General features: G+C 49.9%; 52 protein-coding genes, 3 tRNA genes and 1 pseudogene (2 of these 56 cut by a window edge). 19 read left to right on the top strand and 37 right to left on the bottom strand.

The features are described from left to right. The 7 genes from QWY30_RS08140 to rnr all read right to left on the bottom strand — a co-directional run. Positions 1 to 535 carry the 5' end (the start) of a sensor histidine kinase gene (locus tag QWY30_RS08140; RefSeq protein WP_290239968.1) on the bottom strand. It extends 554 nt beyond the left edge of the window, so only the first 535 of its 1,089 coding nucleotides appear in the window; the start codon lies at positions 533 to 535; the stop codon falls past the left edge of the window. A gap of 46 nt (positions 536 to 581) precedes the next feature. Further along, positions 582 to 1,256 carry a response regulator transcription factor gene (locus tag QWY30_RS08145; RefSeq protein WP_290239970.1) on the bottom strand — a complete coding sequence of 225 codons (675 nt, stop codon included), beginning with the start codon at positions 1,254 to 1,256 and terminating at the stop codon, positions 582 to 584. Positions 1,257 to 1,416: 160 nt separating this feature from the next. After that, positions 1,417 to 1,492 (bottom strand) — tRNA-Val (locus QWY30_RS08150). A 113-nt stretch (positions 1,493 to 1,605) separates the two neighbouring features. Beyond that, the gene (locus QWY30_RS08155; RefSeq protein WP_028816768.1) at positions 1,606 to 1,878 is read right to left on the bottom strand and encodes an HU family DNA-binding protein; all 273 of its coding nucleotides are present in this window, start codon (positions 1,876 to 1,878) and stop codon (positions 1,606 to 1,608) included. Between the two features lie 276 nt (positions 1,879 to 2,154). Next, positions 2,155 to 3,396 carry a cystathionine gamma-synthase family protein gene (locus tag QWY30_RS08160; protein ID WP_290239972.1) on the bottom strand — a complete coding sequence of 414 codons (1,242 nt, stop codon included), beginning with the start codon at positions 3,394 to 3,396 and terminating at the stop codon, positions 2,155 to 2,157. Positions 3,397 to 3,456: 60 nt separating this feature from the next. Beyond that, positions 3,457 to 4,197 (bottom strand): 23S rRNA (guanosine(2251)-2'-O)-methyltransferase RlmB, encoded by a 741-nt coding sequence (gene rlmB, locus QWY30_RS08165; RefSeq protein WP_290239974.1) that lies wholly within the window; start codon positions 4,195 to 4,197, stop codon positions 3,457 to 3,459. A 10-nt stretch (positions 4,198 to 4,207) separates the two neighbouring features. Further along, a complete protein-coding gene (gene rnr / locus QWY30_RS08170) occupies positions 4,208 to 6,700 on the bottom strand; it encodes a ribonuclease R (protein ID WP_435433376.1) in 2,493 nt (830 codons plus the stop codon). A gap of 45 nt (positions 6,701 to 6,745) precedes the next feature. On the opposite strand from rnr, the gene QWY30_RS08175 reads away from it, so the two are divergent. Further along, positions 6,746 to 6,830, top strand: a tRNA-Leu gene (locus QWY30_RS08175). Positions 6,831 to 6,999: 169 nt separating this feature from the next. Here QWY30_RS08175 and QWY30_RS08180 read toward each other — a convergent pair. Continuing rightward, a complete protein-coding gene (locus tag QWY30_RS08180) occupies positions 7,000 to 7,434 on the bottom strand; it encodes a GNAT family N-acetyltransferase (RefSeq protein ID WP_290239977.1) in 435 nt (144 codons plus the stop codon). A 139-nt stretch (positions 7,435 to 7,573) separates the two neighbouring features. Between QWY30_RS08180 and QWY30_RS08185 the strand changes: the two genes are divergently transcribed. From QWY30_RS08185 to QWY30_RS08195, 3 genes are all read left to right on the top strand, one after another. After that, a complete protein-coding gene (locus QWY30_RS08185; protein WP_290239979.1) occupies positions 7,574 to 8,515 on the top strand; it encodes an AEC family transporter in 942 nt (313 codons plus the stop codon). 34 nt (positions 8,516 to 8,549) lie between these two features. After that, positions 8,550 to 9,332, top strand: coding sequence for an enoyl-CoA hydratase/isomerase family protein (locus QWY30_RS08190; protein ID WP_290239981.1), 783 nt, complete (start codon positions 8,550 to 8,552; stop codon positions 9,330 to 9,332). Positions 9,333 to 9,397: 65 nt separating this feature from the next. Continuing rightward, a complete protein-coding gene (locus tag QWY30_RS08195; protein WP_290239983.1) occupies positions 9,398 to 10,402 on the top strand; it encodes an asparaginase in 1,005 nt (334 codons plus the stop codon). A 46-nt stretch (positions 10,403 to 10,448) separates the two neighbouring features. Here the strand turns inward: QWY30_RS08195 and nudC are convergent, their stop codons facing one another. After that, entirely contained in the window at positions 10,449 to 11,246 is a 798-nt protein-coding gene (nudC, locus tag QWY30_RS08200; RefSeq protein ID WP_290239985.1) for an NAD(+) diphosphatase, read from the bottom strand. Between the two features lie 110 nt (positions 11,247 to 11,356). On the opposite strand from nudC, the gene QWY30_RS08205 reads away from it, so the two are divergent. Then, complete coding sequence (locus QWY30_RS08205; RefSeq protein ID WP_290239986.1) at positions 11,357 to 14,923, top strand: indolepyruvate ferredoxin oxidoreductase family protein; 3,567 nt, start codon at positions 11,357 to 11,359, stop codon at positions 14,921 to 14,923. 15 nt (positions 14,924 to 14,938) lie between these two features. Here QWY30_RS08205 and QWY30_RS08210 read toward each other — a convergent pair whose 3' ends face one another. The 3 genes from QWY30_RS08210 to QWY30_RS08220 are packed head-to-tail and all read right to left on the bottom strand — an operon-like array spanning position 14,939 to position 18,858. Beyond that, entirely contained in the window at positions 14,939 to 16,144 is a 1,206-nt protein-coding gene (locus QWY30_RS08210) for an isovaleryl-CoA dehydrogenase (RefSeq protein WP_290239988.1), read from the bottom strand. A 22-nt stretch (positions 16,145 to 16,166) separates the two neighbouring features. Continuing rightward, positions 16,167 to 16,898, bottom strand: a complete 732-nt coding sequence (locus QWY30_RS08215) for an aldolase (protein ID WP_290239990.1) — start codon at positions 16,896 to 16,898, stop codon at positions 16,167 to 16,169. 40 nt (positions 16,899 to 16,938) lie between these two features. Next, positions 16,939 to 18,858 carry a B12-binding domain-containing radical SAM protein gene (locus QWY30_RS08220; protein WP_290239992.1) on the bottom strand — a complete coding sequence of 640 codons (1,920 nt, stop codon included), beginning with the start codon at positions 18,856 to 18,858 and terminating at the stop codon, positions 16,939 to 16,941. Between the two features lie 91 nt (positions 18,859 to 18,949). On the opposite strand from QWY30_RS08220, the gene QWY30_RS08225 reads away from it, so the two are divergent. Next, on the top strand, positions 18,950 to 19,948 hold the full coding sequence (locus tag QWY30_RS08225; RefSeq protein ID WP_290239994.1) for a lysozyme inhibitor LprI family protein: 999 nt from the start codon (positions 18,950 to 18,952) through the stop codon (positions 19,946 to 19,948). 15 nt (positions 19,949 to 19,963) lie between these two features. Here QWY30_RS08225 and QWY30_RS08230 read toward each other — a convergent pair whose 3' ends face one another. After that, positions 19,964 to 21,256, bottom strand: coding sequence for an O-acetylhomoserine aminocarboxypropyltransferase/cysteine synthase family protein (locus QWY30_RS08230; protein WP_290239996.1), 1,293 nt, complete (start codon positions 21,254 to 21,256; stop codon positions 19,964 to 19,966). Between the two features lie 60 nt (positions 21,257 to 21,316). Then, positions 21,317 to 22,798, bottom strand: a complete 1,482-nt coding sequence (locus QWY30_RS08235) for an aldehyde dehydrogenase (RefSeq protein ID WP_290239998.1) — start codon at positions 22,796 to 22,798, stop codon at positions 21,317 to 21,319. A 192-nt stretch (positions 22,799 to 22,990) separates the two neighbouring features. On the opposite strand from QWY30_RS08235, the gene QWY30_RS08240 reads away from it, so the two are divergent. Both QWY30_RS08240 and QWY30_RS08245 read left to right on the top strand, forming a co-directional pair. Next, the gene (locus QWY30_RS08240) at positions 22,991 to 23,752 is read left to right on the top strand and encodes a TSUP family transporter (RefSeq protein WP_290240000.1); all 762 of its coding nucleotides are present in this window, start codon (positions 22,991 to 22,993) and stop codon (positions 23,750 to 23,752) included. Position 23,753: 1 nt separating this feature from the next. Next, a complete protein-coding gene (locus QWY30_RS08245; protein WP_290240001.1) occupies positions 23,754 to 25,241 on the top strand; it encodes a M81 family metallopeptidase in 1,488 nt (495 codons plus the stop codon). A gap of 47 nt (positions 25,242 to 25,288) precedes the next feature. On the opposite strand, the gene QWY30_RS08250 is transcribed toward QWY30_RS08245, so the two are convergent. The 3 genes from QWY30_RS08250 to QWY30_RS08260 are packed head-to-tail and all read right to left on the bottom strand — an operon-like array spanning position 25,289 to position 27,771. Further along, positions 25,289 to 25,699 (bottom strand): cupin domain-containing protein, encoded by a 411-nt coding sequence (locus tag QWY30_RS08250; protein ID WP_290240002.1) that lies wholly within the window; start codon positions 25,697 to 25,699, stop codon positions 25,289 to 25,291. A 1-nt stretch (position 25,700) separates the two neighbouring features. Next, positions 25,701 to 26,681 (bottom strand): Bug family tripartite tricarboxylate transporter substrate binding protein, encoded by a 981-nt coding sequence (locus QWY30_RS08255; RefSeq protein ID WP_290240003.1) that lies wholly within the window; start codon positions 26,679 to 26,681, stop codon positions 25,701 to 25,703. A 22-nt stretch (positions 26,682 to 26,703) separates the two neighbouring features. Further along, positions 26,704 to 27,771 (bottom strand): Ldh family oxidoreductase, encoded by a 1,068-nt coding sequence (locus QWY30_RS08260; protein WP_290240004.1) that lies wholly within the window; start codon positions 27,769 to 27,771, stop codon positions 26,704 to 26,706. 139 nt (positions 27,772 to 27,910) lie between these two features. Here QWY30_RS08260 and QWY30_RS08265 point away from each other — a divergent pair, with 139 nt between their 5' ends. The 4 genes from QWY30_RS08265 to QWY30_RS08280 all read left to right on the top strand — a co-directional run bounded on the left by QWY30_RS08265 (position 27,911) and on the right by QWY30_RS08280 (position 30,700). Continuing rightward, positions 27,911 to 28,825, top strand: coding sequence for a LysR family transcriptional regulator (locus QWY30_RS08265; protein WP_290240005.1), 915 nt, complete (start codon positions 27,911 to 27,913; stop codon positions 28,823 to 28,825). Positions 28,826 to 28,967: 142 nt separating this feature from the next. Further along, positions 28,968 to 29,537 (top strand): energy transducer TonB, encoded by a 570-nt coding sequence (locus QWY30_RS08270; RefSeq protein WP_290240006.1) that lies wholly within the window; start codon positions 28,968 to 28,970, stop codon positions 29,535 to 29,537. Between the two features lie 3 nt (positions 29,538 to 29,540). After that, positions 29,541 to 30,281: a MotA/TolQ/ExbB proton channel family protein gene (locus QWY30_RS08275; RefSeq protein ID WP_290240007.1), complete on the top strand. Its 741-nt coding sequence runs from the start codon at positions 29,541 to 29,543 to the stop codon at positions 30,279 to 30,281. A gap of 2 nt (positions 30,282 to 30,283) precedes the next feature. Next, positions 30,284 to 30,700, top strand: a complete 417-nt coding sequence (locus QWY30_RS08280; RefSeq protein ID WP_290240008.1) for an ExbD/TolR family protein — start codon at positions 30,284 to 30,286, stop codon at positions 30,698 to 30,700. Positions 30,701 to 30,783: 83 nt separating this feature from the next. Here the strand turns inward: QWY30_RS08280 and QWY30_RS08285 are convergent. Then, positions 30,784 to 30,860, bottom strand: a tRNA-Met gene (locus QWY30_RS08285). Positions 30,861 to 31,022: 162 nt separating this feature from the next. Between QWY30_RS08285 and QWY30_RS08290 the strand changes: the two genes are divergently transcribed. After that, positions 31,023 to 31,889, top strand: a complete 867-nt coding sequence (locus tag QWY30_RS08290; protein ID WP_290240011.1) for an amidohydrolase family protein — start codon at positions 31,023 to 31,025, stop codon at positions 31,887 to 31,889. On the opposite strand, the gene QWY30_RS08295 is transcribed toward QWY30_RS08290, so the two are convergent. The 11 genes and pseudogenes from QWY30_RS08295 to QWY30_RS08345 all read right to left on the bottom strand — a co-directional run bounded on the left by QWY30_RS08295 (position 31,879) and on the right by QWY30_RS08345 (position 43,281). Then, complete coding sequence (locus tag QWY30_RS08295; RefSeq protein ID WP_290240013.1) at positions 31,879 to 33,135, bottom strand: ArgE/DapE family deacylase; 1,257 nt, start codon at positions 33,133 to 33,135, stop codon at positions 31,879 to 31,881. The two genes, QWY30_RS08290 and QWY30_RS08295, sit on opposite strands and share 11 nt — an antisense overlap. Before the next feature lie 16 nt (positions 33,136 to 33,151). Continuing rightward, positions 33,152 to 34,387, bottom strand: a pseudogene (locus QWY30_RS08300) (hydantoinase/carbamoylase family amidase); the annotation flags it as partial. A gap of 101 nt (positions 34,388 to 34,488) precedes the next feature. Then, the gene (gene cynS / locus QWY30_RS08305) at positions 34,489 to 34,932 is read right to left on the bottom strand and encodes a cyanase (protein WP_290240110.1); all 444 of its coding nucleotides are present in this window, start codon (positions 34,930 to 34,932) and stop codon (positions 34,489 to 34,491) included. A 68-nt stretch (positions 34,933 to 35,000) separates the two neighbouring features. After that, a complete protein-coding gene (locus QWY30_RS08310) occupies positions 35,001 to 35,810 on the bottom strand; it encodes an ABC transporter ATP-binding protein (RefSeq protein WP_290240015.1) in 810 nt (269 codons plus the stop codon). Between the two features lie 19 nt (positions 35,811 to 35,829). Beyond that, positions 35,830 to 36,672: a nitrate ABC transporter permease gene (ntrB, locus tag QWY30_RS08315; RefSeq protein ID WP_290240016.1), complete on the bottom strand. Its 843-nt coding sequence runs from the start codon at positions 36,670 to 36,672 to the stop codon at positions 35,830 to 35,832. A gap of 2 nt (positions 36,673 to 36,674) precedes the next feature. Next, a complete protein-coding gene (locus QWY30_RS08320; protein WP_290240019.1) occupies positions 36,675 to 38,048 on the bottom strand; it encodes a CmpA/NrtA family ABC transporter substrate-binding protein in 1,374 nt (457 codons plus the stop codon). 219 nt (positions 38,049 to 38,267) lie between these two features. After that, positions 38,268 to 39,122, bottom strand: a complete 855-nt coding sequence (locus QWY30_RS08325) for an endonuclease/exonuclease/phosphatase family protein (RefSeq protein WP_290240021.1) — start codon at positions 39,120 to 39,122, stop codon at positions 38,268 to 38,270. Next, on the bottom strand, positions 39,119 to 39,967 hold the full coding sequence (locus QWY30_RS08330; protein WP_290240023.1) for a carbohydrate ABC transporter permease: 849 nt from the start codon (positions 39,965 to 39,967) through the stop codon (positions 39,119 to 39,121). The genes QWY30_RS08325 and QWY30_RS08330 overlap by 4 nt, the downstream gene beginning before the upstream one ends. Before the next feature lie 8 nt (positions 39,968 to 39,975). After that, complete coding sequence (locus tag QWY30_RS08335) at positions 39,976 to 40,851, bottom strand: carbohydrate ABC transporter permease (protein ID WP_290240025.1); 876 nt, start codon at positions 40,849 to 40,851, stop codon at positions 39,976 to 39,978. 72 nt (positions 40,852 to 40,923) lie between these two features. After that, positions 40,924 to 42,177 carry an ABC transporter substrate-binding protein gene (locus QWY30_RS08340; RefSeq protein WP_290240111.1) on the bottom strand — a complete coding sequence of 418 codons (1,254 nt, stop codon included), beginning with the start codon at positions 42,175 to 42,177 and terminating at the stop codon, positions 40,924 to 40,926. An 84-nt stretch (positions 42,178 to 42,261) separates the two neighbouring features. After that, positions 42,262 to 43,281, bottom strand: coding sequence for an ABC transporter ATP-binding protein (locus tag QWY30_RS08345; RefSeq protein ID WP_290240027.1), 1,020 nt, complete (start codon positions 43,279 to 43,281; stop codon positions 42,262 to 42,264). Positions 43,282 to 43,438: 157 nt separating this feature from the next. On the opposite strand from QWY30_RS08345, the gene QWY30_RS08350 reads away from it, so the two are divergent. Both QWY30_RS08350 and pcaD read left to right on the top strand, forming a co-directional pair. Beyond that, positions 43,439 to 44,158 (top strand): cytochrome b/b6 domain-containing protein, encoded by a 720-nt coding sequence (locus QWY30_RS08350; protein ID WP_290240029.1) that lies wholly within the window; start codon positions 43,439 to 43,441, stop codon positions 44,156 to 44,158. 77 nt (positions 44,159 to 44,235) lie between these two features. Next, a complete protein-coding gene (gene pcaD / locus QWY30_RS08355) occupies positions 44,236 to 45,009 on the top strand; it encodes a 3-oxoadipate enol-lactonase (RefSeq protein ID WP_290240031.1) in 774 nt (257 codons plus the stop codon). Here the strand turns inward: pcaD and QWY30_RS08360 are convergent. Both QWY30_RS08360 and purB read right to left on the bottom strand, forming a co-directional pair. Then, positions 44,999 to 45,457, bottom strand: coding sequence for a c-type cytochrome (locus QWY30_RS08360; protein ID WP_290240113.1), 459 nt, complete (start codon positions 45,455 to 45,457; stop codon positions 44,999 to 45,001). The genes pcaD and QWY30_RS08360 overlap by 11 nt on opposite strands. A gap of 40 nt (positions 45,458 to 45,497) precedes the next feature. Further along, positions 45,498 to 46,874, bottom strand: coding sequence for an adenylosuccinate lyase (gene purB, locus QWY30_RS08365; RefSeq protein WP_290240035.1), 1,377 nt, complete (start codon positions 46,872 to 46,874; stop codon positions 45,498 to 45,500). A gap of 207 nt (positions 46,875 to 47,081) precedes the next feature. Here purB and QWY30_RS08370 point away from each other — a divergent pair, with 207 nt between their 5' ends. Beyond that, positions 47,082 to 47,693, top strand: coding sequence for a glutathione S-transferase (locus QWY30_RS08370; protein WP_290240036.1), 612 nt, complete (start codon positions 47,082 to 47,084; stop codon positions 47,691 to 47,693). On the opposite strand, the gene mnmA is transcribed toward QWY30_RS08370, so the two are convergent. Then, positions 47,683 to 48,780 (bottom strand): tRNA 2-thiouridine(34) synthase MnmA, encoded by a 1,098-nt coding sequence (gene mnmA, locus QWY30_RS08375; RefSeq protein WP_290240038.1) that lies wholly within the window; start codon positions 48,778 to 48,780, stop codon positions 47,683 to 47,685. The two genes, QWY30_RS08370 and mnmA, sit on opposite strands and share 11 nt — an antisense overlap. A gap of 142 nt (positions 48,781 to 48,922) precedes the next feature. Here mnmA and QWY30_RS08380 point away from each other — a divergent pair, with 142 nt between their 5' ends. From QWY30_RS08380 to QWY30_RS08390, 3 genes are read left to right on the top strand one after another with little or no spacing between them, the layout of a single operon-like run. Further along, positions 48,923 to 50,041, top strand: coding sequence for a Re/Si-specific NAD(P)(+) transhydrogenase subunit alpha (locus tag QWY30_RS08380; RefSeq protein WP_290240041.1), 1,119 nt, complete (start codon positions 48,923 to 48,925; stop codon positions 50,039 to 50,041). Beyond that, entirely contained in the window at positions 50,041 to 50,382 is a 342-nt protein-coding gene (locus QWY30_RS08385) for an NAD(P) transhydrogenase subunit alpha part 2 (protein ID WP_290240043.1), read from the top strand. The genes QWY30_RS08380 and QWY30_RS08385 overlap by 1 nt, the downstream gene beginning before the upstream one ends. After that, on the top strand, positions 50,379 to 51,827 hold the full coding sequence (locus tag QWY30_RS08390) for an NAD(P)(+) transhydrogenase (Re/Si-specific) subunit beta (RefSeq protein ID WP_290240045.1): 1,449 nt from the start codon (positions 50,379 to 50,381) through the stop codon (positions 51,825 to 51,827). The genes QWY30_RS08385 and QWY30_RS08390 overlap by 4 nt, the downstream gene beginning before the upstream one ends. On the opposite strand, the gene glcF is transcribed toward QWY30_RS08390, so the two are convergent. From glcF to aroG, 5 genes are all read right to left on the bottom strand, one after another. Beyond that, positions 51,828 to 53,057, bottom strand: a complete 1,230-nt coding sequence (gene glcF / locus QWY30_RS08395; protein WP_290240047.1) for a glycolate oxidase subunit GlcF — start codon at positions 53,055 to 53,057, stop codon at positions 51,828 to 51,830. It lies immediately after the preceding gene. A 10-nt stretch (positions 53,058 to 53,067) separates the two neighbouring features. After that, positions 53,068 to 54,168 carry a glycolate oxidase subunit GlcE gene (gene glcE, locus QWY30_RS08400; RefSeq protein WP_290240049.1) on the bottom strand — a complete coding sequence of 367 codons (1,101 nt, stop codon included), beginning with the start codon at positions 54,166 to 54,168 and terminating at the stop codon, positions 53,068 to 53,070. Positions 54,169 to 54,171: 3 nt separating this feature from the next. Beyond that, the gene (locus QWY30_RS08405; protein WP_290240051.1) at positions 54,172 to 55,668 is read right to left on the bottom strand and encodes an FAD-linked oxidase C-terminal domain-containing protein; all 1,497 of its coding nucleotides are present in this window, start codon (positions 55,666 to 55,668) and stop codon (positions 54,172 to 54,174) included. Positions 55,669 to 55,729: 61 nt separating this feature from the next. Then, positions 55,730 to 57,145 (bottom strand): FAD-binding oxidoreductase, encoded by a 1,416-nt coding sequence (locus tag QWY30_RS08410; RefSeq protein WP_290240053.1) that lies wholly within the window; start codon positions 57,143 to 57,145, stop codon positions 55,730 to 55,732. A 1-nt stretch (position 57,146) separates the two neighbouring features. Further along, positions 57,147 to 57,671: the end of a 3-deoxy-7-phosphoheptulonate synthase AroG gene (gene aroG, locus QWY30_RS08415; RefSeq protein ID WP_290240055.1), read on the bottom strand. 549 nt of this gene lie beyond the right edge of the window; 525 of the gene's 1,074 nt are visible here — the last part of the coding sequence; the start codon falls outside the window, past its right edge; the stop codon is at positions 57,147 to 57,149.

The following is a 57,671-nucleotide window of genomic DNA, read 5'->3' on the forward strand; positions in this document are numbered from 1 at the left end:
CCATCCGAATCATGCGATCTGTAACGGTTTTAATTCTCTCAGCGCGCTGACGAATATCAGGAGGCAGAGGTTGAGCCAACATCAGCTCGGACTCGAGTTTTAGTCCGGCCAAAGGGGTTTTAAGTTGATGCGCGGCATGACCTACAAAACGGCGTTGAGCTTCAAAGGTGTCGTTTAGTCTTTCAAACAATGCATTGGTATGCGACAGGAGCTGATCAAACTCCGTTGGCAGTCCCTTGAGCTCCATGCGCCCGAGATCTTGCGCCGATCTCTGTGAGATTTGGTCAGACAATTTCTCGACTGACGACATACTGCGATTGACGGCATTCAGAACAACCCATATCAGCAAGATAATGAGGAATATTTCACCCACTACCATTAACCAAAAAACATCCTCCCGGTCCCAATCCGCCATTTCTAACTTATGGGAGACAATCCATGTCACGGTCTGATCCAGAAGCACCAGGGCAATGATGGGTGGCAACAACCGCATAATCAAGAGCCTGGCCATTGAGCCAGCGGGAGGAAATCTCATGGATCACACCCGAGTTGCATGATCAAGGAGATCGTACATATGCATATCAAGCGCTCTCTTCAAGCTCGAGCATGTAGCCAAAACCACGAACTGTCTTGATAGCAACGCCCCTTCCCTCGAGTCTTTTACGAAGGCGGTATACATAGACCTCCACAGCGTTTTCGCTAAAGTCAGCATCCATCGCTGAAAGTGCCTGGGTAATTTGCTGTTTAGTGACGACCTTGCTTGCACGCGATAACAGTATCTCGAGCACGGACATCTCCCGTACAGAGACTGTTAATAACTCTCCCGCCACGCGCAGCTCACGATGCACGGTATCAAAGCTGATCGACCCAAACTCAATGACCGGAATAACAGTGCCCAGATGTCTTCGCGCAAATGCGCGCACGCGAGCGGCCAACTCGTCGAGCTCAAAGGGTTTTGACAAATAGTCATCCGCACCCGCATCAAGACCGGCCACACGATCGGCCAAGGCATCACGTGCCGTCAATACGAGAACGGGAATCTGGCTACCTTGCTGCCGAAAGGTTCTGAGCACCTCCAAACCATCCATATCGGGAAGATTCAGATCTAGGACAACTAAGTCGTAGGTGTAGTTTTTAATAGCCAGCAAGGCCCTTTGCCCTTCGGCGAGCCAGTCAACTGCATAGCCTTGGCCTGTCAAAAACTCTTGCAGGGCACGACCTAGCGTTGGATCATCCTCAATCAACAAAACTCTCATAGGATAAATATTACTCTTTATGAGAAAAAATGAACGATCGCCAGGCTTAAATAGACAGGAAAACTGTTCTATTTAATGCTTATTAGAGAACTCGTGGGGTAGATGCTCGATATGAGCTTGATATGCGTGAGGGATAATTGATGGGTACAGCTGCTGTGATTGGTGGGTGCTACAGGGGTCGAACCTGTGACCTACGCCTTGTAAGGGCGCCGCTCTACCAACTGAGCTAAGCACCCATGGATTGCGAAAATCTTTGCAACAAACAACTCAGGGGCCAACACAGCTAAAAAAACAAATGCGGTTCGCATTATAGCGAACCGCACATTTTTGGCAACTCGAAAGATGAGTATTAGTTGACTGCGTCTTTCAGAGCTTTACCAGGACGGAACTTAGGCACTTTGGCTTTTTTGATCTTAATCGCTTCGCCAGTACGTGGGTTACGACCTGTACGAGCAGCGCGGGCTGTCACAGCAAAAGTGCCGAAACCGACGAGAGTCACAGTGCCGCCCTTTTTGAGCGTTGTCTTGACAGCGGCAATCATTGCATCGAGTGAACGACCAGCAGCGGCCTTAGAAATGTCAGCCTTAGTGGCGATGTGATCGATCAATTCGGTTTTGTTCATATTAGAGATACCTCTAGTGGTGTTAAAAAAAGCCAGATGTTTTTTCTCATCTGTGCCAGATCATTTCAGTGCAATTCAACTGCAACAGCACATGCCAACATTAAGCCTCGTGACGCTGCGGCTGTCAAGAAAAAATCACCGTATCAGCCGCAAATTACTTGAATGTAAGAAAATGAAAGAATTTTGTGAAGCTAAGCCACACTCTTCACAATCAACGCTGGCAACAAATAAAAAAATGCGTTAAAAGCACGTCGATTTCAACACGATCGCTGGGAATTATTTTTGACATTTGTCAAAAGCTTGGGCGAAATCAGCTAGAAGATCCGCCTCATCCTCGATCCCCACTGACAAACGAATCAAGCCCTCGCCAATCCCCATTTGCGCGCGCAAAGCAGGCCCCATTTCATAATAAATGGTTTGTGCCGCAGGCAGCGCCAAACTACGCGTATCGCCAACATGGGTTGCCAAAATCACTACCTCCAGATGATTCAAGAAGTCAAATGAATCAATTCCCTCGGCAAGCTCAAATGCTATCAGATTTCCGAATCCGCCCTTGAAAAGTTTTTGCGCGCGGGCATGCTGAGGATGCGAAGCCAACCCTGGATAAGCAACCCTTGAAACCCCTGGATGCTTGGATAAAAAGAGCGCTAGTGCCTGGGCATTTGTGCAAATTTTGCTCAGGCGCAAAGAAAGTGTTTCAGCGCCAACCGCAATCCTGTGCGCCGCGTCGGCAGAAAGCGTGGCGCCCATGTCACGCAAACCTTTTTTCTTAATTTGCGTCAGACCCCAACCAGAAGCTGCACCCTTTTTATAGACATCCAGAATATTGGGATACTTTGTCCAGTCGAATAAACCCGTATCGGTCAAAGATCCTCCCAAAGCATGCGCATGTCCACCGATATGCTTGGAAAGAGAATTCATCACAAATGTTGCACCGACGGTCTTAGGTCTGAAAAGCCAGGGCGATGTCAGAGTATTGTCCACCACATACACTAACCCACGCTCGGCGCAGAGCGCGCCAATTGCCTCGAGATCTGCAATTTGTGTGCCGGGATTGGCGATCGTTTCCGTAAAAACCATGCGAGTGTTCGGACGAACAGCTGCCGCAACGGCCGTAATATCGGTTGGATCGACCAGTGTCAATTCAATACCTAGCAGCTCGAGTGTGCCGAAAAGACTATTGGTATTACCAAAAATAAACTGACTGGAAATGAGATGATCCCCGGCCTTGAGCAAGGTGGTGAACAATGCGGCTAATGCGCCCATACCCGTAGCGAATGTTAAGCTCGCCACACCGTCTTCCATCACAGTGATCTTCTTCTCAAGGGCATCAGTCGTGGGAGTCCCTTGGCGCGCGTAGGTATAGCCGGGTTTTCCCTGAAAAACGGCGGCAAGTTCTCGGGAGTCCGGATAGGCGTATTGAGAAGAGGTATGGATCGGCTTGTGCACCGCACCATGCTCAACGGATAGTCGGCGATCGCCGTGCAAAATGTTCGTGGTAAATCCGTGCTTTGCCATAAAAATACTCAACAAAAGGCTATGAAATAAAACAATAGTTTAGTAGATGACTTTTACCGATTACTTGAGGCAACGCTGCCTGACTGTTTCATACAAGCAAATCGCCGTCGCGACACTCACATTCAAACTCTCGACGCTACCAAGCATCGGAATGTGCACCAACTCATCGCAAGTTTCACGCGTTAAACGGCGCATGCCCTCACCCTCGGCTCCCATCACCCAGCCCATCGAGCGCTTTCCTTGAATTTGATGAATGCCCTCGGAAGCTTGATCATCTGTACCCACTAGCCAGATGTCGCGATCTTTCAACTCGCGCATCGTGCGCGCGAGGTTCGTCACCATGATGTATGGAACAGACTCTGCCGCCCCGCAGGCAACACGTTGGACCGTTGTGTTTAAGCCAACCGCGCGATCCCTGGGAGCCACAACGGCATGCACACCTGCCGCATCCGCCGTTCTCAAACAAGCTCCCAAATTATGGGGATCGGTCACACCATCCAAAATCAACAGAAGCGCGGGTCCCTCGACGCCATCCAAAACCTCGTCCAGGTCATCTGCCAGTTTGCGTGCATCCGCGACAGCAACCACTCCCTGATGGCGCGCACCTCCAGAAAGCCCGTCGAGTCGGTCCGCGCCGACCAAATGCACAGGGCGCCCCGCCTTGCCCACCTGATCAATGAGCGACTGCATGCGCTTGTCTTTGCGTTGCGCTTCTACGTAAACCTCTCTGATCGTTTCAGGCGCCTGTCGAAGCCTAGCGATCACCGCGTGAAAACCCGCGAGCATTTGTGTTGCTGCCATCAATCAATTCCTAACGCCCTTTTCGAGCTGATTTCTTTACGCCTGCGCTTTTTTTAGTGGCCCGAAGTAACTTTTTACTCGGGCGCGCAGATTCTTGTTTGCCCGCTTTTTTCGCTTCGGCGCGGCGGACACTCGCGACTTTGCCTAACAATTCAGAGGGTTTTGTGGGGGCCGCCTTTTTAACACGACGCGCGACAGAATCATCCGGACGAGACGCTGCTTTGCGCAAAGCGACAAAGCTTGTTCCAGTCACGAGACGAAACTCAATGCGACGGGCCTCGAGATCGACGCGAGCGACCTGAACCTGAACAGCATCCGTCAGGCGGTAGCGGATTCCGGTTCGCTCTCCACGAAGTTCATGCATGGACTCATTGAACTGGAAGTATTCAGTTCCCAATTCAGAAACATGCACCATTCCCTCAACATGCAAGGTATCGAGCGTGACGAAAATACCGAAGCTTGCAACACCCGTGACTCTGCCGCTGAATGTTTCACCAACGCGCTCTTTCACGAACCAACACTTCAGCCACGCTTCAACATCACGGGAAGCTTCATCAGCACGACGCTCGGTGCCAGACAGCATCAAACCCAAACGTTCCCAGAGATCATGCTCGTACTCCTGTTTAGTCGCGCCAGGAGCAGCGACAAAACCATGGAGGTTGGGTTGATAGCGTTCGCCCTTGAGTAAAGCCTTGATGACGCGATGCGTCAGCAAGTCCGGGTAACGTCTGATCGGTGATGTGAAATGTGTATATGCGGGGTAAGACAAGCCAAAGTGTCCCATATTGTCAGGACCATATATGGCCTGCTGCATGGAGCGCAGGCACATTGTCTGTAACAAAGCATAATCTGGGCGAGCCCGAGCCTTGTCCAGCAACTCGGCATAATCCTTGGCTGAGGGCTCTGCTCCACCTCCAAGACTCAATCCTAGTGTGCGTAAAAACTCACGCAGCGCCTTGAGCTTATCGGTGGTGGGTCCCTCGTGAATTCGATACAGACCAATGTGCTTGCTGCGCGCCATAAAATCAGCGGCGCACGTGTTCGCGGCCAACATGCACTCTTCGATCAAACGATGCGCATCGTTGCGCACAAGCCCGATAATCTTTTCGATTCGCCCCAATTCGTTACACACGATCTTTGTCTCGACCGTATCAAAATCAATGGCTCCACGCTCTTTACGGGCCTGTTGCAAAACTTGAAAAATTGAATGCAATCCCTGAATTTGCGGCAAAACATGCGAAAGACTTCTCGCCGCGGGCCCTTGGGGCTGCTGTAAAGACTCCCAAACCTGGTTGTAGGTTGTACGAGCGTGGGAGTGAATGACCGCGTTATAAAACTGATAGGCCGCTACCGTGCCTGCTTTAGCACCGGACAAAGGAATCACCATGTCACACACCAACACCAGTCGGTCGACCTGAGGATTCAATGAACACAAACCATTCGACAGCTTTTCTGGCAGCATGGGAATCACACGGCGAGGAAAGTACACACTCGTGCCGCGTTCGCGGGCATCCATGTCCAGAGAATCTTCGGGCGTCACATAATGACTGACGTCGGCAATAGCCACTAACAAACGCCACGCGGGACGCTTACGTCCGGATCCGAGATCGACTTCTTCACAATAGACGGCATCATCGAAATCGCGCGCGTCTTCACCGTCGATGGTAATAAAGGCGACATCCCTGAGATCCACACGATCTTTGAGATCTTGACGACGAACACCCTCGGGAAGTTTGTCGGTCTGACGAAGCGCCGCATCGGAGAAATCCACTGGAACATCGAATTTGCGCACCGCAATTTCGATCTCCATACCAGGATCGTCTATTTCACCCAAGATTTCGGCGACACGTCCGAGAGGCTGCGTATGTCGAGTGGGTTGTTCAATAATATCGACTGACACCACCTGGCCGTGCTGAGCGCCTCCAGTGTCAGAGGGCGGAATCAGTACATCGTGCTTGATACGCTGATCTTCAGGCACAACGATGGTCAAACCGCGTTCGTTCAGAAAACGACCCACCAATCGATTCGTGCGGCGCTCAATCACCTCGACAATGGTGGCCTCTGGTTTTCCTCGATATTCACCCGTTGGTTTGACGAGAACACGGTCACCATGCAAAACCTTGAGCATTTCACGAGGTGAAAGGAATAGATCCGGACCGCCACCGTCGCGCACCAGAAATCCGAAACCATCACGATGCCCCTGAACTCGACCTGCAACAAAATCAAGTTTGTTGGCGAGTAACAAAACGCCCTTTCGATTTGGCAAAAGCTGGCCATCACGTTCCATCGCAGAGAGGCGACGATGGAAACCTTTGAGAGTTTCTTCGGATTCGAGTCCAAGCCTGGTGGCGAGATCCTCTGGTGAAAGTGGAACGAGCGCTGTTCGCAAGGACTCGAGAATTTCCTCGCGACTTGGAACATCAGGATCGAAGTCAGGAGGCAGCTCGGGAGAAGCAGCAGTCACGCGGCTGTTTTTAGAATGAGGAGGAAGGCGGTTTGCCAAAGTTTGAATCTCGCTTATAATGCGGTGCTTCTGAAGTACAGATAGGCCCAGGTGGCGGAATTGGTAGACGCGCACGGTTCAGGTCCGTGTGCCGCAAGGTGTGGAGGTTCGAGTCCTCTTCTGGGCACCACTGAAGTGTAAAGCAAAATACCTGTTGCTTTAACGTTCCCCAGCTGATTTTCAGCAAAATAACTAACCTCAAAACTCTTTTAAAAGATTTTGGGGTTTTTTATTGCCTAAATGTCACAACCGCTGACACAACCACTATCGGGCCGACACGATCAATCAAAACAACCTCTTCATGCCAGCTTCTTTTTCATCATGATGTGGGGAATATTCGCATCCATGAATATTTCTCCGTACTCCACAAATCCCTGTCTGGCATAGAACCCAGTCGCATGAAGCTGGGCGCCTAGCAAGACCTCTGAGTAGCCCTTAGACACTGCCGCCTCTGTCAGCGCGCGTAAAACCTGAGCACCAATCCCCCTTTTTCTCTCGGACTGCTTAACGGCCATTCTTCCAATATGACCATCGGGAAGCAGCCTGCCCGTCGCGACTGCTTCACCATGGTGATCCAAAGCCAGAGCGTGGAGGCTTAGCACATCCATTTCGTCAAGCTCCAAGGCCAACGGGACCTTTTGCTCCTCAACAAACACCGCGAAACGAATTGCGGAAGCCTGACTTCCCATTTCGTCCCAAGCACCCAGCACGACTCGAATATTCTCCTGATTCATCACTCACCTGCCTCGCGGGCGATTACATTGAAATTTTGACCACTCCCCTGCGTATTATGACTGAGTAGGCGTTCTCAGGCATCCAGGCCCCGGCCAAAGCGCTACACTAAGAAACCTTAAATTCCAACTCTTTTCGGCCATGTTCGCTGCAGTCATTGAAGCTGCCTTTCCGGTTTTTGCCTTGATCCTGACAGGATGGGTCTGCACAAAAACCAACTTGCTCGGTTCCACTAGCCGCGAGGGGTTGAATAGCTTTGTCATTTATCTTGCCCTCCCCGCGCAATTATTCGCTGCGATGTCAGGTTCTGACATGAGCGATCTTGCCCAGCCCGGTTTTTTCTGGTCTTTCGCGCTTGGAATGTTTGGCACAGCAGGAATCTATTATGTGATCGCGCGAGACAAGCATGTCGCTCCTATCGACAATCTGATCAATAGCATGAGCGCAGCATACGGAAATGCGGGTTTCATGGGGATACCACTGTGCTTGATGGTGTTTGGTAAAGCAGGTCTGGGACCTTCAGTCATTACTGCTGTTTTCACTGTCTCTTTGCTTTTTGCTGTCGCGATCATGCTTGTCGAGTTACAACGGCTTGAAAACTCGAAAATCGGCCCCGCCATCAAAAAAGTGATTGTCTCGATGCTTCGCAATCCACTCCTGGTGGCGCCCGTACTCGGTGTGCTCTGGTCTTTGATGCAATGGCCACTCCCGACTCCAGCGATACGTTACATCAGCCTGCTGGGGGATGCTTCGACGCCTTGCGCACTCATCGCAATCGGTTTGTTTCTCGGACAAACGACGCATCAGCAAGCAGGCCCTGAAGTCATACGCATCGTTTTGCTCAAGCTACTTGTTCAGCCTGCACTGACCGCAGTATTGGTTTTGTTTGTCTTTGATGTTCCAAAACTTTGGGCCTTGGTTGCGATCTTGGCAGCAGCGCTTCCTGTTGGAACAGGCCCGTTCATGATGTCACAACTCTATCAACGTGACGCAGCCGCAAGCGCGCGCGCGATCTTAGTTTCAACGGTTTTATCTGTGATCACTATTTCAGCGCTCGTCGCCTGGATCAGCCAGGAACTTTGAGCTTACACACACATTCCCCAAGCACGGGCATAGCATGTCAATCACCCATTCAAAAAAATCAACAACTTCGCCAGAATTGACTGTGGATGGCAATATTGCCACCCTGCGTTTATGCAATCCTGATTATGCCAATCGCTTAAGCCCGGCAGATCTGAAAGTGATTCAGTCTCACATCCAGACTGTGAATCAAAATACTGACATACTCGTCTTAAGAGTATTAGCCGAGGGAAAGTATTTTTGTAGCGGTTATGACATTTCCTCTCTTGCTGCGGACAGCGCACCCTCCTCTATTTTTTTTGGCGAAACGGTTGATCTACTCGAACAGGCCCGACCTGTGACGATCGCCGCCATTAACGGTGGTGTCTACGGAGGCGGTACGGATCTGAGTCTAGCTTGCGACTTTAGATTGGGGAGTACTGCTGCCAATATGTTCATGCCAGCCGCCAAATTAGGATTGCACTTTTATCCCGGCGGTATGGTGCGATATGTCACTCGTCTGGGCCTTAATCAAGCCAAAAGACTTTTTTTAACTGCTGAAAAAATCGATGCCGCAGAAATGAAAGAGATCGGCTTTTTAACTGAACTTGTCGAGCCTGAAGAATTGAATGGCCGTGTCGAGGAATTGACTAAGCTACTCGCTTCCATGGCGCCACTCGCCCTGCTCGGCATTAAAAAGCATCTGAATTTAATTGCCCGCGGTCAGTTAGACGAGGTTGGAATTAAACAAGCCGTCCTACACTCTGAGCAATCAGAGGACATCAAGGAAGGTGCGGCAGCATGGAAAGAAAAGCGTTCAGCTGTATTTAAAGGAAGTTAGTGCCATTTTTTAAGATGTAAACTTTAAAAGTCGCTTAAAAACATTCATTAGACAACGGATCGCACATGACAAAAAAACCTAAAGTCGCTCTGATCAGCACTGGCGGCACCATTACTTCCCTGAGTATTTTGGGCGAACTTGATGTGTTTGAGTACAGTTCGACTGGAACAAGACTAGATGCGCACGGCATGTTGGAAAAATTCCCACAGGCTAAAAGTGTGGCTGATGTAATTCCTGTCGCTTTCGACACACTGCTTTCGACCGCAGTAAGTTTTCCTCACTGGAAAAAACTTGCAGAAGTCATTGCACAGCTCACTGTTGAGCATTCTGATCTAGCTGGCGTGGTGATTTTGCATGGGACATCTTCTTTGGAAGAAACCGCTTATGCACTCAATCTTGGGCTTAAAACAGATATTCCTGTTGTGCTGACCGGCGCTCAACGACCTGCGAGCGCATTGTCGACAGATGCAGGCATGAATATTTTCAACGCAGTCCGATTAGCGGCCTGCCCCGAAGCGAGAGATCTAGGAGTATTGGTTTGTCTAAACGATGAAATCCAGTCTGCCCGTGAGGTGACAAAAACATCAAACGGCAGGCTACAGACTTTCCGTTCCCCCGATTTTGGCGCACTCGGTCATGTCGATGGCGATCGAATTGTGATTTATCGAAGCCCCACACGACGTCGCACCCCAGACACAGAATTCGACCTGAGGGAAATCGAGCACTTACCGCGAGTGGATATTGCCTATAGCTATGCCGGAGGAGATGGTGTAGCTGTGCAAGCTTTTATTCAAGCCGGGGCAAAAGGACTCGTTGGTGCAGCATTCGCACCAGGACTCCTTTCTCCTGAAGAGTTTACCGCCATGGAATCTGCAGTTAAACAAGGTTTGGTCGTGGCAATTTCTTCACGTGCTGGCTCGGGAAGAACCTTTGCACCAAGCAAAATGCGGGAGGCTGGCTTTATTCAGGCAGACAACCTCACGCCACAAAAAACCCGAATCCTCTTGGCGATGGCACTCACTCAAACAAAAGATCGTGCCGAGATTCAACGCATGTTTGACACATACTAGAGAACGAGCGGCTCGATATCAATTTACCAATGCTGATTGCCCGATACTACTGACCGGTGTACATACGCTGAGCTGTATGTATCCGGCAAGAGGCATCAATCAACTGTCTTGCAATGCTCACATGGTCGGGCAGTGGTGGCAAGGCATCGCGGGCAAACCATCCTGCCGCTTCGATTTCGCTTGGATCTGGTGTGATTTCTCCGCCGGCATAATCAGCAAAAAACGCAATCATGAGTGAATTGGGAAAGGGCCACGATTGACTGGTGAAATAACGCAAATTCGTGATCTCCAGTCCCACCTCCTCGCGTACCTCGCGCACCGCGCATTGCTCCAAAGTCTCACCCGCCTCCACAAACCCAGCCAGTGCACTGAATACTCCAGGACGAAAATGCGGGCTACGCGCCAACATTAACTCATCTCCTCGTTCAATCAATACCATCACGGCTGGAGAAATGCGGGGGTATGCCACCAACCGGCAGGCGGGGCACTCCAGCGCGAACTCGGTTTTTTTCATGATGGTGGGTGTGCCACAATGCCCGCAAAATCGATGGTTTTTCTGCCAATCGATCATCTGGGTTCCGCGCCCCGCCAACGCAAATATTTCAGGGCCGGCAGATGCAAACAGGCTGCGCACCGGCCTGAGTTCTCCGGAAATATGGGCGGGAATCTCGGGGGTCTCAATTGCATAGCATGAGACTCCGTTCCAATGACCAATGTGCAAAGGCTGGTCCAAATCCAAGAAGTCATCGTGCCGAGCACGGGGGAACGCCTCCCTTCCCTGCTCATCAATGGAAATCAGTACCTGATTGCCGCAGCGAATCAGCCAATAGCTTAAATCACTCATCTTGTCTCACTTGGGATGGATTGTTTGACAACATTGTATTCTGCGTCGATGATTAGGAGGAACGTTGCAAGAGTCGACGGGAAACCCTTTTGATCAAAGGAAAATTACCCATGAATGCACCTCTGACCGAGTCCACTCACAAGGTGATCGACAAGGTATCACTCGAAGATAAATATACACAAGAGCGCGGCCGGGCGTTTATGAGCGGGGTTCAAGCTCTGGTCAGGCTTCCTATGGTTCAACAACTGCGCGATGCGCAAGCCGGACTACAGACCGCTGGTTTTATCAGCGGCTACCGTGGAAGCCCCTTGGGAGGCTATGATCAGGCGCTCTGGAAGGCGTCTGATCATCTCAAAAAACACAATATTGTCTTTCAGCCTGGCGTCAACGAGGAACTCGCTGCTACAGCCGTTTGGGGAACCCAGCAGGTCGAACTCTTTCCGGAACAAAAAAAATACGATGGTGTTTTTGGAATTTGGTACGGTAAAGGACCGGGAGTCGATCGCTGTTCCGATGTGTTCAAACATGCAAATATGGCTGGCACTTCACCTCACGGCGGTGTGATTGCGATTGCAGGGGATGATCACATTGCTAAAAGTTCGACAGCCGCCCATCAGAGTGACCATATTTTCAAAGCCTGCGGACTGCCGGTATTTTTCCCGAGCGATGTTCAAGGGATCCTTGACATGGGTCTGCATGCGTTTGCCCTAAGTCGCTTCTCCGGTCTTTGGTCCGGCATGAAGACTATCCAGGAAGTCGTTGAATCAAGCGCAAGTGTGGATGTCGACTTAGACCGGGTTCGCATCATATTGCCCGAAGACTTTCTACTGCCAGAAGGCGGGCTGCATATTCGCTGGCCTGACGCACCACTCGCTCAAGAGGCTCGCCTGATGGAGTACAAGTGGTACGCAGCTCTCGCATACATTCGAGCCAACAAACTGAACCATACCGTCATTCAGGGGCCCCATGATCGACTGGGCATCATGGCCAGTGGTAAAGCATACCGAGACACTTGTCAGGCATTGATAGATTTGGGTTTGACGCACGAAGTCTGCAGAGATATCGGATTACGCGTGCATCAGGTCAATGTCGTCTGGCCACTCGAAGCAAGTACGACCCGGGAGTTCGCTCTAGGTCTCGAAGAAATTTTAGTCGTCGAAGAAAAACGCCAAGTCATTGAGTATCAGCTTAAAGAAGAGCTTTACAACTGGCGGCCTGACACACGGCCGGATGTTTTAGGCAAGTTTGATCAACCCGACAATGATCACAGCGGTGGTGAATGGGCAAGATCAAACCCTGCTGGCCACTGGCTGTTGCGCGCAAACGCCGACTTGAGTCCAGCGATCATTGCACAGGCGATCGCCAAAAGGTTGTTACGCCGGCCCCTGCCAGATTCAGTTCGTGCAAGCATTCATGCGCGCCTGGCAGTGATCGAGGCTAAACAGCGCTCCCTTCAAGTGGTTGATCCGACTGTCGGAGAACGGCCGCCCTGGTTCTGTAGTGGCTGTCCACACAGCACCAGCACACGTGTACCTGAAGGTAGTCGAGCCATGGCTGGAATCGGCTGCCACTACATGGTGTTGTGGATGGACAGATCCACCTCGACCTTTACCCAAATGGGCGGCGAAGGCGCACCCTGGGTAGGCCAGTCTCACTTTGTCAAAGATCAACATGTCTTTGCCAATATTGGCGATGGCACTTGGTTCCACAGCGGCTCGCTGGCGATTCGTCAGGCCGTGGTAGCTGGTGTCAATATCACTTACAAAATTCTTTACAACGATGCCGTTGCGATGACCGGCGGGCAACAAGTGGGTGAACGTCCAGAGGGATTGACTACTCCGCAAATTGTCAAAAGCTGTATTGCAGAAGGCGTCAAACGTGTGGCGGTCGTCACAGACGATCCGCAGCGTTATGATGGTGTCGAGCTTGAACTAGGCGTTCAAGTCTGGCATCGAGACGACCTTGATCAGGTTCAGCGCTTATTTAGAGAGATCCCAGGCACGACTGTCATTGTCTACGACCAGACCTGCGCCACCGAAAAAAGAAGAAGACGGAAAGCTGGAAAGCTCGAAGATCCAAAACGGATTGTCGTCATTAACGAACTGGTATGCGAAGGCTGCGGAGATTGTTCGGTCAAGAGTAATTGTCTGTCAGTCGAACCTCTGGAGACGGAATTTGGACGCAAACGTCAAATTAATCTCAGCAGTTGCAACAAGGACGAATCATGCCTAAAAGGGTTTTGTCCAAGTTTTGTCGTACTTGAAAATGCAACGAGACGCCGACCTGAATCGGTCTCTCAATCGGTTACACCGCCTACTCTGCCTATGCCCGTCGTCCCAGACTGCCTGGAACCTTACAGGATTGTTGTCGCGGGCGTTGGAGGGACAGGTGTCATCACGATCGGTCAGTTACTGGGTGTGGCCGCGCATATCGAAGGCAAAGGAGTGATTACGCAAGATTCAGCAGGGCTCGCGCAAAAAGGGGGATCGACATGGAGTCACGTGCAGATCGCGCAATTACCCGAGTCATTATGCGCGACAAAAGTCGATATCGCCAAAGCTGATTTGATTATGGCCTGTGATGGCGTGGTTGCGGCAAATCCGACCACAATGGCACTCATGCAAATGAATCAAACTCGCATTGCACTCAATCATCACGACACGCCCACTGCTGGTTTCGTACAAAATCCGGACTGGCGCTCCACCAACACCCATTGCGCCACTGCGCTTTCCAATGCGGTGGGTCAAGATCAGCTGGCCAGTATCGATGCGAGTGCGATCGCTGCTGAAAAATTAGGTGATTCAATTTATGCCAATCCGTTACTACTGGGTTTTTGTTGGCAAAAGGGTTGGATACCACTCTCGCGCGATTCTTTAATCCAGGCTTTAAGACTCAATGCTGTTCAAGTAGAACGAAATTTGATGGCGTTTGAATGGGGACGAGCAGCCGCTCATGATGAAAAACTTTTGCACAGACCCGTCAACGAGCACCCTGTTCTGTTTAAATCCAAACAAACACTTGAACAGATTGTTCATATACGGGAGACCTTTTTAACGCGCTATCAAAGCGCCCGTTATGCAAAAGAATATCGCGATTTTGTTGAGCAAGTTTTAAAGGTCGAACAAGCAAACAACACGGAATCAGATCGGTCAAGACCGCGACTGTCTGAGGCCGTTGCGAAATATCTTTTTAAACTGATGGCTTATAAAGATGAGTATGAAGTCGCACGCCTGCATACTGATGATAGTTTTGTGTCCAAAATGAAGGAGCAGTTTGAGCCAGGATTTCATATCACGCATTATCTGGCCCCCCCACTGCTTTCTAAATTTGACTCGAGAGGAGAACCTCTCAAACGACGTTTCGGAACGTGGATACGACCTCTTTTTTATGGTCTTCGGCACTTTAAATTTTTAAGAGGTTCTTTTTTTGATCCCTTTGGCTACAGCAAAGAGCGAAGAACAGAACGTGCATTAATCGCTGAATACAAATTTTGCATTCAAGCTATTCTTCCTCAACTCAGTTCAAAAAATATCGATCTGGCAGTTCAAATTGCCTCGATCCCCGAACAAATTCGTGGTTATGGCCATGTCAAAGAGAAAAATCTCGAGCAAGCAAAAATCAAAACAACGGCCCTACTTGAACAATGGAGAAATCAGCAAAAGTCCCAGACAAAATGAAATGATGAGTGACGCTTAAATAGTCTCATTAAAGAGCTCTCGCCCAATCAGCATTCGTCGTATTTCACTGGTGCCTGCACCGATTTCATAAAGCTTGGCATCTCGCCAAAGTCGGCCTGTCGGATAGTCATTGATGTAACCGTTACCACCCAAGATCTGGATGGCTTCTCCAGCCATCCAGGTCGCCTTTTCCGCGCAGTACAAAATCACACCCGCAGCATCTTTTCGCATCCCACGCTGAGATCTTGAGGGCACCTGATCAGTGGAGTCTGTTGATCGCGAGTCTAATGTTCGACCCACCGCATAACAATACGACCGACAAGCAGAATATGTCGTGTACATATCCGCCAGCTTTCCTTGGATCAATTGAAACTCACCAATTGCCTGACCAAACTGTCGACGCTCATGCACATAGGGCATCACGACATCTAGGCAAGCCCCCATAATCCCAAGCGGTCCCGCGGCGAGGACGGCACGCTCATAATCCAGACCGCTCATCAATACCTGAACACCACCATCGAGTTGACCCAGGATATTTTCTGCAGGAACAAAGACATTATCAAATACTAACTCGCCCGTATGCGACCCTCTCATCCCCAATTTGTCGAGACGTTGGGCAACTGAAAATCCTGGCATATCGCGGTCTATCAGAAAGGCTGTGATTCCACGGGCATTTTTATCAGGATCCGTTTTAGCGTAGACCACTAAAGTCTGAGCATCAGGGCCATTGGTAATCCACATTTTCGTGCCATTCAGGCGATATCCCGCTCCATCAGCAATTGCACGCAGCCTCATGCCCACAACATCCGAGCCCGCCTCAGGCTCACTCATCGCTAACGCTCCAATATGCTCGCCTGAAATCAGCTTGGGAAGTAATCGGGCGCGTTGAGCATCCGTTCCATTACGCATAATCTGGTTCACGCATAGATTAGAGTGGGCACCATAGGAGAGTCCGACAGAGGCTGATGCCCGCGAGATTTCCTCCATAACCACCATATGAGCGAGATAGCCCATTCCAGCGCCGCCATACTCAGGACTCGCTGTCACGCCAAGCAGCCCCATATCCCCCATTTTGCGCCAGAGATCCATTGGAAACTGATCATCGCGGTCAAGTTGAGCCGCGCGAGGCGCGATTTCATTTTCGGCAAACTCCCGAACAGCTATCCGTAGGGCATTGATTTCATCAGGCAAGCCAAAATCGAGTTCATGCATCGATAACATTTGCTTTACCTCACATATATATCTAAAGGGTTCGACCCAGCGCTTTGAAAAACAACTCGGACTGTAGTCTCTCACCTAAAGTTTGTTCTCCAACTCGCTGAGCAAGCTTCGCATCAACAGGCTCAAGCGGCAACCCGGAGGACATTGCCAGGACTTGCATCATGCATGCACGCTCGAGAAAATATAAATCGTCATAGGCATAATCCACACGCTCGCCGCAGACCACAACACCATGGTTACCGAGAAAAACCACATCGGCTCCATTCATGGCACGTGCGATACGTTCACCTTCCCCAGTATCCAACGCCAATCCATTGTAATGAGCGTCGATTGCGACACGCCCATGAAAACGCATCGCGTTTTGCGACAAGGTGGTATCAAGCGCGCGCTGTCGCGTCAGTGTCAGTGCCGTGGCATACGGCATGTGTGTATGCAGGACGCATTTTTTTTTGGCGATACGGTGAACTGCAGCATGAATAAACATCGCAGTGGGTTCCACGGGATGTCGCCCCGCCAGAATCTCACCTTGTTCGTCAATCATCACGATGTCTTCAGCTTGTATCTCGCTCCACAGCAAACCTCTCGGGTTCAATAAAAATCGACCACTATCATCCGGAAGTTCAACGCTGAAATGATTACAGACCCCTTCAGATAATCCGTGATGGGCAGCGGCACGCAAAGCAAGCGCCAAATCCTCTCTTAAGGCACGAATTGCGGGCGAGTCGAAATCTTCTTCGTGCATGTTTGTTGTCATCTCAGTTCTCCTTGAATCATTTTATGAGTGATTTTGCGCCTCAATGTTGATCAAGCGCCTTTTGAATGTAGTGTGGGGAAATGCTCGTGCGCGGAACTTTGAATGTGAACCAGCTCCGAACGTCTTCTTCAAGTCCAATTCCGTGCATGAAGTTATAGATAGCCTTACGCAAACCCACTCCAAGAGCTGCATGATCTACGTTAGTCGGATCGTTAAAGGCAATATCATTTTTAGCAAAGCTGACTGGCGGTAAAGATTCCAGGGTGACACCATACTGATCAGGATTCAGACCGACGGGCGAATGTACGGTACAAGTAAAGCGGTGAAAAAAACCACTTTGGATGCAACCATTTTCAAATAACTGGCGGACGTACTCCAGTGCATCGACAGTGTCCTGAACGGTTTGTGTGGGAAAACCATACATCAGGTATGCGTGTACCAATACCCCAGCATCGCTAAATGCTCGGGTCACCCGTGCAACTTGATCAACAGAGACCCCTTTTTTCATCAGACTCAACAATCGATCAGATGCGACCTCAAGTCCTCCAGAAACCGCAATACAACCACTTTGCGCGAGTAATTGACATAGTTCTGGAGTGAAAGTCTTTTCAAATCGGATGTTGCCCCACCAGGAAATATTCAAATCACGCTTGATCAACTCCAGTGCGAGAGATTTCAAGGCTTTAGGAGGAGCAGCCTCGTCGACAAAATGAAAACCTGTCTGTCCGGTTTCCCGAACAATGGCCTCGATTCGGTCAGCAAGTACTTCCGCAGATGCCGTTTCATACCGTCCGATGTAGTCGAGACTGACATCACAAAAACTGCACTTTTTCCAATAACATCCGTGGGCGACCGTCAATTTATTCCAACGACCATCACTCCAAAGACGATGCATTGGATTGAGCATATCTAGTAGAGACAAATAACTCGCTAGAGGCAAACCGTCCCAAGTCGGAGTTCCGACCTCCTCGAATGGCACCTCAGGCTCGACCATATTGATATAACGGACAAGACCAGTTTCAGGATCACGCAAAAAAGTTCGCACAAGACGTTGTTGAGACCGTTTACCAGTCAAATATTCGAAAAGTGCAAGCAAGGGTCGCTCACCCGCGTCAAGCGTCACAAAATCGACAAAATCGAACACTCTGGATTCTTTCAGCTCGCGCAATTCAGTGTTCACAAAACCCCCGCCTAAGATAATTTTTATCTCAGGATAATGGGCCTTAATGGTCTGAGCAATCCTGAACGCTGCATAAACCGTTCCAGGAAAAGGGACTGACAGCAATACGACAGTCGGTGCGTGCTTGTTGATGGCGTCTAAAGTCAGCTTTTCAAGATATTCATCTACAAGCGTTTTGGGTGCAGCCAATGCCAGTGCCAAGGGTTCAAACGTGGCTTGACTCGCGGAAAGTGACTCGCCATAGCGAACAAACTCAAAACGAGAATCAATGGCATCTTTTAGAACATCTGCAAGATCATTCAAATATAAAGTGGCCAAATGCTTGGCACGATCTTGCATGCCAAGCGCGCCAAATGCCCAGCCCAGAGGATCGCCTGTTTCATCATCAACATAGGCATCTAATGAGGAAAATCGAGGGCCTTCAGGCAAATACTGTCTCGAAACGATACGATGAGCGAGTGTTGAATCCCGACCTTGCAGAAAGGCAATAACGGCATCAATTGTCTTAATGTAACGATTGCGCTGTGCAACAAATGCTTGCAGTGATTGGCTACGCTTTCGTGGCGCAATCGACTCTACTTTAAGTGCAACTTCCTTTAAACCTGTCGAACTCAAAAGCCGCAGCACAAGAGAAAGAGCCAGATCTTCTTGAACAGCATGAATATCACGCGAACGCAAAAAACCCGTTAAATAAGCGGTCGAGGGATAAGGCGTGTTGAGTTGCGTCATCGGAGGGATCACGGACAACACACGTAAAGTCGCCAAACTGGCTAGGGGCATAATTAAAGACTCAGCTCTGAAGAGCTCAGTATAAATCCGCTTCGAGTCAATATTGAGTCGAAACAGAATACCGCAGCTATGATAGGCGTTTGTGGCTCAATACTATTTTCACATGATAAGAATTGCAACGATCTTAATGGCTCTCTGGTCAGGGGCAGGTGTCGCAGCAAGTTTTGACTGCAAACAAGCCAAAAGTAATATGGAAAAAGCAATATGTGAGAATACCCAGCTCTCTCAGCTGGATGAGAAACTTGCCTTTGAATACAAAGCGGCTCGTTCGAAACTATCTCTAGAATCGAATCAAGCACTCGTCAAAAGCCAACGATCCTGGCTTCGCTTTACTTCAACATATTGTTTTATAGACATGGACGCATCGCCCGCTTCTTCGGACGATGCGAAAAATTGTCTTGTGAGTGCATTTCAAGAGCGAGTAAAAGACCTTGAAAGAACGGGTAACAAAATCGGTGAATTTAAAACGTACACAGCGATTGATCACCATATACAGATAGCAAAAGAACAGAAAACTGTTTATACGATTGAGCGAAAATTCATGCAAGTTGATGATGCAACACCATCTGGCAATCGCTTAAATGAATTTCTCAAGTTCAAAGATCAAGCCGATCTGCCAGATGGCAGAGGGACTGAAAGTTACGATACTAGAGTGACACAAATTGCACCTGATTGGTTTTATAAACAAGTATCGAGCAAGATTTTCACTGGTGCATATCCTACCAGCGAGACGGAATGCGGACTCTATTCAATTTCAAATGAGAAACCACTGAGGTTGTCAGATATTTTTAAAGGACAAGCATGGCAGAAGATCTTTGAAACAGAGACCAAAACACACTTTATTGAACTTGCAAAAAGAGAAAAAGACTTTGACATGACGATGATTCATGATTTTCATCCTCGTACATTCAAGCCCTCTTCTCCCTTTACTTATTGCCTAAACAAAAATGGAATCGAACTAACAGGATTTCTCCCACATGCCGTTAGAGCCTATGACGGTGTTACCATCACCTGGAAGTCATTAGAAAGCGTGACAACACCATACGCACAAGAACAAATAAAAAATCTAAGTTCGCTGTGAGCAGACTTCAAAATATCAGACGGCTGCGAGTGCTTGCTCCAAATCAGCAATCAAGTCATCAATATGTTCAATTCCGATCGACAAACGAACCGTCTCTTCTTTTACACCTGCGCGTGCAAGTTCCTCTGGATTGAGTTGACGGTGCGTAGTCGATGCAGGATGGGTTGCAAGTGATTTAGAGTCGCCGATGTTAACAAGACGAGTAAAAAGCTTAAGTTCATCTTGGAATCGAGCACCCGCTTCACGACCACCCTTCACACCAAAAGTAAACAACCCGGGAGCCTTCCCAGACAAATACTTTTTCACTAAAGCGTGATCGGGATGTTCAGGCAAGCCAGCATAGCTGACCCAATCGACTTTCTTGTGGGATTTTAAAAATTGAGCAATTTTCATCGCATTTTCAGTAATACGATCGACACGCAATGCTAGTGTTTCAATGCCTTGCAAGATCAAGAAGGCATTAAAAGGTGAGATGGCCGCACCTGTGTTACGAAGTGGAACCACGCGCGCACGTCCAATATAGGCTGCGGGTCCAAACGCTTCCGTATAAACAACTCCGTGATAACTCACATCGGGCTCGTTCAAACGCTTAAATCGTGTTTTATGCTCAGCCCAGGGAAACTTGCCCGAGTCAATGATTGCGCCGCCCAAACTTGTCCCATGCCCACCTAAGTACTTCGTCAGGGATTGCACGACAACATCAGCACCATGCTCGATCGGACGCAGCAAATACGGAGAAGGTACAGTATTGTCAATGATTAGAGGAATTCCATGACGATGAGCAATCTCTGCAAGAGCAGAAATGTCTGTCACATTGCCAAGCGGATTACCTACAGATTCAGCAAAAATCGCTTTAGTCTTTTCATCAATCAATGGTTCAAAAGATGCGATATCGCGTGGATCTGCAAAGCGCGTTGTAATGCCGGACAGTGGCAGTGTATGCGCGAATAAATTGTAAGTCCCTCCATACAATGTGCTGGAGGAAACGATATTATCCCCTGCCTCTGCAATGGTCTGAATCGCATACGTGACGGCAGCCTGACCCGAAGCCAGTGCAAGCGCTGCAATCCCCCCCTCAAGCGCAGCAACACGCTGCTCAAGTACATCCTGAGTCGGATTCATAATCCGCGTATAAATATTACCAGGCACTTTTAAATCAAAAAGATCAGCACCGTGCTGCGTATTGTCAAATGCGAACGCGACCGTTTGGTAAATTGGGACTGCAACCGCGCGAGTTGTCGGATCTGGACTGTAACCGCCATGAACAGCGACCGTTTCAAGTTTCCAGTTTTTTTTGTGCTCTGTCATTTCATTTATTCCTCAATAATTAGATTGATCAATGCTTGAATGGATTTCTATCAACGTAGCTCATCGCATGATGAAAGGATTAGCTGGCGAACCCTGTGCGTAAGAAATCCACGTGCTCTTGGTTTCCAGAAATCCCTTGATGGATTCGATACCACTCTCCCGACCAATGCCTGAATGCTTCATTCCACCAAAGGGCATCATGTAACTAATAGCCCGATAGGTGTTGACCCAAACTGTCCCTGCTTTCAAAGCGGCGGACATTCTGAGTGCACGACCGATATCCTCGGTCCATACTCCCGCTGCTAGGCCGTAAATGGTATCGTTCGCTAATTGAATCGCTTGCGCTTCGTCTTCAAAGCCGATAATCGACAGAACGGGACCAAAGACCTCTTCGCGTGCGATACGCATATCGGCAGTCACATCGGTGAAAATCGTGGGCTCCACAAATTGACCGCCTGGTAAGTCCGGGGAATTCGCGGGTCCTCCGCCCAAGATGCAGCGCGCACCCTCAGCTTTGGCGATTTCCATGTAGTCCAGAATTTTTTTGTACTGAACGGGCGTCGTCACAGGGCCGATATTCGTATCGGGTGACATCGGATTACCCTTTCTTGCAGAAGCGCCTAACTCAGCAACACGTTTGGTGAACTCTTCTTTGATCGAGTTTTGAACCAACAATCTTGAACCGGCAATACAAGTTTGCCCTGTCGCCGCAAAAATTCCGGAAATCACGCCTGCTGCAGCCTTATCGATATCGCAATCCGCGAAAACAATGTTAGGGGACTTTCCACCCAACTCAAGGGCAACACGTTTCATGCTTTTGGCTGCCTGAGCGTAAATCATCGCACCTGTCGCATCAGAGCCAGTGAAAGTAATTTTGGCAACATCGGGATGATCAACCAGAGCAGAACCCGCCTCTGCACCATAGCCTGTCACAACGTTGAATACGCCATCTGGAAATCCAGCCTCTTTAGTCAATTCAGCAAAAGCCAGTGTGGAAACCGAGGCGTACTCAGATGGTTTGACCACAACAGAGCAGCCTGCGGCAATCGCAGCCGCACATTTCCAGGCAATAAACAATAATGGTGAATTCCACGCAGTCAATGCGCCGACCACTCCAATCGGTTCTGAACGCGTAAAAGCAAAGGTGTCAGGCTTGTCGATCGGCATCACAGCACCCTCGATCTTGTCAGCCAATCCACCGTAGTATCGCCACCACTCTGGATGGTAGTTAAGCTGACCACGCATTTCAGCGATCAGCTTACCGTTGTCACGCACCTCCAACTCTGCCAGTCGTTCGGCATGTTGTGTCACTAGATCCGCTAAGCGAAGCATCAGCTTGCCACGTTGTGTCGCATTCATGGACGCCCAGGGGCCTTCACGCATGGCGCGAGACGCTGCGGCCACCGCTAAATCCACGTCCTTTTTACAACCTTGGGGAATGCGGGCCCAGGGCTTCCCCAGGTATGGATCAATACTGTCGATCCATTTTTTCCCAACAGGTTCCACATATTGACCGTTGATGAAGTGATTATAAGTATTCATAGCAGCTCACCTGTGATTTCCAATTTTTAAAAATATCACCAAATTAAGTCTGATTTCACCGATCTAACAATTTTTTTCGCCTGAGCTTATGTCAATCCAGCGAGAAATGCTCGAAGAATCGTTTAAAGTCCTTATTGCACCTCCATATTTGAACTTGATCATTTTGATCAAGCCATCAGGAATTTCAAGAAAATGTCCGTCTTGCAGTATGTCTCTTTTATTTCGATTGCCCTTTTAGCGGCTTTTTGCCAGAACTTAACAGGCTTTGCCTTTGGATTGATCCTGGTCGGCTTGACGGGTGCTTTACAAATCATATCGATTGCGGATGCGGCCAATATTGCATGCATTCTTTCCATTGCGAATAACTTGGTTTATCTCAGTAAATCACCACGTATTACAACCGGTCCCCTTTTAAAGCCAATGCTCATCACAAGCATGATTGGTCTGGTGATCGGTTTTATATCTTTGTCCTGGTTTACCGATAATGGCATCAATACCTTGAGATTGATTTTGGGTGTCTGTATTTTTGCCTCGGCAATCGCTCTGTTCATGATTAATACGAACACGCGCAAGACATCTGGCAAAACATCCACCTTGACTGCGGGATTCTTGACAGGTGTTCTGGGTGGAATGTTTGCGACGCCAGGCCCGCCTCTGGTCTACCACCTGTACAGTCAGCCACTCGACAAAGATCTTGTCCGGCATTATCTATTCATTATTTTTGGCCTCACATCTGCTGCCAGACTGGTGATCGCACTCTTTACTGGCGAGCTGACAATGAATGCAATCATTCTTTCAGCGATCGCCTTTCCAGCGATTACGATTGCCACCATCACACAACTTAAACATCCAATCAACTTGAGTCGAAGAGTTGCACAATTGCTCGTGACAGCATTGCTGCTCGCAACAGGACTTGGACTCATTTACTCATCACTCAAAAACATCTTGGGCTAATATGAAAATCCTTGTCGCCAGGCTGAATCACGAAACCAACACATTCTCACCGATTGCTACGCCACTAAAATCTTTCGGTGATGATGGACCGCTATACGGCATAGACGCCTATAAGGCGTCTAAGAATACCCGCACAGGAATTGCAGCATTCATTGACGTGCTGGAACAAGCAGGTCATGAGGTGGTCGTTGCTTGTACTGCAACCGCCAACCCAAGTGGAACGGTCTGTGCAAAAGCGTACACGCACCTTTGCGATACGATCGTAGCAGCTGCAAAAGGTTGCGATGCCGTCGCCTTGGATTTGCATGGAGCGATGGTCGCAGAAAACTCTCCAGACGGAGAAGGCGATCTGCTCGAGCGCGTTCGAGCGGCCCTCCCCCATGCTCCCATCGCAGTCGCACTCGACTTGCACGGCAAGATCACTGAAAAACTCATCAAAAATAGCGACATCGTCATCAGTTTCAAAACATACCCTCATGTAGACATGTACGAAACAGGTGCACATGCTGGACGACTATTAGTCGACATGATCAGTGGTCGAATCAAGCCCAAACTTGCCTGGCGTCGCTTGCCCTTGATACTCAACACGCTGTGTAGCCGGACAGATATCGGTCCGATGCATGAGGCCGTCGAACTTGCACGCGCTGCTGAAGCACAAGGGATGCTTGGGGTCTCGGTACTCGCAGGATTCTCCCTTGCTGATATCGAAGCGCCTTGTATCAGCGTGGTAGGAGTCAGTGACAATGATCCCCAAGCAGCTGAAGAGGTTGTTCAGCGTATTGCAGAGTTCGTTTGGTCGAAACGCAAAGACTTCATTTATAAAAGTGAACCACTGGAAGTCTCGATTGCACGCGCAAAAGAACTCGCTGCGCAACCAGGTGAAGGACCTGTCCTGTTGCTTGATCATGGTGACAATTGCATGTCAGGCGGAACGTGTGATGACATGAATGTTCTACACGAAGCGCTCAAACAAGGCCTTGAGGATATCGTCGTTGGACCGATTTGCGATCCCCAGGCCGTTGATCAACTCATCAAAGCAGGACTCAATGCGAAGGTCACACTTGCAGTGGGTGACAAAGTACCGTTAACTCAGTTGGGTGTGACAAATCCGCCCCGACCTCTTACGGGCATTGTGTCAGGAATTTCGGATGGGCAATACATCGTATCGGGTCCAACCTATACGGGTCAGCGCATACATATGGGTCGAACCGTGTGCCTACAACTTCCACAAGCTAAAGTCATGATCACCGAAACTCCCCAGGAACACTGGGATTTGGGGATTTTTTCACATATCGGGATCGATGCACCTAAACATCGGTTTATCTTGCTGAAGTCGCGGATGTATTGCAGACCGGTCTTTGTGCCAATCTCCAAAGCACTCGTGGAGTGTGACGGAGGTGGTGTAACCGGGGCTGATCACACACGCTTTCCATATACAAAACTCAAGCGGCCCGTATATCCGTTTGATCTAAACACCGAGTGGGCTTAAAGAATGGCAAGGCGCCACGTCACGAGACGTGCGCCTTAACAGGCTAATCACTTATTGTGCTCGGCAGCGATATATCGGGTTTCGCCACTTTCAGTCAGCGTTCGCGTCGCCATCGGAGAGGCATACGTCCATAGAATTTTCATTCCTTGGGTGCTGGACTTGTTGCGGAACCGGTGTGAGACATTCGGTGGAATCCAAGTCGTATCATGTGCTTTGACCTCGTGAACCTCGCCAGCGATGTCCAAGTAAGCCTCACCCTCCAACAGAATCACGCTTTCTTCGCAGTTATGACTGTGAAATGGAATCTCAGCCCCGGGGCCGAACTCGGTGATGCCGTTGATAAAAGCTTTGGCGCCCGTGGCGGCTGTCACGAGAGGAATCGTTCTTGCACCACCCCCGCGGTCATGACTCTTGATTTGATCGGGACGTAAAACAGCGTGTTTCAGATTTTCATTCATATTAGTTCGCCTTGATGTCGTTTTCTTTGATGACTTTTCCATACAACTCGTACTGGGTCTTTAAAGCAGCTTCAAATTCAGCGGGTGTTGTGCCACGAATCGTGATTCCAAGTTTGTTAAAGCGATCACGAATATCATCGTTGTCCATGGCTTTTTTCGCCTCAGCGGAGAGTTTTTCCACAATCGCCTTGGGCGTCTTGGCCGGAGCGACCATCGCAGCCCAGGAATTGAAGAAAAAGCCTGGTAATGCAGATTGATCAATCGTTGGAACACCCGCAAACTGAGGCAATGGTTTAGGTGTGGAGAGTGCAAGCAAGCGAAGCTTGCCGCCATTGATCAAAGAGGCAGCGGTGCCTAACCCTTGAAAAGAAACATCAACCTCACCGGCAGCCGCTCCTACTGCAGCCTGTGTCGCACCTTTGTAAGGAACATGCACAAGTTTGATTCCAGCACGTTGCATGAGCAACGCCATCGCGATGTGCTGAGGGCTGCCCACTCCGCCGGAACCGAAGGTCAATTTGTCTGGATTGGCTTTGGCAAACTTGATTAAATCCTCTATGGTTTTAAATGGAGAGTCTGTTTTCACGACAACCCCCCACTCGATCGTACCGATCAAGGATATTGGCGCAAAGTCCTTGAGCGTGTTGTAGGTGGTGTTAGGGTTGATATGGGGAACCATTGTCAACACGCTATCATTGACGCCACCGATTGCATATCCATCTGCGGGCATTTTCAACAGGCGATCAGCTCCGATTAATCCTGAGGAACCAGGCACGTTTTCAATCACAATCGGCTGTCCCATACTTGTTGCCATGTTCTGCGCGACTAGACGCAAAGCATTGTCAACGGCGCTGCCCGATGCGAGAGGAATAATCATTCGAATCGGTTTGTCTGGATAATTACCCTGAGCCATCACACTCCAGGATGCCATCGCGAGGGATATCGCTTGAATCCAGAAGGCCACTTTTTTAAATATATTCATTGTCTTCTCCAGTTCATTCATCTCAATCAATCAAAGCAGGAATACCCAATTCACGCGACAAGGCTGCGAGCTCATTTAAAACACCTGCGGCGATCGGAATCCCGTGCTTGGCATAGTCCAAACGCCTCGCATGGCTCTGCTCGCCTGGTAGCCAAATCCGTTCAACGTTCGGTAAACGCTGAGAACCCTTGATATCACTAATCAATGTATCAATCGCATTTTTGAATACGTTAACGCCTCCAAAGGCTGCAAGATTCAATACCAGGATCGCCTGTCCGGTATTGGTGGGTGTGACATGGTCTTTATTGAAGTCTATGACATCCTTACCCATTGCTGCACCTTGCAAGGTGCCAGCCAAGATACCGACAATCAATGCTAATCCATAGCCTTTGTAACCGCCGATAGGAAGAAGAAAACCCTCCTCGGAACGCTTAGGATCCAGCAAAGGTTTACCCTGTCGATCAATCATCCAGCCCTCAGGCATCATCTGTCCTGCTTTAGCCTTGGCCTTGACCTTTCCATAGGCCGCGACCGTAGTGGCCATGTCGAGAACGATTGGATTTTCCTGACCAGCAGGAATGCCTGCTGCAATCGGATTCGTGGATAAAAGCATATCCATACCACCCCATGGAGGGAGATGATTGGCATTTCCCACGGCGAAGTAAAGACCGATCATGTCGTGCTGGACTGGCATCGTGGCATACAAAGATGCAGGACCGGCATGATTGCTTCGCCGGGTTCCGACCCAGGCAACCCCTTGAGTGCGTGCTTTTTCGATCGCCAGTTCGACTGCTTGCGAAACCACAAGGTGACCCATCCCATTGTCTCCGTCCACGACTGCGACAGCCGACGCCGTGGAATGGGCCTGGATATTTGGACGTTTGTTGATACCACCAGCCAAAATTCGTTTGACATACTGAGGCAGGCGGATCACGCCATGACCATCCGACCCCTGAAGGTCTGCACATGCCATCAAGCGCGCGATCTTTTGAGAATCGTCTGCCGGAATGCCGACAGAAACGAATGCACGCGCAATAAATGCAGTGAGTGCCTCAAAAGAAACTGATGCTGAATTGTTATGTATTGTCATTTTTGTTGAGCTAAATTTTTGACTTGAATTTCAATTTATATCAAAAAACATCATATTTAATTTGGATTTTATTAATATGACCGTACAGAGTCCAATATCAAATATCCTCTTTCCCATATCATTTTGATATATTTAGTCCATGAATAATTTAAAAGCACTGAGATATTTTGTGGCGGTGGTGGATGCTGGCAGCTTTACCGCTGCAGCCGCGGCAATCGCGATTGCTCAGCCTGCCCTCACCCGCCAAATCAAAGAACTGGAAGAAAGCTTTGGTACCCAGTTGCTGCACCGTTTACCAAGAGGTGTACGCATGACGGCGGCTGGCGTGACGTTATACGAAGCTTCGCAACGTATTTTGAGTGAGGCCGATCGTCTCAGTCAAAATCTGAGAAATGGTCTTGCAGGCGCAGCAAGTGTCAGTCTCGGTGTCCCCCCCACTCTCGGACGCGTCCTGCTCCCTGGCCTGTTTGAAAGCTGCTTGCAGCTCCCTGGGGCACTGCCCATGCGTGCGCGCGAGGCTTTTACACCTGCTTTACTCGATTGGCTTGAAAGAGGAATTGTGGACATGGCCATCGTCACAAACCCTCCTCCGGGACGAAAGTTTTCGCTCAGACCCATGATCAACGAACCGTTCGCCCTGATCTCCACTTACAAAAAAGGGCGTCCCCAATCCCTCAGCATTGAACAACTTGCCGAACTACCAGTATTGATGACTAGCTTGCACCATGGAATTGTTGACCAACAATTACGCACCCTCAATCTGAGTCTGAAAATAGAAGGCATCATTGATTCAGTGGATGCAATTCGAGAACTGGTTATCAAGTTTGGACACTCCACGATCATGCCTGTTTCTGTCTTCAAAGATGATTTAAATAGCGGCAGCATTCAAATTACGCAAATATCCGGCATTCAACTGAGCAGAACTTTAGTGCTTGCACAAAGACGTGATCGCGATAAGGCCGCAGATTTCAACATTGTCGAACAGTTGATTGAATCAGAGTTTTCTAAGCTTGAAAGAATGGGGGCATTTGGACTGCCAAATTTACGTGTGTAACAAATCGTTAATAAAACACACATGAAGGCTCAATTTAAATAAAAATGATTCTCATTCGTGATAGATTGCGTTGTTTTATTGAACACCGCTTTCCATGCTTCTATCGAATGCAAGATCAAGTTCTATTTGCTCGCACCAAACCATGATTGTTTTCGCGGTGCTGGTGGCTCATCTAATGGCCATTCACCAGATGAGTTCAAAAAATATCAAAACAAACATTTCGCCGACACAAATCAAATATCTGGAATCATTCGAATTCCATCCAAACAGCGACGAACAAAAAACCGCTTCAGAAGACGTCATTACGTCAGAACGTGCCCCAACAAAACACGCCACACCGATATCCACACAAAACAAACCTTCCACTCACGCTCACCGAAAGGCAATCACATCAAAAAGCGGTCACACTTTGAATCCAGGCGCTCAGACGAATGATTTACCTAGCACCCGTGCTGGCATCATCCATCAGCCTCCCCCCGAGTATCCAAGACAAAGTCGACGACGTGGAGAACAAGGAAAAGTGATCGTGTTGGTCGAAATCAATGCACATGGCATACCTACACAATCAAAAATCCATACATCAAGCGGATACCCCCGTCTTGATCAAGCCGCACTGGAAACAGTCCTCAAATGGCGCTTCAGCCCGGGGAGTCAGACAACAGTTTCTCAAAAAATGTGGGTCAACATTCCTATAAACTTTGTACTCGAGTAAATCATGCATTCAACATTTTCTTTGGCTGAGTTATGGTCACAAGGCGACTTCTTCGGAAATTTTGTGGCGCTCATACTGATCACAATGTCTGTACTCACATGGACAATCATATTGATCAAAGTGATTGCTCATACACGACAAAAATCCATGAGCAAACATGTCGAACTTTTCTGGCATTCCTCTTCTTTTTCGTCAGGATTGGAGGCACTAGGACGACGCTCTGACAGTGTTTTTTATAAACTTGCCCAAGATGGCCTCGAGGCCGTTCATCACCTCAAGCGTTCGAAGGAGCAGGAAGAAGGATTGTTAGATCCTCACAAAATTTCAAAGCAACTCCATGATCAACTGGATTTGAGTGACTGGGTGACACGTGCATTAGCCAACTCAGCAGAAGGCAGTCTGACTCAGCTGCAGTCTGGACTCACTTTTTTAGCATCAATCGGCTCAACAGCGCCTTTTGTAGGTCTCTTGGGGACTGTATGGGGGATTTACCATGCACTGGCCCGTATTGGAGTCACGGGACACACCTCCTTAGATCAAGTCGCAGGACCGATTGGCGAGGCTCTAGTCATGACAGCATTTGGACTTGCTGTGGCAATTCCTGCGGTATTGGCCTACAACGCATTGGTAAGAACAAACAAGAAAATCGCCAGTGCACTCAATCGTTTCAGCTACGATTTACATGCCTATCTAGTGACTGGTGCCAGAGTTGACGGGAAACATTCATACCCAGTCGAGCGTTAAGCATGCAAACAGATCATTCCACTGAGGCAGTGATGAGTGAAATCAACATGACACCCTTTGTCGACGTCATTCTGGTGCTGCTGATCATTTTCTTAGTCACACTACCGCTCGTTCAACATAATATCGGGATTGAACTACCCACGATCAAGAGTCAAAAATTAACTGATCATACTGATCCTATCCGAATCTCTTTGAATGCAAATGGACACTATTTTTGGGAACAAGACATCATCGAACCTCAGAATCTACACTTGAAATTGGGACTTGAAGCTCGACGGGATCCCAAACCTGTTGTTTTGATATTTGCCGATAAAAATTCACGCTATGAAGATCTAGCCAAACTTTTAGCAGGAATACATCAGTCAGGATTAGGAAAGATTGGCTTTATCACTCATGAGGGCCCCTACAATCACAAATAAATGCAAAAAATCGATTTATTGAAGCCTCGCCCTGAACAATAAAAAGGCCTCAGAGCAATTACGCTTTGAGGCCTTTAAAAATCTGGTGGCGCATCCCTGATTCGAACAGGGGACCTGCGGATTATGATTCCGTCGCTCTAACCGGCTGAGCTAATGCGCCTTTAACAATCAAAATCGTAGTGACTTTTAACTGAGAGGCGAAAGTCTAGCATTTTTTTTAAGACTCTGCATTCCTTAATAACCCAGAAAACCTCGCAGTCGATCATGTCAAAATAGTACTCAAACATCAACCAACTCTGAAAAACAACATTGAGACGAGAAGATGACTGAAATCATCAAAACATATTTGGACCATCCCAGCCCCGCAACCTTAAAGCTTCCACCCGGGTCCACGGACTCGCATGTGCACGTCTTTGGCCCAAGCGACAAGTTCCCTTATGCAGAAAACCGTGGCTTTACCCCCGCTGACGCCCCGAAGGAAGCTTTATTTGCTTTGCATAAAAAGCTTGGAATTGATCGCTGCGTGATCGTCAACACCCTGCTCCATGGCTTTGACAACAGCGTTGTAGAGGACGCCATGCGAGCAGCAGAGGGCCGGTATTTAGGTGTGGCCCTCACACCCGTAGATCTCAGTGACGCAGAGCTGAAACGACTAGCCGCGGTCGGTTTTCGCGGACTGAGATTTCACTTTATGCCTGGCTACAAAATCGATTACACACCGGAACAAGTCATCGCGCTGACCCGAAGACTCGAGCCTCTTGGGATGCATCTGCAATTGCAAATGCATGCCATGCATGCAAAGGAACTCACGCCTTTACTCAAACAGTCGGCCGTACCCGTCGTGATGGATCACATGGGCAGAGTCGATGCAACTCTCGGACTGGCACACGAGCACTTTCAGGCTTTTTGCAGGCTTCTGGAAATGCCTGGGTTTATGGTGAAGGTGAGTGGAATCGACCGAATTGACTCACAACCACCTTATAAGCAAGGTATACCTTTTGCGCGTCACTTGGTCAGAACCTATCCAGACCGTTGCGTGTGGGGTTCCGACTGGCCTCACCCCAATCACACACACATTCCTGATGATGGGGTCCTGGTTAACGCACTGGCTCAGATCGCACCTGAGCCAGCGATACTCCAGCAACTGATGGTTGATAACCCGCAGCTACTTTATCGTTTTACGGCGTGATTGAACTCATCATATCGAGGCAAGTTCGGGCGATCACTTTTGTTGCCCGACGCAAATCTTCAAGCTCGAGGCGTTCATCGGGTTGTTTGGCACGACTTTCCTCTACCGTTCGAGGACCCGCGCCATATAAGACGACAGGAATTCCGGCCTCACAGTACAGGCGCGCATCCGCGTAGAGTGGTGTGCCACATGCAGGAACTTTTTCACCAAACTGCGTGTGAGCGTGTGTTTGCAGGGCCTCGACTAACTCAGTGCTACCAGGCAACGGTTTGAGCGCTCGTGCCAGCAAGATGCGTTTAGTTTCAACCGTAATGCCGGGAATAACCTTCCAGACTGCATCAATCGTGTCACGGATACTTTGCTCTACCGTCGCAGGATCTTCCTCGGGAATCATTCTGCGATCAATTTTGAGAATGACCTTGCCTGGAATCACATTCGTATTGGTTCCACCTTCAATCAGACCGATATTGAGATACGGATGATTAATACCCGGAACTTTGCTTTTGACAGACTGATACGTTTCGTTCAACCCGTACAGAGCATTCATTATTTTGACAGCAGCTTGCAAGGCATCCACGCCCGATGTGGGAACTGCCGCATGCCCCATCTTGCCGTTGACCGTCACCTCAAACTGCAAACAGCCATTGTGAGCAGTGATGATTTGATAACTAAAACCAGCTGCAATGGCCAAATCAGGTTTGGTCAGTTTATTTTTAAGTAACCAGCCGGGGCCTAATTCACCGCCAAACTCTTCATCGTAGGTAAACTGCAGCTCAATCCGCCCCTTGAGAGGCGCACCAAGTGATTCCAGAGCACGCACTGCGAAAATATAAGTCGAAAAGTCACATTTGCTGACAGCAGCGGCCCGCCCATAAATCCGGCCCTCATGAATCTCGCCAGCATAGGGCGGATATGTCCAACCTTCACCAGGTGGCACTACATCGCCGTGCGCATTGAGCGCCAGCACTTTGCCGCCCTCAGCGTATTGCCTTTTAACGATCAAGTTCGTAATCGACTCCAACCCCGCCTCGCGCACCACTGATTCAGGAACGGTGTGCTGTTCAGCCTTCATGCCAAAGGGTTCGATCAGTTTGGCGACATGAAGGGCATGCGGCGTATTGTTACCGGGGGGGGTGTCGGTCGGAACCTGAATAACAGATTGCAAAAATTTCACTTGTTCATCAAAGTGCGCATCGATCCATTGATCAAGCTTGTTATAAAGTTCTGCGTGGTGATTATTCTTCATAGTCTTTGGATAGTATTTAATTAATTTCTTCTAATAGAGCCTCAAACGCTTTCGCCGCAAGCGTTGCATCGTCTGCAGTGATGATTTCAAGTGGATTATGGCTGATCCCACGATTTCCCCCTCTGACAAACAACATTGCTTGCGGCATGATCGTATGCATTTTCATGGCATCGTGCCCTGCTCCGCTATTGAGCTTGAAAATCGGCTGACCTATTTTAGCGACGGCCCTTTCCCAACGAGACTGCCACTCAGGATTCGAGGGTGCAGCGCTCGCGCGCATGACTTCGGTGTATTCAAACTGAACTTGTCTACGCGCGCAGATGACCTCGGCCTCCTTGACGATATCCGTGACCAGGGCATCACGCTGCGGATCCGTTGGCGCACGCATATCAAGGGTGAAAACACACTCTCCGGGGATCACATTGATGGAGCCACCCGGCACTTGAATCTGTCCAACCGTCGCAACCGAGCCCTCGTCGGCGCGCGCGCGTTGCTCTGCCATCAGACTGATTTCTGCAGCGGCCAGCATCGCATCCTGACGCATCGACATCGGTGTAGTTCCAGCATGTCCCGCAAGACCAATTGTTTTACAAGTCGCACGCACACCGGCATTGATCGAGGTCACCACACCAAGGGGAAGTGCTTTTTCGCACAACACAGGCCCTTGCTCGATATGCACCTCAACAAATCCAAGATACTTTTTAGGGTCGCGTTGAATATTTTGTATCGCTGAGAGTGTCCCGGGCAAACCTGCCGCCTGCATCGCCTCTGCCATCGAAACACCATCAGCATCGAGCTGACTCAGCCACGCTGGATCAAAACTCCCTGTCAGGGCGCCAGCGGCCAAGAAAGTCGCACGAAATCGTTGCCCTTCTTCCTCGGAAAAGCCAACCACCTCAATACCATAAGGCAAGCGTCGCTTTTGACTCGAAAGAGACTTTACAACTGCGATTGGGACCAAAATACCTAGTCGGCCATCATACTTGCCACCGTTTCGCACGGTGTCGTAATGAGAACCTGTCAGCAGCATTGGGGAGGCACGGTCCTCGCCAAAGTAAATGCCCACAACATTACCCACTGCATCGATTGAAATCTCGTCAAAACCAGCCTCGCCCATCAAGGCTTTGAGCTCATCGGCAACCGCCAGATGCGCAGGCGTCAGATATGTCACTGTGAGCTGGCCTTTTTCAGCCCAGCCTGGTTCGCTATGCAGGGCCAGACGCTCTGACCATTGCATGATTTCTTGACCGACTTCTTGTAAAACCGCCATGTCCAGTTCCTGTAAGAAACGCTTCGCTTGTCTAAACAAGCAAGGCCTACAGTTTAATCTGGACTAGACCGTTTTTTGACGCCTTAATAGGACTTGTAAGGTAAAAATTTACCGGACAACACCACATTGACCCGATCGCCTTTGGGATCGGGTTCACGTTTAATATCCATTGAAAAGTCAATGGCACTCATAATCCCGTCGCCAAACTCCTCATGGATCAATTCCTTGATCGTCGTGCCGTAGACACTGACGATTTCGTACCAGCGGTAGATCAGCGGGTCAGTAGGCACTGAACTACGCAGAGAACCTTTGTAGGGCACGACCTGTAGCAAAGCAACCGCTTCCGCTGGCAGATCGAAGGTTTTGCCAATGACGAGCGCCTGGGCTTTGGTTAAAGTCATTTGCCCCATGCATGCGGCCGTTGTCCACTCTTTGGATAGCTTGAGTTTCTTGGCAACGTCCGCCCACTTCAGCCCTTTCTGCACTTTGGCCGAATAAATCAGATCAGTGACATCTTCGCGAGTCATTGGTTTAGCGATTGCTTTGGAAGCCATATTTTTCTCCTGGTAAAAGAATCGGGATATTGAAATAAAAATTATTGAACTGAAGAGGTACTCGCATAAGACTTGGAACGGTGCACAAGGAAATCGATCAAGTGATTTCGTAATTCGTAGAACTTGGGGTCGTGGTGCATCGTCGCGCGCGTTCGATCCTTAGGTAAAGGATTGGTCACGATTTCCGCCAAAACTGCGCGAGGACCGTTACTCATCAGGAAAATCTTGTCTGATAACAAAATCGCTTCGTCGACATCGTGCGTAATCATGAAAACTGTTTGTTGGGTGCCACGAACGATCGTGACAAGTTCGTCCTGAATGTTTCCACGCGTCAACGCATCCAATGCGCCAAATGGCTCGTCAAGCAATAGCATCTTGGGTTGAATGGCAAATGCGCGCGCAATACCGACTCTTTGCTTCATACCGCCTGAAAGTTGGGAGGGCTTTTTATCTTCGGAGCCTGTCAGATGTACCATATCGATAAATTGCTGAACATGGCTGTCGACTTTGCTTCTTGACCAATCCGGCCATTTAGAACGCACCGCAAATGCGATATTGCCGCGCACCGTCATCCAAGGCATCAATGCATGAGACTGGAAGACAACACCACGATCTAGACTCGGACCGCTGATTTCACGACCATCAATAAAGGAGTGGCCATCCGTGGGGGCCTCAAGTCCTGCGAGCACATTCAAAATAGTTGTCTTGCCGCAACCCGAGTGTCCGATAATACAAACAAACTCACCCCGATCAATGGTGAAATTGACATCATCAAAGACCACCAGCTCGGCCCCACCACCCGTACCCGGGAATGCCTTTCGCAGTCCTTGCACTTGTAAAAAATTTTGCATAGCGCTCACCTTTTCAAACCTAATCTTTGTATGTCACGGCCCGTTGAAGACGGGCAAAGCACAAATCGAGAAGCATTCCGATCAGTCCGATCATGAGCACGGCTACCAAAATATTTGAGATCGATAAGTTATTCCATTCATTCCAGACGAAATAGCCAATCCCTGTTCCACCTACCAGCATTTCGGCAGCCACAATCACCAGCCAAGCGATACCGATTGATATCCTCATGCCTGTCATGATCGTTGGTGCCGCCGCGGGAAGAATCACAAAAAAAGCTTTACGAAGAGGATTCACTTCAAGCGTGCGTGAAACATCAATCCATTCCTTTCTGACGGACGCCACGCCAAAAGCGGTGTTAATCAACATCGGCCAAATTGAACAGATGAAGATCACGAAGACCGCCGAAACGTTGGAATCCTTTAACGTAAACAAGGCCAGAGGCATCCAGGCAAGTGGGGAGATGGGTTTAAGGACTTGAATGAATGGATCCAGTGCCTGAAAAAACAATCGTGACATTCCGATCAAAAATCCAAGTGGAATCGCGACAAGCGCCGCAAGACCGAAACCCAGTGCGACACGCGACACAGACCATGCAAGCTGGATACCAATCCCTTTGTCATTGGCGCCCCTGTCGTAAAAAGGATCAGACAAATGTTCAACCAGCTTGATCCCCACATCCATCGGGCCTGGAAATGTTGACTTCTGTCCTGTCGCAGCGGCCGCTCCCACAAGCTTGGCATACTCCTCATCCACAACCTGCGTACCTTGCGTAGGCATTGTGGCGATTTGCCAAAACATGAGAAAAATCGCCAACACCAAAAGTGACAAGATCAACGCTCTTGTGCGCTCGTGAACCATCATCTTCAAGCCCTCTTGATCGCAAAGCTGTCGAGATACTCGCGAGGTTTGTTCGAGTCAAATACCTTACCCATGACAACAATTTTCTTGCTACCTGGATCTGGTGCCACCAAGCCAGCCTGCTCCATCGCACGACGCGCATCGGTCGCTAAAAAAACGTCTTGGGCAATTTTTTGATAATCAACATCGCCTTTTACCTGTCCCCATCGTTGCATCTGCGTCATGATCCAGATGGCAAAAGACTCCCAGGGCATGGGATCGAAACCAATACGGTCCGGGACCTTTTTCACATTACCCAATCCATCAGCATAAGTCCCTGTCAAGACTTGTTCGACAACCGTCAGCGGCTGATTCAAATAGTTAGGCGTATGGATCGCAGCAGCAATCTCCTTTCTGTTTTCAGCTTTTTGTGCATAGGCTGTTGCTTCGACAATGGCCCGTAGCAACGCACCGTAAGTATTGGGGTTGGCGGACATAAACTCCTTGCTTGCCGCAAACGCACAACAGGGATGTCCATCCCACAGCTCTTTTGACAGGATATGAATAAAGCCCACACCATCGAATACCGCACGCTGGTTGACTGGATCAGGTGCTAAAAACCCGTCGATATTGTCAGCGCGCAAGTTCGCCACCATTTCCGGAGGTGGAACGACACGGATCTGCACATCCCGATCAGGATCGATGCCGTTTTCCGCAAGGTAATACCGTAACAAGTAGTTATGCATCGAGTAATCAAAAGGCACCGCAAACTTAAAACCTTTCCAGTCCTTTGGATTCCGCTTATTCTTGTGTTTGACGGCAAGCGTAATCGCCTGACCGTTGATATTTTCAATGGCCGGTACGGTGTAGGGGGTCGGTGCCGCCCCTGCTCCCATTGAGATCGCCAGTGGCATGGGGGAAAGCATGTGTGCCGCGTCATACTCTTTATTCAGTGATTTATCACGCACAACAGCCCACCCCGCCGTTTTGATGATCTCGACATTGAGGCCCTGTTTTTTATAAAAACCCATGGGATCGGCCATGATGATGGGCGTTGCGCACGTGATTGGGATAAAACCGACTTTTAAATTCGTCTTTTCTAATTTTCCACCTTGCGCAAAGGCTTCTTTGGCAAATGCCATTGGGAAAATAGATGAAATCGCGGCCAAGGCAGTCGGCGCACCGACTGCCTGTAAAAATTTTCTACGCATCTCGTCTTGAGGGAACACAGCACGCATGACAGCTTGCTCAACGACGCGCGAGCCAAGTGCCTCTGTTGATCGATCACTCACTTCACTCAATGAGGACTGGCTGGCCTCATGCTCAGCCGCCGTGGCATGTTGCCCACAAGAGCAACGCAAACGAAGCTTTGAATCAAATGGATTGGAGAAAATCGACATCTTGAGTACCCCTGTATAGAAACGCGGTACAGGTACTCAAGCAAAATGCGTGCCAGACGCTATGAACACATCCACATAGCTAGAAACTGTGATGAGAGGATAAAAAATGCTCGATTAGGCACCAATACTGTGCGGCGCATGAACAATCGATCGAACTCAGCACCGGTATGACGCCCAAACGCCAGTCTAGTGCGCGCTTGCACATATAAATCGCCTGACTCAATCATTCAGCACCAGCATGACCGGTTGATGATCAGAAACCTGCGTCAACTGATCGACCGATAATCCTTTCACACGTGAGGAAATTGAAGGACTGACAAAAAAGAAATCACAACCCACGGGCTCAGGACCATAAGTACGATCAAAAATACGGAATGTCGCGGGATATGGATGGCCAGGCTTCAGAATGTCCCACGCATTAAACAATGCGCCAGAATCCCCGGGCTGAGTCATTCGGGCATGCTCGATGCTTTGCACCTCAAAATTGAAATCTCCGCATAGCACTGCATCCATCGTATGCGGTTTAAGCTGGTAGGGACCACCATCGATCGATTTCGGTGGAAAAGCCGCTAAAGAACAAGCCTGCAGGTGAATATCGCGCAGCGCTGAAACCTGAGCCAAACGTGCTGTTGCGTTGTAATACTCGAGATGAGAGGTCATGACGCGTACAGGGCCCCATGAGGCCTGAACAGTGCAAACAAGGCAAACACGGCGCATGCTAGGGGTGTTTATATCGTTCCCGGAGACAGGATCTGGCAACAGGATTTTTTCGATCAGGCGAATAGGAAGCCGAGAAACGATCAAATTGCCAAATTGTTGGCGATCATTTCCACAGGGCGAGAGCTCATCGATTGCCGCACCTAAGACCACCTCGAAACCAGGCATCAACGCACGCACATGCTCGACTTGATCCGCAGGTGTTTGACCGGTCAGTGTTTTGTAGTTCACGCTGACCTCCTGCATGCACAGAACATCAAAATCACCCATTTCACGCGCCTTTTTCAAAACACGCTCAATATCCACGACGCCATCGAGTCCTTTAAACCATTGGACATTCCAAGTGAGAATTTTCATTTGATACCTGCCCGCATAAAAGATTGGACAAACTGTCGCTGAAAAATCAAAAATCCTAGTAACAAGGGCGCAGACGTCAGCAGCGTTGCAGCTGTAATAATCGACCAGTCTATGCCCTGATCTGTCGATGAGAATACTTGCAAACCGACAGTCAATGGTCGTGATTCGACTGAATTACTGACCACAAGAGGCCAGAGAAAGTTATTCCAGTGATAACTCACTGACACGAGTGCGAACGCGAGGTAAGTCGGTTTTGCTAAAGGTATATAGACATGACGCAGCACCTGTAAAGCAGTTGCGCCCTCCATCATCGCAGCTTCGATCAATTCTTTGGGAATTGTCTTAAACGTCTGCCGCAATAAGAAAATCGCAAACGCAGACGCAAAATAAGGCAGACCGATTCCAAATAGCGTATCAACTAAACCAAGCTGCGATAAGGTCTGATAGTTTCTAACGATTAGAATTTCTGGCATCACCATCAGCTGTACAAGCATTAAGGAAAAAAGAATATTCTTGCCAAAAAAATCATAGCGAGCGAAAGCATAGGCAGCGAGTGTGCACAACACTAACTGAATCATCAAAATCATCGTCACCAGTAGTGTAGTGTTTAAAAAATAACGTGCGAAAGGTGCGGCGTTCCAAGCAGCGAGAAAATTATCAATCGTCAGGGGAGCATTCCAGATCAGTTTTGTTGCGAACTCCGAAGGATGAATCGCGGCCCAAAGAGCATAAAGTAGTGGCGTGATCCAGCACAACCCAAGCACCCATGCCCCGACGGTGGACAATAGACCTGCAGGCTGACCTAGTCCAGTAAATGTCCGACTAACGGATGTTGAGGTGTTCATTGTCAGGCTCATCTGTAGTGCGTCCTGCGATCCAGCAAAAAGAACTGCAACAAGCCAACGACGGCCAAAATTAGCAGCAACACTGCCGTCAATGCGGATGCATAGCCACGATCCCAAAAACTAAACCCGACCTCGTAAAGATAGAACAACAACAAGGAAGTCGCATTATCAGGGCCACCTTTTGTCATCACAATAATGTGATCGACCATGCGAAATGCATTAATCAGCGCATTGACCAAAACAAAAATTGTCGTGGGCATTAATAATGGCCACTGGATACGTCGAAAAAAATACCATCGGCTCGCACCTTCAATTTGAGCGGCCTCCTGATAATTCGGACTCAAGGTCTGCAAAGCAGCAAGATAAAAAATCATGAAAAATCCCGCCTCTTTCCAGATGGCGACAACAATCACGGAGCCGAGCGCCAACTGAGGATCTCCAAGCCAATTCTGGCTTGAAAAACCTAACATTCCTAACACTTGGTTGATCAACCCATACCCGGGCGTATAAAAAAAGATCCAGATATTTGCCACTGCGATCATGGGTAATACGGTGGGTAAGAAATAAGAAAGACGTAAAAACTGACGGCCCGCTATTTTTTCATTTACCCAAAGAGCCATTGAGATTGACAAGGCAATTGAGACGGGAATCGTGACGAGTGCAAACCACAAGTTATTTAATAAGGATTTCCAAAAATTAGGGTCCTCACGCATCACTTGATAGTTTTCTACGCCCACGAAAACAGCCTCTCGTCCCGCGCGCGGAGTCGACATCAAACTGTCTATCAATGTGCCTACTGCGGGATAATGCGTAAAGCCCACCAAAAAAATAAAGGCGGGCAAAAGCAAAAGATAGGCGTGTATGTGCCGGGTAGAGAGTGTCATAGGGGTTTCATAGGAGTGTCATCGTTGAACGAACGGTCTGCGCATCAAGCACGGACCGTTCGAGACTCCTCTTTACTTGTATTTACGCAGCAGACGATCTGCTTCGACCTGAGCATCCTTGAGTGCTTGCGCAGGAGACTTGGCACCCGTCAAGGCAGCTTGCAAGCCATCGTTCAAGGCCTTGGTCACACGCTGATTATCGTGAGTCGAAAGTTCGGCGACTGCGAAAGGCAACTGATCACGTGCAACTAAAGCCGGAGGAAATTCAGCCGCATACTTTTTCAGAGTAGGCGTTTCATAGGCTGCAGGTGAGACAGCGACATAACCTGTATCGATACTCCACTGTGCGGCACGTTCGGGTTGTGTCAACCATTTCGCAAACTGGTATGCCCCCTCTTGTTCTGCTGCAGAAGCTTTCGAGAAAATGAAGAAATTACCACCTCCTGTCGGAGAGCCTCGACGTTTTCCCTCTGGCAACATTGCCACACCAAAATCGAATTTGGCATTACTGCGTATATTTGTCAGGTTGCCGGTCGTTGTCCAAATCATGGCAACTTTCTTTTCCATGAAGTCCCGAGGTGTTGTTCCCCATTGAACGACGCCTGAAGGATGAATGCCATATTTTTTGGATAGATCAACCCAGTATTGCAAAGCCTCAATCACTTTTGGGTCGTCGTATTTGACTTGATTGCCTGCTGCGTTTGCCAGAATGGCATCATTTTGTGTGCTGAACCCTTGGAATAACCAATAAGGAAATCCACTGGAGGGGACTTGGATACCCCATTGCGTGACATTTCCACTTGCATCTTTTTTGGTGAGCTTTTGACCCATACTGACAGTTTCGGCCCAGTTTTTGGGTGGAGTGTTGGGATCAAGACCAGCTTCTTTGAACATTTCCTTGTTCCAGTACAACACAACAGTCGAACGCTGGAACGGAATACCCCAAGTCTTATTATCAAATTGACCGTTCAACATAAATGCCGGAAAAAAGCTCTTGAGCCAAGCACGGTCATCTTCAGTTTTGACAAATTTGTCAATCGGAGTAATCGCAGCTTCATCGGCTAATGTAAACGTATCGGTTGAAAGCAAAATAGCAGCGGTCGGCGGCTTGCCTGCTTTATGAGCCGTCAAGGCTTTCACAATTGTTTCCTGATAAGTACCCGAATAAACAGGGGTCACCTTATAGTCTGGATGAGCCTGATTAAAGTCTGTTGCGTACTGATCAATAATTTTTGTGATGGGTCCGCCTACTGCGATTGGAAAATAAAAAGACACCTCTGTTTTGCTGAATGCAGACGCGCTCAGACAGACACCTGCGGCCAGCATGACCGCACGACTGAATAGTTTGTTCACACCTTTCTCCTTAACGATTTGAATAGCTGATTTAAGTACTTGGTTAATGCAATCGACTTAATTGATACGATGACCGTCATGATCAAACCAATGCAGGTTTGAAGCCTCCCAACCCAGCGCAATTTCGCCCTGAACATCTCGAGCATACTTACCATCCGCTCTTACAACCAACGACTGCTGACCGACCCCAACGTGCAGCATGAGATCCGCGCCAGTAAAATCCGTTCTGAGTAATGGCAAATGAAGGTCTCCGCCTAAATGCACATCCTCGGGACGAATGCCCACGCGTGTCGCACCCGATGGCGCTTGCAACTCGATATGGGTCCCTGCGATACGCGAGCCTTCAAGCTCAAGCACATTCATTCTTGCGCTACCAATAAACTGCGCAGCAAAAAGAGTACGTGGCTGTTGATAAATCTCAGTCGGTGTCGCGACCTGCTCGACCCGCCCACCCTTGAGCAAGATGACGCGATCTGCCATGCTCATCGCCTCGGTCTGATCATGGGTCACGTAGACCACTGACAAACCAAGTTTGCGCTGAAGAGCGCGCAACTCGTGACGCATCTCTTGACGAAGTTGCGCGTCTAGGTTGGACAAGGGCTCGTCCATCAGACAAAGCTGACTATCTGCAACCAGCGCGCGCGCTAATGCGACACGCTGCTGTTGACCGCCTGATAGCTCACCAGGTTTGCGATCAGCCAATTGTGACAAACTCAGCAAATCCAAAGTTTTTCGGAGTCTTTCGATAATTTCCGCTTTGGGTACACGCCTGACCTTGAGTCCGAATACAACGTTCTCTGAAACAGAAAGGTGAGGAAACAAGGCGTAATTCTGAAATACCATTGACACGCCACGCTGGGCAGGTTGTATCTCAGTCACATCGCGACCAAAAATGTGAATGCGACCTGTTGTCGGCATCTCAAGCCCGGCAATCAATCTTAATGTCGTCGTCTTTCCACAACCTGAAGGCCCAAGCAACACTGAAAATTGTCCCTGCTCAAGCTGCAGATCTGTAGGATGAAGGGCTGTCGTCGCCCCCCAGCTTTTGCCGGCCTGATCAAATTGAACTGCGTTCATACAGTCACTTACTCACTTAATTAATTATTTTTGGTTTTGTCTCTCACATTAACTTAACTTTATTTAAGTTCAATGACAACCAATATGAATTGACCACTGAGTGGTTTTCATTAAAAGGGTGATAAATTAAATGATGGATAACCCTAGGTTTCTCAGCATGACCGCTCATCGTTTAAACAGCCCTCGTCACTCCGTACCACAAACACGTATTTGGGATTTGCCCACCAGGCTATTTCACTGGTTATTCGCGTTCAGCATCTGCGGCGCCCTCGTGACGATCAATTTAGGGGGTGCCTGGATGGAGTGGCATGTCAGATTTGGCATTGCGAGTTTTGTGCTTCTCCTTTTCCGTCTGATATGGGGACTCATTGGGCCACGCTACGCCCGTTTTACCCAGTTCATGACTTCCCCCGCTCAAACCATCTCTTACCTGCGTCAAAAAAACAAGTCTCAGCATGCCGGACATAATCCGCTTGGCGCCTGGTCAGTGATCGCCATGTTGATCTTGCTCTTATTTCAAAGTTTTTCCGGTCTATTCACAAATGATGATGTGCTGACACAAGGCCCTCTCGTGCAGTTCGTCAGCAACGACACTGTCGCCTTGTTCACACGCTTGCATCTGTTGAATGAATATTTACTGTACACGCTGATTCTCTTGCATCTGTTAGCGATAGCGTTCTACAGCTTCAAAGGCGAGTCCCACGTTAAACCAATGATGACGGGCGACATTCCTAAACACACCTTACCTCCTGATGCCCAGAATGCACGGGACGACTGGCGAGTTCGGGCGGGTGCACTCCTTTTATCAGTCCTGCTGACCGGGCTGGGCTGGTGGCTTTATATGCTTGCAGTGAACGCACCGGCAAGTTTTAGCTGATGCAGTGATACTCAGTCGTCTACTTTTAGGGAATAATACCGGGTCAGTAAATATAAAAATGATCTGGGGAACAAAAAATGCCGATTCTTAACAACGGTGATTGCAGGATCTATTGGCGCGGCGACGGCGACACTCAATTACCAGGATTGCTTCTAGGCAACTCGCTTGGGACGGACATCACGCTATGGGACCCGATGCTAGAGTCTCTCATGCGTCATTTCTACGTTGTGCGTTTTGACACGCGTGGACATGGCGGTTCTGATGCCCCCCCTGGTCCTTACTCAATTGATCAGCTGGCAGACGACGCACAAGCGGTCATTGCCGCGGCTCGATTGACCCATTATCACTACTGGGGGATTTCTCTGGGCGGGATGATCGGGATGGAGCTTGCGGCACGTAAGCCTACGGGACTCAAAAAACTCGTGCTCAGTCATACTGCGGCAGAGTTTGACCCTGGAATTTGGGATCAGCGTATTGCAGCTCTCAAAACGGGTGGTATGTCAGCAATTATTGATGGCGTCATTGGACGATTTTTCACGCCTGAGTTTGTTCTACAAAACAACATCCGTCTTAAGCGTATCCGAAATATCGCCCTGTCTCAAGCACCTGCAGGCTATGCCGCCTGCTGTGGCGCGATCCGCGATATGGATCTCTACCCACGCCTTGCACGGATTCAAGTCCCCACACTCGTGGTCGTTGGCGAGTCCGATTTGTCAACACCAGAAGCACGAGGGCAAGCTCTGGTGGATCACATCAAAGATGCGCGCATGGTGAAAGTTAAAAGCGCACACATTGCACCACCAGAAATTCCTACAGAATATCTGGCAGCCGTCTTACCTTTTATTTCTTGATGCGATAAGAGTCGTGACACGCTTTACAGCTGGCGCCAACATCGCCAAATGCTGCACGTAGCTTGTCAAGATCGCCCGAATCAGCAGCTGCGGAAAGCTTGACAATCGCTGATTCGAATTTGGTCTGCGCAGCTTTGAATCCAGCTGCGTCAGACCAAACCTCTGGCTTGGCTGAACTCTTACCCTCAGTGCCCGCGCCAAACGCTCCCCAAGGCAGGGTCGACAGTGTCTGAACCAAAGCAACGTTCGCCTTAATTGCCGCTGCGTCGTAAGGAACTTGTCCTTTGACTGTGGGCTGCATGCGGCCAAATTGAGAGGCCAGTAAGACGAAGGCTGACTGGCGATATTTAATCGCATCCTCGGGTTTTGCAAACTGAGCACTTGCAGAAGACATCCATAAAGGAGACAACAGCGCGCCAGACACCAACAATACCGATAGTTTGTTCAGATTCATTTATGCGTACTCTTTTAAAAGACTGGTGAAATAACTAGGCTGTTTTTGCAAGACTTTGAGCCAAACCAATGTAACTGCGGGGTGTCATCGCTAGCATGCGTGAGCGGACATCCGCTGGCAGATCCAAACCGCCGATGAACTCGCGTAACGCTTGCTCGGTAATACCCTTTCCTCGCGTTAATGCCTTGAGCTGCTCGTAGGGCTGAGGTAGTCCATACCGGCGCATGACGGTCTGGATGGGCTCGGCGAGTACTTCCCAACAATCATCGATATCTGCGTCGATCGCGGCGGCATTGACCTCCAGCTTGCCTAAACCACGCAAGCACGCGTCGTAGGCCACCAGACAGTAACCGAGCGCAACGCCAAGATTGCGCAGCACTGTCGAATCAGTTAAGTCACGCTGCCATCGAGAAATAGGAAGTTTTTCAGAAAGATGACGCAACACAGCGTTGGCTAATCCAAGATTGCCTTCCGCGTTTTCAAAATCAATCGGGTTGACCTTGTGCGGCATGGTCGAAGAACCCACTTCACCGTCTTTCAGGCGCTGTTTAAAATAACCAAGAGCGATGTAGCCCCAGATGTCGCGATTTAAATCGATCAAAATAGTATTGGCGCGTGCAATCGCATCAAACAAACCAGCCATCCAGTCGTGGGGCTCGATCTGGATGGTGTGGGGATTTTGCTTCAGACCAAGTTCTTTGAGCACAGACGCACTAAATGCTGGCCAATCCAACTCTGGGTATGCCGACAAGTGTGCGTTGTAATTACCTGTCGCGCCATTCATCTTAGCCAAGGGCACAACAGCTTGGATATGTGCAATCGCATCGCGCAAGCGTGCGGCGACGTTCGCAAACTCTTTACCAAGCGTAGTCGGTGTTGCGGGCTGACCATGTGTACGTGCCAGCATCGGCTGCCCAGCCTGGGAGTGAGCCATTTGCTGTAGCGAGGCCAACACCTTTTGCAACTGTGGAACAACTACCTGCTCGCGTGCGCGACCCAACATCAAGGCATGTGATGTGTTGTTAATATCCTCGGAGGTACAGGCAAAATGGATAAACTCTCCCGCTTTTTCAAGCTCCGGGATACCCGCAACCTTTTCCTTAAGCCAATACTCCACCGCTTTAACGTCATGATTGGTCGTGCGTTCAATTTGCTTGATCCGGTCGGCATCCGCCTCGGAAAAGTGACTGACTAGACCGCGCAACACCTTTGTCGCTTCGGCTGAAAAAGGAGGTAACTCAGGCAAACCAGCCTGCGAAAGCCCGATCAACCAGGCAATTTCTACTTCAACCCTGTGCGCCATGAATCCCGCCTCGGAGAGCAACGGTCTGAGCGCATCACAACGTGAAGCATATCGGCCGTCCAGGGGGGATACGGCGTTTAAAACAGTCAAAGCAGGATTTGTTTGCATAGGTGAGAAAGCTGACAAAAAAACGACAAAATGGATTGGATTCAGTTTATCACCCCCGTTTACGAGGCAATAACTCCCCTAAAGTAGCATCTCGGGGTAAGGTATGAGGTGTAAAAAATATACGCTTTTTAGGGTATGCCTTTTCTTTTGCAAAAATTTAATTAGCAAAACTAATATAGTTTAAGCATTGTTGCCACTTATAAACATATGAAACTCATCGCCTCACTCACTAGCCCATATGTCCGCAAGGTGCGCATCGTGATGGCTGAGAAAAAGCTCGATTACCAGATGCAAATCGAGAATGTCTGGGCAGCAGACACCGTGATGCAGGAATTCAACCCCTTGGGTAAGGTTCCATGCCTCATTACCGAGGATGACAATAGGTTATTTGATTCACGCGTCATCGCAGAATATGTAGATACCCTATCCCCTGTCAGCCAGCTGATCCCCAAAACAGGTCGTGATCGCGCGGCAGCAAAATGCTGGGAAGCTCTCGCAGACGGCACACTCGATGCCGCCATCACGATCGTCAAAGAACAGCAACGTCCGGCGGCTCAGCAGAGCCAGGAATGGATTGATCGCCAGTATGGCAAAATCCATGCTGCCATCAAAGCGATGGAAGAAGATCTTGGCACTAAGAGTTTCTGTATGGGTGTGAACTTTAGCCTGGCAGATGTCGCAGTCGGCTGTGTTCTGGGTTATCTGGATTTTAGATTTCCGCACATCGATTGGCGTGCCGAATCACCGAATCTGGCGCGTTTATTCACCAAGCTGAGTCAGCGTCAAAGTTTTATCGACACCGAACCCCCTAAGCAATAATCCCGCCACCCAAACAAATATCCCCGTCATACAAGACGGCGGACTGTCCGGGCGTGACGGCCCATTGAGGTTGATCAAACTTCAAGCTAAACCCTTCAGGACTTTTACCTTCGTTGAATACGCAAGGTGCATCGCTCTGGCGGTAACGCGTTTTAGCTGCATAAGATCCAACGGCCGGTGCGTGACCACTCACCCAACTTGCTTGATCCGCATCGAGCCCGTCTGCCAATAACCAAGGGTGGTCATGGCCCTCGACAACATAAAGCGAGTTTCGAGCCATATCTTTACGCGCGACATACCAGACGGGCCCTGTGCCATCTGAATGTTGATGCCCTTTCACACCACCGATTCCCAAGCCTTTTCTCTGTCCTAACGTATAGAACGAAAGGCCGTGATGCACACCGACCAGTTTGCCCGATTGTGTCAAAATCGGTCCGGGTTGAGTGGGTAAATAACGGTTGAGAAACTCCCTGAAGGGTCGTTCACCAATAAAACATATACCCGTTGAGTCTTTTTTGGTCGCATTGGGTAATCCAAGTTCGAGAGCGATACGACGCACTTCGTGCTTGGTGATCTCGCCTAGAGGAAACAACGTGCGCGAGAGTTGCGACTGGTTCAGTCGATGCAAAAAATAGCTCTGATCTTTAGTGTGATCAACCGCTTTCAGGAGCTCGAATGAAGGCCCGACTTGGCGAACGCGCGCGTAATGGCCAGTCGCGATATGGTCAGCTCCCAACGTCATCGCATGATCCAAAAAAGCTTTGAATTTGATTTCCGCATTACACAGCACATCGGGATTGGGCGTGCGGCCCGCTGAATACTCTCTCAGAAAATCGGCGAACACGCGATCTTTGTATTCGGCAGCAAAATTGACAGCCTCGATATCCACGCCCACGACATCCGCAACGCTTGCGGCATCCAGCCAATCTTGCCTGGACGAACAAAACTCCGAATCGTCATCATCTTCCCAGTTTTTCATGAACAGGCCGATCACCTCGTAGCCCTGCTGTTTAAGCAGCCACGCAGTCACCGACGAGTCCACGCCACCAGACATGCCTACCACTACACGTTTTTTTGCTGTTTCCATGATGTCCAAATTGTAGTCGCTCCCGGTCCATCACCCAGACAACCGCCGGCAATATCGCCTCAAAATGAAGTAAACCACGGGCGCGAACCCCAGTGCGTGGTGTATAACCTAAAGATTCACAACCCAACAGATGGAGAGCTCGATGCGCATCGGAATCCCGCGCGAGACTCGCGAAAACGAAACACGTGTGGCAGCGACACCGGAAACGGTTAAAAAATACGTTGCTGCCGGGCACGAGGTCCTGGTCGAACAAAGTGCCGGTTTGGCTGCTCATTTCTCTGACCAGGCCTATGAGCAAGCCGGAGCCAAAATCGTTGAGGCACAGCAAGCGTTCGCCGCAGCATTGATCCTCAAAGTACGTGCGCCCAGCGCCACCGAACTCTTAAATATCGCCCGAGGAAGCACTTTAGTCGGGATGCTTGATCCATTCGACGAAGCGGGGCTGGACGCAATGGCGCAAGCCGGTGTCACAGCCTTCGCGCTCGAGGCAGCCCCACGCACCACGCGTGCCCAGAGTCTGGACGTCTTATCCTCTCAGGCCAATCTGGCAGGTTACAAGGCCGTTCTGTTAGGCGCGCACTACTACGGCCGGATGTTTCCCATGATGATGACAGCGGCTGGCACGATCAAAGCAGCTCGCGTGGTCATCCTGGGGACTGGCGTTGCGGGCTTGCAGGCGATCGCGACGGCAAAACGTCTGGGGGCTGTCGTAGAAGCCTCAGATGTGCGTCCGGCAGCCAAGGAGCAAGTCGAATCGCTCGGTGCAAAATTCATCGATGTTCCTTTCGAAACTGACGAGGAACGCGAGATTGCCAAAGGCGTGGGTGGCTATGCGAGACCGATGCCAGCAAGCTGGATGGAACGGCAGGCGGCCTTGGTCTCAGAGCGCTGCAAACAGGCGGATATTGTCATTTCAACCGCGCTCATTCCCGGTCGCCCTGCACCCATACTGATTTCTGCCGAAACAGTTCGAGCGATGAAGCCGGGATCGGTCATTGTCGATCTTGCTGTTGAACGTGGCGGTAACTGTCCTCTTTCTCAAAAAGGTCTAGTGGTCTATGAAAATGGCGTCGCGCTGGTAGGTTTGACTAACCTCCCCGGCATGCTCGCTACGGATGCCTCTGCGCTGTATGCCCGCAACGTACTGGACTTCCTCAAACTCATCATAGACAAAGACGCCAATCTGGCCATTGCGCGTGATGACGATATCGTTTCAGCTTGCCTGGTCTGTGAAGGCGGCAAAAACTTAAGGAAGAAATAATGGAAGCCATTAGCCCTACCCTGGTGAATCTCATCATTTTTGTGCTGGCTATCTATGTCGGCTATCACGTAGTCTGGAATGTCACCCCTGCTTTGCATACCCCGTTAATGGCGGTCACGAATGCTATTTCAGCGATTGTTATCGTCGGTGCGATGTTAGCCGCCGCACTCACCGAGGGTGGACTCGCGCGCGGCATGGGCGTTTTTGCTGTTGCGCTCGCCGCAGTCAACGTCTTTGGTGGCTTCCTGGTCACACGACGCATGCTGGAAATGTTTAAAAAGAAGTCACCAAAAGATCAAACCCCAAAAGAAAAGTCCACTGATAACGGGAGTCGCGCATGATTTCCATTAACGTTGTCACCCTTTTCTACCTGATCGCTTCGGTTTGTTTCATTCAAGCGCTCAAAGGCTTGTCTCACCCCACAACCTCGCGATTAGGCAATGCCTTTGGAATGGCAGGTATGCTCATTGCTGTATTGACCACAGCTGCACTCATCGTCAGCCTCGCGCGCGAAGCTCAAGCGGGCACTGGTTTAGCGTGGGTTCTGTTAGGACTGCTGATTGGAGGCTCGATCGGCACTGTCATGGCCAAACGCGTTGAAATGACAAAAATGCCGGAGCTCGTCGCCTTCATGCACAGCATGATTGGTCTGGCCGCAGTCGCGATCGCCGTTGCCATTGTTGCCGAGCCGCACGCCTTTAGTATCGTCGCAGCCAAAGGCGATCCCATTCCCCTTGGCAATCGTCTCGAGTTGTTTATTGGTACTTTTGTAGGTGCTATCACCTTTTCTGGATCTGTGATTGCCTTCGGCAAACTCTCAGGCAAATACAAATTCCGTCTTTTTCAAGGTGCTCCGGTCGTTTTTTCTGGTCAGCACATGGTGAACTTGGCATTGGCACTCGCGATGCTTGGTTGCGGCATTTGGTTCATGCTGATTCAGGACTGGACTCCCTTTGTGATCATGACGATCATCGCCTTTGTTTTAGGCGTGCTCATCATTATCCCGATTGGCGGTGCCGACATGCCGGTAATCGTATCGATGCTCAACAGCTACTCAGGCTGGGCGGCGGCGGGCATCGGGTTTTCGCTTAACAATCCGATGCTGATCATTGCAGGGTCTTTGGTAGGCTCTTCGGGCGCGATTCTCTCCTACATTATGTGCAAGGCCATGAACCGGTCTTTCTTTAACGTGATTTTGGGTGGTTTTGGTGGTGCGACCGATACCGGATCCGCCCCCGGTGAGGGTGTTCAGCGAACGGTTCGCTCAGGCAGCCCGGATGATGTGGCGTTCTTGCTGACCAACGCAGAAACGGTCACCATCGTGCCTGGTTATGGCTTGGCTGTCGCACGAGCCCAGCATGCCCTTAAAGAGTTGGCCGAAAAGCTCACCGATCGCGGTGTCACGGTGAAGTATGCGATTCATCCGGTCGCCGGACGCATGCCAGGCCACATGAACGTGCTACTCGCAGAGGCCGAGGTCCCCTACGATCAAGTGTTTGAAATGGAAGACATCAACAGCGAGTTTGCGCAAACGGACGTCGTACTCGTGTTAGGCGCCAATGACGTCGTGAACCCCGCTGCGAAAACAGACCCCAAGTCACCCATCGCTGGCATGCCTATTCTTGAGGCCTATAAAGCTAAAACAATCATCGTGAACAAACGCTCCATGGCTTCAGGTTACGCCGGCCTGGATAACGAGCTTTTTTACATGGACAAAACGATGATGGTCTTTGGAGATGCCAAAAAAGTCATTGAGGACTTAGTCAAAGCTGTCGATCACTCTTAATCATTTCAAAGCGGTATCGACCACTTCGATCCAATGACGGACAGGAGTATCTGTACCGCTTTGCAGATGACCAATACAGCCGATATTGGAAGACAGCATCACATCGGGCTTGGCTGCATTGAGCTGCCCCAGTTTTCGGTCACGCAAAGCTGTGGAAATCTCGGGTTGCAAAACCGAGTAAGCTCCTGCGGAACCACAACACAGGTGACTTTCGGTAAAGGGCTGCAATGAAAGCCCAAGCGCAGTCAACAACTGCTCGCTAGCCGGACGCAAACCTTGCCAGTGCTGCAAAGTGCATGGCGGGTGGAAAACAGGTCTCTTGGGCAGTTTTGAGAGATCGATATGTTTGGCGAGTGTCTCTGCGTGTGGACTGACAACCTGTGCGATATCCCGCACAAACGACACAATTTTTTCAGCTTTAGGTAAATAAACGGGATCATCTCTCAAATGGTGTGCGTACTCCACCACCATCGCGCCACATCCAGAAGCGTTCATGACGATTGCATCGATCTTGCCAGACTCGACGTGGGGAAGCCATGCGTCAATGTTCTGGCGCATCTGGGCACGCGCACGCTCTTGATCATCAAGGTGAAAACTCAGCGCACCACAGCACCCCGCCCCAGCGACGACTTGCGTTCCAATACCCAGACGGCTGAGTACTCGAATCGTCGCAGCATCAATAGACGGCATCATGGTCGGCTGAACGCAACCAGAGAGCAAGAGCACCTGGCGGGCCAAACCTGAAGTCACTGGAAGTGTGCCCACCGGCCTAGGCTCGATGACTTTGCGTTGCAGTGTTTCGGGTAGCCACTCACGAATTGACTGACCCAATTTATAAGCTGGCGCAAATAAACGCGATGTCAGCCCCTCGCGCAATAATGCGCGTTGAACGCGCTGACCCAGCGGACGCTTCACTTTTTCTTCAACGATCTGTCGACCAATATCGACGAGATGACCGTATTCAACACCCGATGGACAGGTCGTTTCACAGTTACGGCATGTCAGACAACGATCCAGATGCTGTTGCGTAGCCTGAGTGGGCTCCTTGCCCTCTAGAACCTCTTTGATCAGGTAAATACGTCCCCGTGGGCTATCCAATTCGTCGCCCAGCACTTGATAGGTTGGGCATGTCGCTGTGCAAAATCCACAATGCACGCAACGACGCAAAATATCGTCAGCTTCTTGTCCGAGCTTGGAGTCACGTGCCCACTGCGCCAAATTGATCTGCATGTTTGTCTCGTTATAGACCTGTGATCAAACGACCTGGATTGAAAACTGACTTCGGATCGAATTCCTGTTTGAGTCGTCGCACGATGGTTGCGACACCTTGACTCAATGGATGAAAAACACCTTCTGGCGGCAAGTTTTTTGCCTCAGGCTGTCTAAATAATGTTGCATGGCCGCCTGACCGCTCAGCCAAGCTTCGAATCAACTGAGGGTCGGTATCGGCTGCGATCCAGCGTTGTCCGCCCCCCCACTCGATCAAGGTCGGCCCCGCATTGAGTGCCGGTGTACCCGGCGCACAGGCGACACGCCAAAGCACTGGCGTGGCGAAAAAATCCAATGTCTGCTCACGCAACGCTGCCCAATACTCGATTGCAACATCGGCATCCATCACTTCGCCGCCGAGCAATTGCCTGGCAGATGAGAGTGCGGCAGCCGCTCCCGCCAAACGCACGCGCAAACGCCCAGCTCCGCCAATTGACTCCCAAGAAGTTGCGGAGATTGGCAAAGGCTGCGCGCGCCAGCTCAAACATTTCGCCAGCGCCGTTGATTCATCCATATCCCATTCCAGCGTACATACCTCGAATGGTTTTGGGGCGACTTTGATGGAGACCTGAGTCAGGGCACCAAACATCCCAAGAGCACCTGTCAGTAAACGTGAAACGTCGTAGCCGGCCACATTTTTCATGACCTCGCCACCGAACTTTAGAATACGCCCTTGCGCGTCCAGCAAATGGGCGCCAAGTACATAATCCTTCACAGGTCCTGCGCTATAACGCCCGGGACCCGCCAGACCAGCAGAAATACATCCTCCTACCGTCGCTTGAGGCCCGAAAGCAGGAGGCTCAAAAGCCAACATCTGTCCTGAAGCATCCAGCGTTTCGACAATTTCCTGCAAAGGAGTGCCTGCCAAAGCGGTGATCACCAATTCAGAGGGTTGGTAGTTCACGATCCCGCGAACGCTTCGCATGTCGAGAGTGACAGGTGCCTCGCCCGCACGGTCAAAAGGATTGCCATAAAAGGATTTGGTGCCACCACCACGGATCAAAATAGGTTTAAAACTGGCACGCGCGGACAACACCTGTTCGATCAGCTGAGAGATTTCATAGTTCGTCATAGCTCAGAATCTCGGCAACTCAGGAAAAGGAATCGCTCCACCGTGCACATGCATCTTGCCGTATTCAGCGCAGCGAGCCAGCGTCGGGATCACTTTTTCTGGATTGAGTAAACAGGCGGGATCGAAAGCACGTTTGACCGCCATGAACATATCCAGTTCGTCCCGACTGAATTGCACACACATCTGATTGATCTTTTCCATTCCCACACCGTGCTCGCCCGTGATGGTCCCGCCCACCTCGACGCACAGCTCGAGAATCGCTGCACCAAAATCCTCCGCACGCCGCACTTCATCTTCGATATTTGAATTGAACAGAATCAAGGGGTGGAGATTCCCATCTCCAGCATGAAAAACGTTGGCGCAACGCAAGCCAAACTGCGTTTCCATACCCTGAATCGCTTTAAGCACATCTCCCAGACGTCGCCGAGGGATTGTTCCATCCATGCAGTAATAGTCGGGAGACACACGACCGGCTGCTGGAAAAGCGTTCTTGCGACCCGCCCAGAAACGCAGCCTCTCGGCTTCACTTGTCGAAACCTGCAGTCGTGTTGCACCGGCGCGCTGGAAAACTTGTTCCATGCGCTGAAGTTCTTCAGCCACTTCTTCAGTTGTGCCATCAGACTCGCACAACAAAATGGCCTCGGCATCTATGTCATAACCAGCCTTGACAAATGGCTCCACCATCTGGGTAGCCTGCTTGTCCATCATCTCAAGTCCGGCAGGAATAATTCCGGCACCGATAATTTTGCCAACCGCGTCACTCGCCTTTTCCACGTCATCGAAACTCGCCATGATGACACTGGCTAAGGCTGGCTTGGGCGTCAATCGTAAGGTGACCTCGGTGACCACCCCTAGCATGCCTTCCGATCCAACAAACACGGACAGCAAATCCGGGCCCGGACTGTCGGGCGCCAGAGAGCCTAACTCGACGACATCGCCTTCCATCGTCACCATTCGAACTTTGAGAACGTTATGAATGGTCAGACCATATTTGAGGCAATGCACACCTCCCGAATTCTCAGCCACATTCCCGCCAATTGTGCAGGCAATCTGACTGGATGGATCCGGCGCGTAATACAAACCGAATGGCGCAGCCGCTTCGGAAACCGCCAAATTCCGAACACCAGGCTGAACAACAGCGATCGCGGCTACCGGATCAATCTGCTTGATTTGATTGAACTTGGCCAGTCCGAGTAAAACGCCTTGAGCATGCGGCATCGCACCACCCGACAAGCCCGTACCCGCACCGCGGGCCACGACTGGAACGTTCAGACGTTTACAGACCTTAAGAATATTTTGGACCTGCGCCTCTGTCTCGGGAAGGACCACGGCCATCGGCAACGACCGATATAACGACAATCCGTCGCACTCGTACGGTCGAGTGTCCTCCTCGCGACTGAGCACACAGTGCGGTGGAACTGCCGCCCGCAGTGCCAGGACCACCTCTTCTTTGGGCGGCACAATCAAGGGGGACAAGCCTGTATCAATGATCGCATTCATAGGACACAACAATACCTTGGAAGGCAAGTTTTCGCAGGACAGGACTTACCCGAGGTATGCCTTACATTCGGGGATCTAAAACCTTTCCCGGGTTAAGGATATTATTGGGGTCGAATGCCAGCTTGAGTGACCGCATCAGATCGAGGGCATCCTCTCCATGCTCATGCACCATGAATTGCTTTTTATGCAAACCGATTCCATGCTCTCCAGTACAGGTCCCATCGGCCTGAATCGCTTGCATGACGAGTTGATAATTCAGGCGCTCGGACTCCGCCCATTCCGCCTCACTGTCAGGATCAAGCAGCATCAAGACGTGGAAGTTTCCATCACCTACATGACCGACGATCGTGCTGGGAAAACTCACTTTGGATAATGCCTCAGTCGCAGCATCAATACACTCGGCTAGACGGGAAATGGGCACGCAAACATCTGTGGTGCTGGCTTTGCAACCAGGACGAAGCTGCAAACCGGCAAAATAGGCATTATGTCGCGCAGTCCACAAGCGATTGCGGTCCTCGGGACGTTCTGCCCATTCAAAATCCATTCCGCCGCAATCCTTGGCAATATCCTGAACTGTTTGCGCCTGCTCCTTCACGCTCGCTTCGCTCCCATGGAACTCAAACAGCAGCAGAGGAGTTTCACGTAACGTGAGTTTGCTGTAGGCGTTAGACGCGCGCACCGCTTCAGCATTCATCAACTCAACTCTCGCGACTGGCACGCCAAGCTGAATTGTTTGAATGACACACTCAACCGCGTCATGGACGCTTGGAAAGTTGCAAACCGCGGCACTCACTGCCTCAGGCTGAGGATAAAGCTTGACGGTCACCTCGGTAATAACACCAAGGGTACCTTCACTGCCGACAAAAAGCCGGGTCAAGTCGTAGCCAGCCGAAGATTTTCTGGCACGGCGCGAGGTCCGAATCACCTTACCTTGCGCCGTCACGACGGTCAGTGAAACCACATTTTCGCGCATCGTGCCATAGCGCACGGCATTGGTACCCGATGCGCGTGTCGCGGACATTCCGCCTAAGGAGGCGTCCGCACCCGGGTCGATCGGAAAAAATAAACCCGTGTCACGGATCTGCTCGTTGAGCTGCTTACGCGTCAACCCAGCTTGAACGGTGACAGTCTGATCTTCGGCATGCAAAGCGACAATCTTGTTCATTCTGGTTAAATCCAGACTGATGCCGCCTTGAACTGCCAAAATGTGGCCTTCTAGCGAGGAACCTGAGCCGTAAGGAATAAGCGGAACCCCATGCTTATCGCAAAGCTTGACCACTGCGACCACTTCGTCTGTTGACTCGGCAAACACCACACCATCGGGCAACATGGAAGGAAAAGGCGACTCATCCTTGCCGTGATGATCCCGTACGGCATTTGACCGTGAAAACCGATCGCCAAACTTTGCTTGCAAGTCAGCAATCATTTCATCCGGAATCGGGCAACGCAGGTTTTGACTTTCGTGCGGGGCGTTCATTTCATTGCTCGTTTTTTAACAAGGTACGACGGCGCTGCTTAACGGACTCAGCCAATGCCACGAGAACCTGGGCAGAACTATCCCAATCGATGCATCCATCCGTCACACTCTGTCCATACACAAGCGGCTGACCGGCGATCAGGTCCTGACGACCCGCCACCAGATGACTTTCGATCATCAATCCCATGATTCTTGTCTCGCCCTGAGCGATCTGCGCGCCAACATCGGCACACACAGCGGGTTGATTCTCAGGCTTTTTATTACTGTTGGCGTGGCTGGCATCAATCATGACACGTTGCGCCAGACCAGCCTTTGCCATTTCCTCGCAAGCCGCCTGCACACTTGCCGCATCATAATTAGGAGCCTTTCCACCACGGAGGATCACATGGCAATCCTCGTTACCCAGAGTAGAAACGATCGCGGAATGCCCCGCCTTGGTCACAGACAGAAAGTGATGAGGCTGGGAAGCCGCTTTCATGGCATCCACAGCAATGCGGACATTACCATCGGTTCCATTTTTAAATCC

The organism is Zwartia panacis, from assembly GCF_030410395.1.
GTDB classification, from domain to species: domain Bacteria; phylum Pseudomonadota; class Gammaproteobacteria; order Burkholderiales; family Burkholderiaceae_B; genus Zwartia; species Zwartia panacis.

Bases quoted from the DNA above. Each gene is read 5' to 3' on its own strand.
- QWY30_RS08230 (WP_290239996.1), bottom strand. From the start codon at position 21,256: ATGACAGAGCACAAAAAAAACTGGAAACTTGAAACGGTCGCTGTTCAT.
- QWY30_RS08235 (WP_290239998.1), bottom strand. From the start codon at position 22,798: ATGAATACTTATAATCACTTCATCAACGGTCAATATGTGGAACCTGTT.
- QWY30_RS08310 (WP_290240015.1), bottom strand. From the start codon at position 35,810: ATGCAAAATTTTTTACAAGTGCAAGGACTGCGAAAGGCATTCCCGGGT.
- cynS (WP_290240110.1), bottom strand. From the start codon at position 34,932: ATGACTCGCGAAGATGTCACTGATCTGATTTATTCGGCCAAAGTGCAG.
- QWY30_RS08320 (WP_290240019.1), bottom strand. From the start codon at position 38,048: ATGTCGATTTTCTCCAATCCATTTGATTCAAAGCTTCGTTTGCGTTGC.
- QWY30_RS08245 (WP_290240001.1), top strand. From the start codon at position 23,754: ATGAAAATCCTTGTCGCCAGGCTGAATCACGAAACCAACACATTCTCA.
- QWY30_RS08345 (WP_290240027.1), bottom strand. From the start codon at position 43,281: ATGAACGCAGTTCAATTTGATCAGGCCGGCAAAAGCTGGGGGGCGACG.
- QWY30_RS08260 (WP_290240004.1), bottom strand. From the start codon at position 27,771: ATGACAATACATAACAATTCAGCATCAGTTTCTTTTGAGGCACTCACT.
- QWY30_RS08280 (WP_290240008.1), top strand. From the start codon at position 30,284: ATGCAAACAGATCATTCCACTGAGGCAGTGATGAGTGAAATCAACATG.
- QWY30_RS08330 (WP_290240023.1), bottom strand. From the start codon at position 39,967: ATGAACACCTCAACATCCGTTAGTCGGACATTTACTGGACTAGGTCAG.
- QWY30_RS08145 (WP_290239970.1), bottom strand. From the start codon at position 1,256: ATGAGAGTTTTGTTGATTGAGGATGATCCAACGCTAGGTCGTGCCCTG.
- mnmA (WP_290240038.1), bottom strand. From the start codon at position 48,780: ATGGAAACAGCAAAAAAACGTGTAGTGGTAGGCATGTCTGGTGGCGTG.
- QWY30_RS08155 (WP_028816768.1), bottom strand. From the start codon at position 1,878: ATGAACAAAACCGAATTGATCGATCACATCGCCACTAAGGCTGACATT.
- QWY30_RS08205 (WP_290239986.1), top strand. From the start codon at position 11,357: ATGAATGCACCTCTGACCGAGTCCACTCACAAGGTGATCGACAAGGTA.
- QWY30_RS08410 (WP_290240053.1), bottom strand. From the start codon at position 57,145: ATGAACGCCCCGCACGAAAGTCAAAACCTGCGTTGCCCGATTCCGGAT.
- pcaD (WP_290240031.1), top strand. From the start codon at position 44,236: ATGCCGATTCTTAACAACGGTGATTGCAGGATCTATTGGCGCGGCGAC.
- QWY30_RS08295 (WP_290240013.1), bottom strand. From the start codon at position 33,135: ATGAAGAATAATCACCACGCAGAACTTTATAACAAGCTTGATCAATGG.
- QWY30_RS08250 (WP_290240002.1), bottom strand. From the start codon at position 25,699: ATGAATGAAAATCTGAAACACGCTGTTTTACGTCCCGATCAAATCAAG.
- QWY30_RS08385 (WP_290240043.1), top strand. From the start codon at position 50,041: ATGGAAGCCATTAGCCCTACCCTGGTGAATCTCATCATTTTTGTGCTG.
- QWY30_RS08370 (WP_290240036.1), top strand. From the start codon at position 47,082: ATGAAACTCATCGCCTCACTCACTAGCCCATATGTCCGCAAGGTGCGC.
- QWY30_RS08240 (WP_290240000.1), top strand. From the start codon at position 22,991: ATGTCCGTCTTGCAGTATGTCTCTTTTATTTCGATTGCCCTTTTAGCG.
- QWY30_RS08290 (WP_290240011.1), top strand. From the start codon at position 31,023: ATGACTGAAATCATCAAAACATATTTGGACCATCCCAGCCCCGCAACC.
- QWY30_RS08380 (WP_290240041.1), top strand. From the start codon at position 48,923: ATGCGCATCGGAATCCCGCGCGAGACTCGCGAAAACGAAACACGTGTG.
- QWY30_RS08340 (WP_290240111.1), bottom strand. From the start codon at position 42,177: ATGCTGGCCGCAGGTGTCTGTCTGAGCGCGTCTGCATTCAGCAAAACA.
- glcF (WP_290240047.1), bottom strand. From the start codon at position 53,057: ATGCAGATCAATTTGGCGCAGTGGGCACGTGACTCCAAGCTCGGACAA.
- QWY30_RS08350 (WP_290240029.1), top strand. From the start codon at position 43,439: ATGACCGCTCATCGTTTAAACAGCCCTCGTCACTCCGTACCACAAACA.
- QWY30_RS08210 (WP_290239988.1), bottom strand. From the start codon at position 16,144: ATGTTATCGATGCATGAACTCGATTTTGGCTTGCCTGATGAAATCAAT.
- QWY30_RS08265 (WP_290240005.1), top strand. From the start codon at position 27,911: ATGAATAATTTAAAAGCACTGAGATATTTTGTGGCGGTGGTGGATGCT.
- QWY30_RS08255 (WP_290240003.1), bottom strand. From the start codon at position 26,681: ATGAATATATTTAAAAAAGTGGCCTTCTGGATTCAAGCGATATCCCTC.
- QWY30_RS08405 (WP_290240051.1), bottom strand. From the start codon at position 55,668: ATGAATGCGATCATTGATACAGGCTTGTCCCCCTTGATTGTGCCGCCC.
- purB (WP_290240035.1), bottom strand. From the start codon at position 46,874: ATGCAAACAAATCCTGCTTTGACTGTTTTAAACGCCGTATCCCCCCTG.
- QWY30_RS08185 (WP_290239979.1), top strand. From the start codon at position 7,574: ATGTTCGCTGCAGTCATTGAAGCTGCCTTTCCGGTTTTTGCCTTGATC.
- QWY30_RS08325 (WP_290240021.1), bottom strand. From the start codon at position 39,122: ATGAAAATTCTCACTTGGAATGTCCAATGGTTTAAAGGACTCGATGGC.
- ntrB (WP_290240016.1), bottom strand. From the start codon at position 36,672: ATGATGGTTCACGAGCGCACAAGAGCGTTGATCTTGTCACTTTTGGTG.
- QWY30_RS08160 (WP_290239972.1), bottom strand. From the start codon at position 3,396: ATGGCAAAGCACGGATTTACCACGAACATTTTGCACGGCGATCGCCGA.
- QWY30_RS08190 (WP_290239981.1), top strand. From the start codon at position 8,550: ATGTCAATCACCCATTCAAAAAAATCAACAACTTCGCCAGAATTGACT.
- glcE (WP_290240049.1), bottom strand. From the start codon at position 54,168: ATGACGAACTATGAAATCTCTCAGCTGATCGAACAGGTGTTGTCCGCG.
- rlmB (WP_290239974.1), bottom strand. From the start codon at position 4,197: ATGGCAGCAACACAAATGCTCGCGGGTTTTCACGCGGTGATCGCTAGG.
- QWY30_RS08220 (WP_290239992.1), bottom strand. From the start codon at position 18,858: ATGCCCCTAGCCAGTTTGGCGACTTTACGTGTGTTGTCCGTGATCCCT.
- QWY30_RS08275 (WP_290240007.1), top strand. From the start codon at position 29,541: ATGCATTCAACATTTTCTTTGGCTGAGTTATGGTCACAAGGCGACTTC.
- QWY30_RS08195 (WP_290239983.1), top strand. From the start codon at position 9,398: ATGACAAAAAAACCTAAAGTCGCTCTGATCAGCACTGGCGGCACCATT.
- QWY30_RS08335 (WP_290240025.1), bottom strand. From the start codon at position 40,851: ATGACACTCTCTACCCGGCACATACACGCCTATCTTTTGCTTTTGCCC.
- QWY30_RS08270 (WP_290240006.1), top strand. From the start codon at position 28,968: ATGATTGTTTTCGCGGTGCTGGTGGCTCATCTAATGGCCATTCACCAG.
- QWY30_RS08215 (WP_290239990.1), bottom strand. From the start codon at position 16,898: ATGACAACAAACATGCACGAAGAAGATTTCGACTCGCCCGCAATTCGT.
- QWY30_RS08180 (WP_290239977.1), bottom strand. From the start codon at position 7,434: ATGAATCAGGAGAATATTCGAGTCGTGCTGGGTGCTTGGGACGAAATG.
- nudC (WP_290239985.1), bottom strand. From the start codon at position 11,246: ATGAGTGATTTAAGCTATTGGCTGATTCGCTGCGGCAATCAGGTACTG.
- QWY30_RS08390 (WP_290240045.1), top strand. From the start codon at position 50,379: ATGATTTCCATTAACGTTGTCACCCTTTTCTACCTGATCGCTTCGGTT.